Origin of the sequence: Ramlibacter sp. WS9, assembly GCF_003797765.1 — a bacterium.
Classification (GTDB): Bacteria; Pseudomonadota; Gammaproteobacteria; order Burkholderiales; family Burkholderiaceae_C; genus Ramlibacter.
On record NZ_RKMB01000007.1, the window covers coordinates 55,793 to 112,055 of the forward strand.

Genomic DNA, 56,263 nt, shown 5'->3' on the forward strand with positions numbered 1-56,263 from the left:
GCGAAATCCGCTGGTGTCTATCGTCTTTTCGACGGTGTGATCCACAACGCCATAAACACCCTCATCAGGCAGCGAGATTTCCATCTTGCCGCGGAAAAAAAAGTTGAGCAGCCCGGCGGAGTAGCCCACCGCGCGGGGAATCAGAAATCCTTGTGCCAACTCGAAATTGAATCGATTGAGCGTGTACGACTCACTCCAACCGGCTTTCGTGAGGTCCGCGCTAAATATTGAAAGACTGCTGGCATATGGATTTCGCGTTGTCTGTCCGGTGTTGTTGTCTCTCACGTCATTGCCGTAAAACGTGATGATGCCAGACAGATTCGGATTGGGGCATGCCGGAATACGATTCGCGCAAAGAGCTGCAATGTTCATTTGCGTTACTTTTGCGGGATCGCGCTGAGGCGAGTAGAACAAATTGGTGTCGAAATTTGTCCCTGCAGACACGAAATTCAGATTCGTGAATTCCGCAAGGCCTCGAAATCTATTTTCCACCCAGAAATCGCGAGGCTTGTTGAACGCAGATGCGTCGGTATTTGGATAGACCGGCGCATAACCTGAATACGGCAGCGTGAGATTTGCCTCGTTCGTCTTCACTTCATACAGGCTTTCATTGAATTTCCTAATGGTGTGACACCATGGGTTGTCACAGTGTGCGTCATTGCGCACATGCTGTGGTTGAGCCATGTCCTGGACGTGGTGAATCACTTGCCCCAGGCTCTGAAACACCAGACCGAATTTCTGCTCTCTTAGCTGTCGAGCTATCTTCACGCTGTCCGGATCAATTCCGGTACTGGATTTAGTAAGTGCATCAAACAGATACTGCCGCGCGTCCTTATAGGAATAGTCCTGAGTAGGACCGATCCCTAGCGTTGAAGAAATGTCGCCCTTGTCCTCAAGAGCCCAGTCCGGCGAGGTGTAATTGATGAAGGGGCTCGCCGGAATGCGTTCTCCGGTAATAGGGTTAAAGAAGTGATTGAGGGATCGGCTTCCACTGTCTTCGAAATTCGCCCCATACATGATGAGTTCAATCAATTTCCTGGGCGCTCTGTCCGAACCAGGAAACCTTTGTCCAGCCGCCAGGGGCTTCAACCCGAGATTGTCCAAAATTGAAGTGTCAATGCTGACGGTTGAGGCATTGAATGCGTTTTCGGAAATCTTTTCATGAGTTGGCTCTTTGTATGCGTGGACACTTTCAACATGAACTAGAAACCCCAGAAGAGTAATGGAAAGGATTTTTGCTTTTTTCACTTCAAGTACTCCCTAAGGTAATCCTGTGGCCGCGCACATTGGCTGGTCTCCGGAATGCTGCCCACATCAACAGTAAGCAACGGGTTGTATTTTCCAGGCTGCCTTAGCTTTTCCATTTCTTTGATGACCGCGGCCAACATGCGTGGGATGTGCTGCCAATCACACCCACTTGCATCGAATGCAAAACGGAGGGCTGATCTTGCGGCCGACAAGCTTTCTTCATATTCCTTTTTCTGATCCGCAAGATTCTTCATCTTGATCGTCTTACCATTCCACTCCGATCGGCGAGTTCGAGCTGTATTGCGTTCGCTGACAGCGTAGTTGCTCGCTGAAACCAGTTTGTAGCCGCTCTTGAAGAACACCATCCGGGGATCTTCATAGCCGATGTACTGGTCCACCCACCAACCATTTTTCTTTGGAGGCAGTGGTTTCGGCCCCCAGGCCGGAAAGAAGAAGCGACCATTCTTGTCAGTGACAGTTTCCAGTATCTGGATTTGCCCACCCGTGTTCGTTCCCGCCAGATTTCCCTCCTCAACAGTCCAATTTGCCGTGACGTTGGCACCCTCGATCGGCTTGCCCGTGTCTTCATCGACGAGCCAGCCTTCGATCGCTTCTGCCGAATAGTCGGCAAAACAGGATTGAAGCGACAGCAGCAAGGCTGCAATGACGATGGCTTTCCCTATGTATCTCGATTGCTTGTTCATTTGTTGCTCACATTGAATCGATGCGCCAGACGCCGTCGCCACCCTTGATCAGGTAGATCAAGAAAACGTTGTCGACGCCATCTATCGTTCGATTGACCACATACTCGCCGACATCATTTTGAACGGCCATTTTTTGGACTGCGGAATAGGAACCCACGATCTCCGACATCCTTGGCATGAGAATGTCGAAGATTGGTTCATACTTTTCCTTGGCTTGGTCGTTCATGTAGCTCAAAGCAGCGGCCTTGTCACCCGCAATCAAGGCGTTGTTCATCCCGTTCCACACCGCCTTGAGCTTGCTGTCGAGTTGGGCTGCATCGTGCACCACGATCACGAAGGTCTTGACACTTGTATTGCCGCTGCCGTCGCTGACAGTGATGTTGGTCGTATAGGTCCCTGGCGCCGGGTAGTTGATGAGGACGCTGAGGTTCTGGTTGAACGTAACGTTTGTGGGCCCGCCGCTGGTGCCGACGAGCGTCAGGTGCCCGCCCTCTCCGCTGACCGTGAAGGTCGCCGTGAGTGATTGAACACCTTCCACCTGATCGACGCTGACGCCGATAGCCGAGGCAACGCCGTCGCTGGTGACGTTGATGGTCTGGGTGGTTGTCTGGCCGCTCTGGGTCGTCAGGGTCGCCGTGATCGCGTTGGCACCCGCCACCAGCGGCACGGTGGCGTAGAAGTTGTTGTCGGCGTCGATCACCGCTGCCTGGCCGTTGACGGTGACGCCGCTGTTCGGCGTGCCCTGGACGGCGCCTTTGACCAGAACACTGTCGCCGGCAAGCGCCGCGCCGTCGGCCGGCGTGGTGAAGGCCAGTTGCAGCCCCTGCACGGTGATGTTGACCGGCGCCGACGTCGTGGCAGCACCCAGGTTGTCGATGGCCTTTGCCGTGAGGGTGTAGGTGCCGGCGGGCACGCTGGTCCAGGCGAGGGTATATGGCGCCGTGGTGGTGGCGCCGATCAGCGTCGTGCCGGCGTAGAACGCCACGCTGGCGATGCTGCCGTCGCTGTCGGCGGCGTTGGCGCTCAGGGTGAAGGCGGCCGGTGCCCAGGCGCTGGCACCGGGCGCGGGACTGGTCAGGCCCACGGTGGGCGGGCTGTTGGGAGGCGGGGCCGTGACCGTCACGGCTACCGGTGCCGATGTGCCGGTCGCGCCCAGATTGTCTGTGGCCTTGGCGGTGAAGCTGTAATTGTTGGCCGGCACGTTCGGCCAGGCCAGGCTGTAAGGGGCGCTGGTGACACTGCCGATGAAGCTGAGGCCTTGGAAGAATTCGACCTGCGCGATGCTGCCGTCGCTGTCGGCGGGGCTGGCATTCAACACGATCGACGCGGGCGCGAAGGTCGTCGTACCGGCCTGCGGGCTGGTGAGTGTGACCGTGGGTATGCTGTTTGGCGGCGTGACTGCCACCGCGACAGGCGCCGACATGGCGACGGCGCCTTCGTTGTCCGTTGCGCGGGCAGTAAAGGTGTAGGTACCCGTCGACACATTGGTCAGCTGGTGGGCATAGGGAACCACGTTGGTGGTGCTCAGTAGCTGGCCGTTTCGGAAGAACTCGACCTGCCCGATCGTGCCGTCTGAATCGCTTGCAGCCGCGGCCAGGTTGATGGTGGCCGGGGCGCTGAAGACCGCGTTGTTCGCGGGCAGCGTCAGGCTGATTGTCGGCGGTACGTTGGGTGCGTTGACCGTGATGGGCAGCGCGGCGCTGCCGGCCTGTCCGCTGCTATCGGTCGCCGTGGCGCTCACGGTGTAGTTGCCCCGAGGGACGTTGGCCCAGTTGTACTGGTAGGGTGGCGACGTCGCACTGCCCAGCAACGCCCCGTTCTTGTAGAAGTTGACGCTTGCGATGGTTGCCGTGGGGCTGATCGCGTCGACTTCAAGCGCGATGTTGGCCGGAGCGCTGAAAACCGTCGCAAGCGGCGTCTTGAAGACAACCTGCACAGGCAGGCTGCCCATGACGGTGATGCTCTTTTTGTCTGAAGTCTTGTCCGTGCGCGCGACGGTGACTGTCAGTGTGTTGGTACCCACATAGAGGGGCACGGTGGCGGTGTACGCGTTGCCGTTGAGCGCGGCCAGGCGGGAGCTGGCGCCGTTGTCCACCCATACCGCGCTTGTGCTTGTGGCGCCGACAAACGTTCCGCTGACTGTGACGCTGGTGGCATAGACGGTAGCGCCGTTCGCGGGCGTCGAGATCACGACGTTGTTGTTCGGCGCGGCGACGGTGATGGCCACCGCGGTGGAAGTCGTGACTGCCCCGCCGTTGTCCGTGGCCTTGGCCGTCAGGCTGTAGCTGCCGGCCGCGACGTTGGCCCACACAACGCCGTAGGGCCGGGCGGTGCTGGTGCCGATCAGCGTCGTGCCACGGTAGAAGTCGACCTTGGTGATCGTGCCGTTCGTGTCGTTCGCGTCCGCTGTGAGGTTGACAGTGGCCGGAGCGGCAAACGTCGCGCCGTTGGCAGGTGACGTCAAGGTGACGGTGGGCGGTGCATTAGCGACCGGCTTGGCAGCCCAGGCAAACGAGGCCGCAACGGCCAGCACAATGCCGGCGGCGAACTGAGAATATTTCGACATCGTTACTGCCCCTTGACGATCTGGAACAACGGGGGCGAAGTCTTGCCGTCGCCGCTGTAGACCGCCGTGATTTTGTAAATGCCCGGGCTCAAGTTCGCTGACAGCGAAGCCGCACCAGCCACCACGGGGGCGTTACCCAACACCGCGCCGCTGGAATAGAACGTCACGGTGCCGCCCAGTTGCGTGCTCTGCACATCCGCGGTGAGGACGACGGGTTGCGCGGCGCTGGCGGGATTGGACGAGGAGCGCACGTTAGTGGGGTATTGGCCCGCGACGAGTTTGATGATGAATTCACCGATATCGCTCGTGATCAACTGGGCTCCGGCGGTTGGCGGAATGGAAGATCCGTATCCGGTTGCAATCACCCCGCCGGCCGGATCGACACCCATGGAAGTGACCAGCAAGTCCGAGTTTCGCTGGCCCAGAACGACGGAGTAGATCAGGCCATCGCCATTCGGCCGGACCTTCGTGAAAAAAACGTCGGCCGTGTAGTCGGAGTAGTACTCGGGCACATCTTGAATGGGATCCACCTGCGGGAACTGGCCAGAAATGCTGAACCCGCCGATATAGGCGTAGCCCGCGGCATCGACCGCAACAGCCGTGGCACTGTCTCCGGCCTTGAACAGCCCGCCCGAACAGGTGGAGACCCCTGCAGTAACACACCACTTGCCGCCGATAAATGAGGAATAGACCAGGCCAGACCCGGCCGCATTCAATTTGGCAATGAACCCGTTGGAGAAATTGGGGCTCGTGTAGCCCTTGCGCGGCTGAAACACGCCCGCTGTCACCGGAAAATCGTCCGAATAGCTCAACCCAACCACGTACGCCTGGCCCGACGTGTCGACCGCAACGCCGTGGCCCTGGTCTTCGTAGGTGCCTCCGAGGTATGTCGAATAGATCAGTGCCGAACCCGTGGGATTCAGCTTTGCAACAAACGCGTCCCGGGTTCCGCGCCGGATCGATTGAAATGGCGCGCTCATCGGAAAGTTAGCCGAATAGGCGGCGCCCGTTGCGTAGGCATTGCCGCTCGCATCCACTGCCACGGCCGTGCCCTTGTCGTCGGAACTGCCGCCGAGGTAGGTGGCATAGGCCATCGCGCTTCCAGCCGCATTCAGCTTGGCCACAAACGGAGAAAAGGTGGGGCTGGCCGGCCGGACCGCTTGAAAGGCCCCGGCGGTCGTCACGAGGGCATTCGCCGTCCCCGTCGTATAGGCGTTTCCCGCCGCATCGACGGCGATCGATGCGATGGTCGCGCCGTTGACGAACGTGGAGTAGGCCAGCGCGTTGCCCGTCGCGTTCAGCTTGGTGATGAATGAGCCACTGCCAAATGCGGTCTCGTAGGCACCTGCGGTAACCGGGAACGAGGCGGAATTGGTGGTGCCGCCCACATAGGCATTGCCGCTGGCGTCGACGGCGATCGCATTGCCGTAGGTGACCGCCCTGCGCGCGCCGAGGTAGGTTGCCCAAATGAGCCTGGTTCCCGTCGGATCGATCTTGGCCACGTAGGCATCTTGCGTACCCGCCAGCTTGGTCAGATATCCCGTGGAGGCGGGCAGGCCCGACGCACCGATTGAACCCACCAGGTAAGCGTTGCCTGCGGAATCAACGGCGACACCTTTGGCAGATCCCCAAGAGGCCGACGAGTAGCTCAAAATCGGATCGATCACCAGCGGCTTGTGTTGATCGTAGGCGCCAAGCCGGAAGCCGACATGTCCTTCGCCGGCTATGACGTATTCCGCGTCGACGAGTCTCCTGCTTCCATCAACCTGTTGATATGCGACGGGCTTGTGATAGCGAATATCCCCGTTGGGCATCCCCAGTACCAGGTCGCCCTCCTTGGAAACAGAGATCCTGCTGATGTCCGGAAAGCTGATCTTGATCGCGTCTGTGCTGGCAGCAGGCGCCACCAGCAAGTCGTATTCGAGCCGCCCTGCGTTGCTGTAATAGACGACGTCGACACCTGGATAGACCGCCTCGTATTTGACCTTGGCGTGGCTTGGGACACCGGCAATATTTTGCGTCGGATCGGCGCTCGCAAGGTAGTTGGTCTTGTGGCCGAGTGGTTGCTCGCCCTTGAGCACGGGCGACGGGTTGGCGCCGGCAAAACGCATGCGAATGACCGCAGCCTGTCGTTCCGGAGGCGATTCTTTCAGTGAGGGAGAGTCCGGACTCAAGCGTGTCGTGTGCGTTGCTTCATCGAGAGGCAATACCATGACCGCCTCCTGCGCGGTCAGGAAGACCTGGTAACCGAGCCCTCGTGCCAGAAACTTGACGATAGGATCGGCCTGTCCGAGGTTCTGCTCAAACGCCAGCGGAAAGGCGTCGATCCCATTTGCAACGTCGTCGACGACCGGAAGCTTTGCCTGGGGCGCCGGTTGTGCGAAGGCGAGACCGGACGCGGCCAGGCACAGGCAGCCCGTCGCAACGGTGGCGCGAAAGTTGGAAAACATGATCCCCCCTAAGTGCGGCAACACAGTAACTGCTTCAACTCGATGCCGAGCGCCCGAGAATAAGGCAATTAACTTATAAATATGCGGAAATACTATCACTTCCTAACGACTTTTAAGTGCACGTTATTTCCCTTGACCGCAAGGTGGCACGTGCGCATGGATAGCGCCCATGGCCGCTGCCGCGCAGAGGTAGTCCCACGCGGCGGTCGAGTTCGGCGCCCCACCGCGTATAGTTGAAGCCTCAAGAATGAAGCAACTGTTGAATCTTCTGGCGGCCATCGCGCTGCTGGTCTGGGGAACGCATCTCGTCCGCACCGGCATCCTCCGGGTGTTCGGCGCCAACCTGCGCAACGTGCTGGCGCACAGTGTGTCCAATCGCTGGACGGCTGCGATCTCCGGCCTGGGCGTCACCGCCCTCGTTCAATCCAGCACCGCCACCGCGCTGATCGTCTCCTCCTTCGTCGGCCAAGGCCTGGTCACGCTGCCGATGGCGCTGGCCGTGATGCTGGGCGCCGACATGGGCACGAGCCTGATGGCGGTGGTGTTCTCGTTCGACCTCTCCTGGCTGTCCCCACTGTTCATCTTCGTGGGCGTGGTGCTGTTCGTTTCGCGCCAGTCCAACCCTTTGGGGCGCTTCGGCCGCATCCTGATCGGACTGGGTCTGATGCTGCTCGCGCTGCGCCTGATTGCGGAGTCCACCGAGCTGATGACGCATTCGCCCGTCGTCAAGGCACTGCTCGGATCGATCACCAGCGAGTTGCTGCTGGAGATCACGGTCGGGGCATTCCTCTCGCTGGTGGCGTACTCAAGCCTGGCAATCGTGCTACTCACGGCAACGATGGCCGTCTCGGGCCTGATGCCCCTCGAGCCGGCCCTGGGCCTGGTGTTGGGCGCCAATCTCGGCAGCGGCCTTCTGGCCGTACTCACCACCGCCAAGTCCGCCGTCGAAGTCCGCCAGGTGCCCCTCGGCAACTTCGTGTTCAAAGCCATCGGCGTGCTGCTGGCCGCACCTCTCATCGGCTTGTGGCTGCGCCACGTGCGCCCTTATGTGCACGACACCGCCACCGTCGTCGTGCTCTTTCACCTCAGCTTCAACATCCTGGTGGCGATCGTGTTCATCGGGCTCACGCAGCCCGTCGCGCGTTGGGTGAGCCGATGGCTACCCAAGCCCGACAAATCCCGCGTGGCGGGCCGGCCGCACCACCTGGACCCTTCCGCGCTCGCGACGCCCTCGCTTGCCATTTCGTGTGCTGCGCGCGAAGCCCTGCATCAGGCCGACATCGTCGAGACCATGATGGTGGGCATGCTGGCCGTGATCAAGACGAACGACCTGAAGCTGGCCGAAGATTTGCGCAAGCTCGACGACTCGGTGGACGAGCTGTATTCGGCGATCAAGTACTACCTCACCAAGATCTCGCGCGAGGCGCTGGGCGAGGAAGAAAGCCGCCGCTGGACGGACATCATCAGCTTCACCATCAACATGGAGCAGATCGGCGACATCGTCGAGCGGGTGCTCATCGACATCGAAGACAAGAAGATCAAGAAGAGCCGCAGTTTCTCGGAAGCCGGCATGGCCGAGATCTGCGAACTGCACGCGCGGCTGATCGACAACCTGCGCCTGGGCATGAGCGTGTTCCTCAACGGCTCCGTGCGCGACGCGCAGAAGCTGCTCGAGGAAAAGGCGCGCTTTCGGGATCTGGAGCGCGCCTATGCGTCCACCCACCTGACGCGGCTGTCCGGCAATACGGTGCAGAGCATCGAGACCAGCTCGCTGCACATCGACCTGATCAGCGACCTGAAACGCATCAACTCGCACATCTGCTCGATCGCCTACCCCATCCTCGACTCGGCGGGCGCTCTCGCACCCAACCGGCTGCGCCAGGCCCAGCTGGCGGAAGCGCCCCCCACCATCCTCTAGTGCTTGCGGGGCTCGACCTCGACGCGCTGCCTCACGCAGTAGTCGATCAGGTCGTCGATCTCCGTTGACTTGTCGAACACCGCGTCGGCGCCCAGCTGCGCACAGCGCCAGCGCACGTCGTTGGTGGCATGGTTGCTGAGCACGACCACTTTCTGCCCAGGCTTGCGCTGCCGGCAGGCCTCCAGGATGTTGAGGCCGCTGCCTTCCTTCAAGAACAGGTCGACGATCGCAAGGTCCCAGTAACCTTCGTTCTGGGCCAGCCACTTCTTGCCTTCGTGCTCGGTTTCGGCCGCTCCCACGGGATCGACCAGCGCCAGCTCCTGCAGTGTTTCGATGAGGTTTTCTCGGATGGTCGGGCTGTCTTCGACGATGTAGGCGCGGAACTTCATGACGATCTCCATTGGGTCCAATCTACCCTGCCCATCGGGTGAGGCCTGCAAGCCTGTGGGCCCTGTGCCTGTAGGAGAGGTCGGTCAGCCCGACCTTGGCGCCGCGCCGCTGTCGGAGCGCGACTACACGCCGCAGCGTGTGAGGATCAGGGCGGCTTCGTTCGTGAATTCGTCACGCAAAAGACGGCTCCGCACCTCGCCGCCCGTCATGAGCCCGAACTGCGCGACTTCTCCGTCCTGATTGACCGGGATCACACCATCCGGCACCACGCAGCGATACCAGTCGATGTATTCGACGACATACCCCGCCGGGCCATCGCTGGGCCTGCGGGTCGAAACCCGGCCGCCATAGGCCAGTTGTTCGAGCTGCTCCATGCGCAGTCCCGCCTCTTCCCAGGTCTCACGCTCCAGGGCCTGCGCCAACGAGTCGCTGGCCGGGACCATGCCGCCCATCAAGGTGTCCCACAAGCCCGGGTCGTTGGGTTTGGTCAGCGAGCGCTGCTGGACCCAATGACGGCCGTCCGCCGAAAACCCGGCCAGGTGCACGGCGAAAGTGGTGATGCCCAACGGCCGCACGACGGCGCGCTCCACCGTACCGACGACGCGGCCCGCTTCATCGGTCACGGCCAGTTGCTCGTCGCGCCAGGCATGCGCAATGCCCGCTTCGCGCAGGGCGTCCGCGACGACGCGCAGGCTCGCCGTCGGCTCACCGAGAACCAGCCATCCCGGGGCGCCGTCACGAGTGCATGCTTCGACGATGCCGATGGGCAGCGGCACACGGCGCAGCAACTCCGGCTCGACAGAACCGATAAGCGCCGCGCCCGCCCACAAAGGCACGCGAGGCCTGCGCGGCGGCTCGTCGGCCTTGGCCTCCAATGCTGCGCGCCAGGCCGCGTCGAGTGCCGGCATGCTCACAAAGTCAGGATGGTCGAACCGGTGGTCTTGCGCGCTTCCAGGTCGCGATGCGCCTGCTGTACCTGGTCCAGCGGATAGCGCTGGTCGATGCGGATCTTCACCTTGCCGCTGATCACGGCGTCGAACAGGTCATCGGCCATCGCCTGCGTGCTTTCGCGCGTGGCGATGTGCGTGAACAGCGTCTGGCGCGTAGCGTAGATCGAACCCTTGGCCGCGAGCACGCCCACGTTGAACGGCGCCGGGGGGCCGGAGGCGGCGCCAAAGCTCGCCATCAAGCCGAACGGCTGCAGGCAGTCGAGCGACTTGTCCCACGTGTCCTTGCCCACCGAGTCGTACACCACCTTCACGCCCTTGCCACCGGTGATCTCTTTCACCCGCACCGCGAAGTCTTCGGTAGCGTAATTGATGACGTGCGCAGCACCATGCTCCTTGGCCAGCGCGCACTTGGCTTCGGAGCCGGCCGTGCCGATCAACTGCAGCCCCATCGCGCGCGCCCATTGGCACGCGATCAGGCCCACACCACCGGCGGCCGCGTGGAAGAGCACGAAGTCGCCCTCTTTCAACCCGCCTTGCGGCTGTGTCTTCTTGAGCAGGTACTGCGCCGTGAGGCCCTTGAGCATCATCGCGGCGCCGGTGTCGAAGTCGATCGCATCCGGCAGCTTGCACACAGTCTTGGCGGGCATCACACGAAGTTCGCAATAGCTGCCCGGCGGCTGGCTGGCATACGCCGCGCGGTCTCCGGCCTTCAGGTGCGTGACGCCGGCGCCGACGGCCTCGACCACGCCCGACGCCTCCATGCCCAGGGTGTGCGGCAGTTGCAGCGGGTACATGCCGGTGCGGTGGTACACGTCGATGAAATTCAGGCCGACGGCCTTGTGACGAATGCGGATCTCGCCAGGCCCCGGCTCGCCCACATCCACGTCGGCGATCTGCAGTTGTTCGGGCCCGCCGGGCTGGGAAATCTGGACGGCTTTGCTCATGACGGTTTCCTTCGGTTGTGCAATGGGGTGCGTGATCAGGCGGGCATCCTGCCATGAAACTGCAAGCCTTGTGCGGGCCAAGTCTTCGCCGCGCGAATACCATCGAGCGCTGCCCATGGACCAGCGCCTCAACTTTCGCACCGCCGCCCTCCTGACTGTCCCCCCGCTGCTGTGGGCCGGCAACGCCGTCGTCGGCCGGCTGGTACATGGCCTGGTGCCGCCCATCACGTTGAACTTCCTGCGCTGGGCGCTGGCGCTCGTGTTGCTGCTGCCGCTGGCGGGCTGGGTGCTGCGGCCCGGCAGCGGCCTGTGGAGGCATTGGCGCCGCTTCGCGGTGCTGGGCCTGCTGGGCGTGGGTTGCTACAACGCGCTGCAGTACCTCGCGCTCACCACCTCCACACCGTTGAACGTGACGCTGGTCGCAGCCAGTTCGCCGGTGTGGATGCTCGGCATCGGCGCATTGTTCTTCGGGCAACGCATCTCGCCCCGGCAACTGGCGGGCGCCGTGTCGTCGATCCTGGGCGTGCTCGTCGTGCTCAGCCGTGGCGACTGGGAACTGCTGATGCAGGTCCGGCTGGTGCCCGGCGACCTGTACGTGCTGGTGGCCACGGCCGCGTGGGCGTTTTATAGCTGGCTGCTCGTCCGACCCGGCGACCCGCCGGAGATCCGCGGAAACTGGGCCGCGTTCCTGATGGCGCAGATGGCCTTCGGCGTGGGTTGGTCAGCGCTCTTCGCCGCCGGAGAGTGGACGGCGGGCCATGCCCCCATCCAATGGGGCTGGCCGCTGGCCGCCGCGCTGGCCTATGTGGCGATCGGCCCGGCGATCCTCGCGTACCGATGCTGGGGCATGGGCGTGGGCCGCGTCGGCCCGAACATCGCAGGGTTCTTCGCGAATCTCACGCCGTTGTTCGCGGCGGTTCTGTCGGCCGCTTTCCTGGGCGAGCTGCCCCACCTCTACCATGCGATCGCATTTCTGCTGATCGTCGGTGGGATCATCGTGTCCTCGCGGCATTAGCCGCAAGACGCCTTTGGATGGAACCTCCCCTTGCGCCCGCGGCCGTGTACGTGAACAGCGAAGGCGGGCACTCTCCCGGTGCGCAGCCCGTATTTTGCAGCGCGCTCGTCGGCTTGCCGTTCTGGTAGGTGACGGTCAATCCCCAATTCTGCGGCGGCGTGCGATAGCCCGCCCATTGCAGGTTCGGCGTGTAGCCCATGACCTGGGGCGTGCTCTGGCCCGATGCGTTCAGCGTCATCTGCTTGAGCAGCGTGCCGCCGTAGCTGTAGCCGATGTTGTTGCCGGCGCCCAGGTCGACCCGCTGCAGCAGCCCGCCGCCGACCTGGTAGCCGTATTGCCAGGACTGCTTGTTGCCCTGGCCATCCACGAAGTCGACTTGCGAGGGCAGGTTGGGCACCGCAGTGCTGCCATAGGCGAACGTATAGGTCCCGGCGGCATCGGGGCACGCCGCGTCCTGGCTCACGCCCAGTTGGCTGAGCTGCCCGGTGGCACTGGAATAGCTGAACGTGAGCCTGTAGACCGGCGAACCCGCCACGCCCAGGAAGCAAAGCTGTTCGGCGTAGGCCACGCGATACGGGTTGCCGGGAACGTATCGGAACTTGAGCGTCACCGGCGGCTCGCCCGCCTGCTTGACCACCTGTTGGGCCAGCATGCCCGACGCGTTGTACGAGTTCAGCAGGGTATACGCGCCGCCACCGAGCCGGCTGGTCGCCGGCTGGCATCCCATCAGGGGGCCGCTGCCGAAATCGTCCAGCAGGAACCAGGGGCCCTGCTCAAGGAAGTTGACGGGCACCGGATAGCCGGGCGTGGCGAACATGGCCGTGGCAGTCATGCCGAGGTCGGCGCTGGCACTGTTGGTGACGTTCGCGCCGAACTTGCCGCAAGCGAAAGGACCGGCGTCGGCCCATGCATGCCCGCACAGCGCGAACGCCAGCGCGAAGCAAGCTCCGAATTTCTTTCTCATTTTTCCTTCTCCCTGGATGCCGATGGGCACCTCCACCACTCAAGCAAATTCCAGACCCGCTGCTTCAGTACGTCCCCGGATACGCCCCGCCATCGATCAGCACGTTCTGCCCCGTGATGTAGCTCGCGTGCTGGCTGCACAGGAAAGCGCAGGTGGCGCCGAATTCATCCGGTGTCCCGAACCGGCGCGCGGGGACGGTGGCCTTGCGTGCATCCATCACCGCTTCGACGGGCTTTCCTGTCTTCTGGGCTGCGCCGGACATCGTGGCCTTGAGCCGGTCCGTGTCGAAAGAACCCGGCAGCAGGTTGTTGATGGTGACGTTGGCCGAAGCCAGCTTGCTGGTGCGCGCCACACCGGCGACGAAGCCGGTCAAACCACTTCGCGCGCCATTGGACAGGCCCAGGATGTCGATCGGCGCCTTCACGGAACTCGAAGTGATGTTCACGATGCGGCCGAAACCTCGCGCGGCCATGCCGTCCACCGTCGCCTTGATGAGTTCGATGGGCGTGAGCATGTTGGCGTCCACCGCCTTGATCCAGGCGGCACGGTCCCACTCGCGAAAGTCGCCGGGCGGGGGGCCGCCGGCGTTGGTGACGACGATGTCGTAGTCGGCGCGCTTTTCGAACACTTTGGCGCGGCCCTCGTCCGTGGTGATGTCGGCAGCGACGTGCTGGACGGCGGTATCGGCCGGTCGAGCAGGGTCGGCCAGCAGCTTTTCGACCGCGGCTTCCAGGTCTTGCGCTCCACGCGCGACCATGACAACGTGAACTCCTTCACGGATTAGTGCTTGGGCACACCCAAAACCCAGGCCTTTGCTTGCGCCGCACACCAAAGCCCATTTGCCCGCGATACCCAAATCCATAATAATCAGCCTTTCTTATTGAGAGACCAGCGCTATGCGCAGATCATCGGCCATTTTGCTCGCCTGTTGGGCCCTCGCGCTCACCGCGCACGCGCAAGGCTTCAAGTTTTCCGACCCGTCTCCGGATGCCCAGGCTGAAGCCGCGGCAAAGGCACAGCGGCAGGAAAAGGTGTGGGACCAGCTCGACACGCCATGCCGCAGCCGCGTGAAGAACCGCAAGATCATGGTGCTGATCGGCGAAGAGAAGAACGGCTACGTCACCGCAAGCCAAAGCAGCTTCGGCCGCCACGTCGATGCCATCAACAACCGGCTGAAGGCCCTGGGCCTCAAGACCTACTCCGCCGCGCAGATCAAGTCGCAGGTCGCACAGGAAGAGATCGACGCCTATTTCAAGAATGACCCGGACCGCGCCTTGAGCGCGTCCAAGCGGATGGCCGCGCAATATGTCTTGCGCGGCGTCATCGCCAGCCAGGCGACGCGCAACGCGATCGTCAATGTCAACCAGGTGAACGTGAACATGAACTTCACGCTCACCGATGGAGGCGGGCGACCCGTGGCTTATGCCTCGGCCACCAACGCCAGCTATGCGGGCAGCGACGTGTCCGGCATGGCGCTCACGTTGATCGAAGAGCGTGCCGACGAAGTCGTCGCCAAGCTCTATAGCGACTACTGCCGCAACGCAAGCCGATAGCCGGCGCACCCCCATTACCGTTCAGAGGAAAAGCATCATGACCAACAAGAATTTCCATCGCCGCGCGCTTGCCGCCGCCTTGTGCCTGGCAGGCACCTGCGCCATGGCGCAGCCGGAGTTCGGCAACCCGTCGCCCAACGCCGGCAGGTCCACCTCGCAGCAGGCCAATGCGGCTGCCGACGCCGCCGCCTACAAGGAAGTCGACTACGTCAACAAGGGCAGGCGCGGCCCGGCGCTGGTGGTGATTCCCGGTGAGATCAAGAGCAACAACGCCGGCTTCCTGCAGAAGTTCGGCCCCAACAACATCGCCGACTTCGGCGAGCTCGAGCTGTCGCAGGCCAACTTCGCTGTCCTGGAGCGTGCCAACCTGGGCCACCTGCTCAACGAAATCTCGCTGGCCTACAACCTGGGCGATCCGCAGGCGGCGCGCAAGACCATGCAGATCGGCAAGCTCAAGACCACGCAGTGGGTCGTCAAGTTCGACATCCTGAAAGCCGAGCAGATCGCCGAGAACAAGAAGGGCTTCGACGGCCGCGCCATCGGCGGCCTGGTGGGCATGCTGGGTGGTTCCACGGGGAGCTACGCCGCCGGCCACGTGGTCGGATCGGTGCAGAACCAGGAGACCACGGGCGTGTGGCTGATCGGCATGCGCTACAAGATCATGAACGCCAACACCACCGAGCAGGTGGCGCAGGGCTACAAGGAACTGAAGATGGAAGTCGGCGCCAACGCCAGCAGCGTGATGGGCGTGTCCCAGGGCGCGAAGGGCGGCGTCGGGCTCGACACGATGGTGCAGCGCCTCGTCCAGACCACGGTCTGGGAAATCGACTCCAAGTACAAGTAACAGCGCTGCCCCATGAACAAGCTGGGCAAATATCAGATCAGGCGCATCCTGGGCAAGGGTGCGATGGGCATCGTCTATGAGGGGTTCGACCCCGTCATCGAGCGCACCGTTGCGATCAAGACGATCCTGCCGTCGCAGCTGAACGGCGACGAGGTCGTCAGCGTGATGGCGCGCTTCAAGCGCGAGGCGCAGGCCGCCGGGCGCCTGAACCACCCCGGCATCGTCGCGATCTACGAATACGGCGAGGAAGTCGCCGAGGACATCAGCGACGAGGAAGCGACGATGATGGCCGTCCCCTTGAAGTCCACGCAGCGCGTGGCCTTCATCGCGATGGAATTCGTCAAGGGGCATGAGCTGCGGGATCTCTTCGAGAAGAACGAGCGCTTCGCCATGCCGGAAGTCGCGCGCATCATGACCGAGATGCTCGAAGCGCTGGACCATGCGCACAGCCAGGGCGTGGTGCACCGTGACATGAAGCCGGCCAACCTCATCCTGCTGGAGAACGGCCGCGTCAAGGTGGCGGATTTCGGCATCGCGCGCGTCGAGAAATCGGAACTCACGCAAACCGGCACCGTGATGGGCACGCCCTCGTACATGTCGCCCGAGCAGTTCATGGGCCATCCGGTGGACGGCCGCAGCGACTTGTTCTCGTGCGGCGTCATCCTTTATCAGATGCTCACGGGCGAGAAGCCTTTCACCGGCGAGTCGACCACCACCGTCATGTACAAGGTGCTGCGCGAAGACCCGGTGCCGCCGTCGCAGCTCAATCTCACGCTGCCGCCCGGCCTGGATGCCGTGGTGCAGAAGGCGCTGGCGAAGAACCCGTCCGGGCGCTTCCAGACCGGGCGCGAATTCGCGCAGGCCCTGCAGGCCGCAGTTTCCGGCGAAAGCGAGACGGTGCGCGCCGCCGCGGCCTCGCCATCCGTCGTGCCTCGCGCGGCCAGCGCCCCCATCGCGGCCGCCGCCCCGCAGCGAACGCGCGAAGCCGCGGAGATCCCGGAAATCGTGATCAACGCGCCGACGCCTGCGCGCTCCCGCGCCGCGGGTTTCTGGGCGGCCGGCGCAGCCGCGGTCGTGGCGATCGGTGCCGTGGGTTACCTCGCCTTGGGCCCCGGCAAGCAAGGCGGCACGTCCGTCGCGCAATCGGGCACCGCACCGGCAGCCGCGCCTGCGGCCACGCCCGTGGCCGCGGCGCCCGCCGTCGCAACACCCGTTTCCGCCGCGCCTGCCGAAGCCGGCACGATGGTCATCAGCGCGCTGGGCCTGGCCGATCCGCAGGATGCACGCTTCAAGGGTGACATCGGCGCCGCGCAGCAGGAAGCGCGCAACGACGCCAAGCGCCAGCTCGTCGAAAAGGCCGTGGCCCTGTACGTCGAGAAGTCGTCGCTGGACGGCAATTACAACCTGCTGCAGGCCAAGCTGCTGTCCAACTCCGGCGCATTCATCCGTTCCGTGGTGCAGGAAGGCACGCCCGCCGCCGGCAAGGACGGCCTGGTGGAAATGCAGACGCGCGCCGTGGTGAGCCTGCGCGACGTGCAGAAGTCGCTCAACCAGCTCTCGCGCGAGGAGCGCGTCGACTTCATCCGCAACAAGGGCGATCCGCGCATATCGATCCGCATCGACATCGGCAGCGCCGAGGGTGCCGCGATAGGCCGGGAGCGTTCGCAATTGGCGGAGAACGTGGTCAAGGACCGCATCAAGTCGTTCGGCTTTCGTGTGTGGTCGGGTGAGGGCGACAACCCGAAGGCGGCCAATGCGCAACAGGCGGATTTCGCGATCAAGGGCGAAGTCAAGGTCAAGCAGCTGTCGACACGGCTGCAGGCGTCGGGCCTGACCATCAGCAAGACGGCGCTCACCTCGTGGACGATCAAGGCGATCGACGTGGCCACCGGCGAAGAGGTCTACCTGAGCACGCGCCTGCCCGCCGGTCAGAGCTGGGGCTCCGAAGACCAGGCCCTGGCCGACATCGGCAAGCTGGTGGGCGACGAGTTCTCGCGCAATTTCTTCCTGCAGCACTTCAACTTCCGCACGCAGAAAACCAGCCTCATCGTCACGGGGTTGCCGGAGGGCGGAAGCCCGCTGCTGCTGCGCGAATTGCGCGGCATGCGAGCGGTGCTCGATGCCCAGCAGCTCGCCGAACCGGGCCGCTTCCAGATCCAGCTGTCCGAAGGCAGCGTGACCGACCAGATCCAGGACGCCGTGGTGCGTCCGCTCAACGCGAAGCTGGGGGCGGAATGCTTCTCGCTGGCCGGCACCACCGGCCCGGAAGTGACGGTCGCCTACTCGGCATCCTGCGCCACGCCGCAGATGCGCTCGAAGCTCGAAGGCGGCCCGCCCGCGGGATGGAAGTTCCAGCCGAAGGGCAAGACGGCCTGATCCCTGCGCCTGACGCGCTCAGCGCTCGACGGTCTTGTTCCAGCGGGCGTTCCACGCCGGCCGGTTCTCGTTGATCGAGTCCCAGTCGACGGTGGTCGCCGTCTTCATGTACTCGTTCATCTTGGCGACCAGTGCCGCCGCCTTGCCGCTGGCCTTGGCCTTCGAATTGGACGGAATCTGGTCACCGTGCTCCAGCGCAAACGCCTGCGCTTCGGGCGACAGCAGGTACTGCGCGAGCTTGTGAGCCAGGGCCGGCTCGCTGTTCTTCGCGATCACGCACTCGCCCACCGTGAGCACAGCCGAGCCTTCCTTGGGCTGCACGTACTCCACCGGCAGGCCCTTGTCCTTGAGCACGCCGACGGCGGTGGGCGTGAGCGGGAACATCGCCGCCTCGCCGGTCTGCACCATCTCGGCGATCTTGGCCGAACTGGGGATGTACTCGACCACGTTCGGGCCGATGGTGGTGGGCCAGGCCTTGAAGCCGGGCTCGACGTTCTTGTCGTTGCCGCCCTGGATGCGGTTGAAGATCAGGAAGCCGTGCAGGCCGAACGTCGACGACGAGAGCGACTGGAACACGACCTTGCCCTTGTACTTGGGGTTGGCCAGGTCCATCCAGGAGGTCGGCGCGGGCCAGCCCTTCTCGGCGAACAGCTTGGTGTTGTAGGCCAGGCCGGTCATGCCGACGTTGACGCCGGCGGCCATGTCGCCCTTGAAGCGCGCCGTGGGATACAGGTCGTTCAGCACCGGCGTGGCCTGCATCTTCTCGCACAGGCCCATGCCGATGGCGCGGTACATGATGCCGTCGTCCAGGAACATCACGTGCATCTGCGGGTTGTCTTTGTTGGCCTGTGCCTTGGCCAGAATGTCGGACGAGGTGCCGGGCACCACCACCACCTTGACGTTGTTGGCCTTCTCGAAGGCGCCGAACACGTGCGTCGTGTAGGTCTTCTCCATGGTGCCGCCGTTCATGCCGATGTACAGCGTCTTGGTCTGGGCCAGGACGGGGCCGGCGGCAACGGCGAGCGCGGCTGCAATGAAGGGGAAAAGCGAGGACGGTTTCATGGTGATCTCCTGGGACTTCAAGCAACGGTGGAGGGGACGGGCCCGGCGGTTGCGGCGCGCGGGCTCGTGTCGAAACGGGAAAGGGCGAAGGCGGCGATAGGCGTCTCGGTGCGGCCACCCTGCACGAGGTCGGCCAGCACGGCGCCCACCGCCGGGCCGACCTGGAAGCCGGCGCCGGAGAAGCCGAAGGCGTGGAAGAGGCCGGGCGTCGTCGCGCTGGGGCCGATGACGGGCTGGCGGTCGGGCAGGTAGCCTTCGGTGCCGCTCCACGTCCGGATGATGTGCGCGTGGCGCAGCGCGGGCAGCAGTTCGACGGAGTCACGCATGATGTGGACCAGTCCCTTGCTGTGCACACGCGCGCGCAGGTCGTCCAGCGCGTAGCCGCGGCCGCCGCCGACGACGCAATTGCCGCGTGCCACCTGGCGGGCGTAGATGCCCCCGCCCTCGACGCCCAGGCTCAGGTCCATGAACAGCGGCAGCGGCTCGGTCACGGCCATCTCGGGATGCGCGCAATACATGGGCACCTCTTCGCCGAACTGCGCCGCGATGGTTCCGGCCCAGGCGCCTGCGCAATTGAGCAAGTAGCGCGCGCGCACCTCCAGCGCATTGCCCGAACGCAGCACGAAGGCGGCGCCGTCATGCCCGGCTTCGTCGATGCGGGTGCGCTCGCGCACATCGGCGCCCGCGTGCCGTGCCGCCAAGGCAAAGGCCGGCGACACCAGGCGCGGATTGGCGTGCCCGTCCTGCGGGCACAGCGAGCCGCCGACCGCCGCCTCACCGAGCCAGGGGCTGCGTTCGCGCAAGGCCCGCGCGGGCAGGATCTGCAAGTCCATATCGAAGCCGCGCGTGAGCTCCCGATAGGCTTCCAGCGAGGCCAGGTCGGCTTCGCTGCGCGCGATCTTCAGATGCCCCGAGCGGACGTATTCGCCGTCGGTGCCGATCAATTCGCGCAGGCGCCCCCAGATGCCGTGGGCCCGCTGCGAGAGCGGCAACTGGCCGAGCGGCCGCCCCTGGCGCCGCACGCCGCCGTAGTTGACGCCGCTGGAACGCGAGCCGCACAGATCGCGCTCGAGCAGCACCACCGGCACGCCCATGCGGCGCAAGAACAGCGCGGCCGACGAGCCCACGATGCCGCCGCCGATGATGGCGACTTCGGTAGTGACGCGCTCTTTCATGCGGGGTCTTCCGATAGCGTCGATAGCGCGGCCGCGAACGGCAACGGCTTGATCGGCGCCTGTCCGCGCAAGCGCCCCACCGCTTCCGGCGTTGCCGCACAGGCGTGGGCCAGGATTTCCGCTGCGGCAATGCCGCAGGTGCGGCCCTGGCAGCGGCCCATGCCCACGCGCGTCAGTGCTTTCAGGCGGTTGATCTCGCGCGCGCCGGTGTCCTGCACGCATTGGCGCAGCTCGCCGGCGGTGACTTCCTCGCAGCGGCAGACCACCAGCTCGTCGGGCGCGCTCGCGGCCCAGTCCTGGGGAAAGGGGAACGCACGCTCCAAACCCGCGCGGAACAAGGCCGTGCCGGCCAGCCGCTCTTCCAGCGCCTTGGCGCGCGCCGCATCCACCGGGTGCCCGGTGTCGGCCAGCAGCGCCAGCGCCGCACGCTCGCCGGCCCACTCGGCCGCGTCGGCGCCCATGATGCCGGCGCCGTCGCCTGCCAGGTAGACGCCCGGCACGCTGCTGCGCCCTGCCCCGTCGCGCTCGGGCAGCGCGGCGCGCTGCAGTTCGCTGTAGCTGAAGCGGCAGCCCAGCAAGTCGGCCAATTGCGTTTCCGAGCGCAGCGCATAGCCGAAGCCCACGGCGTCGCACGCGACCTTGTGTTCGCCGCCCGCGTCCTTCCAGACCATGCTCTCGACTTGCCCATCGCCTTCGGCGCGCACCAGTCGCACGCCTTGATGCACCGCGACGCCATGGGCGCGCAGCCAGCCCAGGTAGTACAAGCCCTTGGCGAAGAGTGCGGGCCGGCGCAGCATCGCGGGCGCAGCCGCCGCTTTGTCGCCGAAGCTGGCTGTGTCCAGCACGGCGACCACTTCGGCGCCCGCCTTGGCATATTGATAGGCGACGAGGTACAGCAGCGGGCCTGTGCCCGCGAGCACCACATGCGGGCCGATCACACAGCCCTGGTATTTGAGCGCCACCTGCGCGGCGCCCAACGTGTAGACGCCCGGCAAAGTCCAGCCCCGGAACGGCAGCACGCGGTCGGCCGCACCGGTGGCCACGATCAACTGGCCATAGGACACGCTGCCCAGGCCGCCGCAACTGAGCAAATCAAGGCGCCCTGCCTCGGCGTTCCACACCAGCGTGTCGGGCCGGTAATCGATGCGGTCCAGCACCACGTCCATCGCGGTGTGCAGCGCGTCGGCCCGATCCGCTTCGAAGCCATACAACGCGCGCTTGCTGCGCTCAAAGCCGGCTGGCGGCTGGCGGTAGATCTGGCCGCCCCAGCGCGGCGCCTCGTCGATCACCACCGGGTTCGCGCCGTGGGCCACCAGGGTTTGCGCGGCGCGCACGCCGGCCGGCCCGGCGCCCACGATCACCGGTTGCAGCGGCGTCGTCACGGCAGGCTCCCCGTGCCGCTCACCAGCCGCATACCCGGTTCGATGAAGGTGCCGCAGGCGCGCAGCCGCTCGCCAGATTCGGTGGCGATCCAGCAGTCCTGGCACGCGCCCATCATGCAGAAGCCGGCGCGCGGCGCACCGCTGAATTCGCTGCGGCGCAGCTGCGCCGCATGGGTCAGCACCGCCGTGAGCACGGTGTCGCCCGCCAGCGCGGAGAGCGGCCGGCCGTCGAGCACGAAGGCGATCGGCTGGCGGCCGGCTTCGGCCACGCGCTTCAAAAGGGCCATGGGGTTGCCTGCGTGGATGGCGGGTTCATCGGTGTCCCACCAGGATCTTGTCGAGGCCGTAGATGCGGTCCAGCACCAGCATCGCGGCGGCCGTGAGCGCGACCATCAGCGCCGACACCGCCGCCATCAGCGGGTCGATCGACTCGGTCGCGTACATGTACATGCGCACCGGCAGCGTGACGGTGGACGGTGCGGTGACGAAGATCGACATGGTCACTTCGTCGAAGCTGTTGATGAAAGCCAGCAGCCAGCCGCCGGTGACGCCCGGAAGGATCATCGGCAGCGTGATGCGTCGGAACACCGTGGCCTGGCTCGCGCCCAGCGACAGCGCCGCCTGCTCGGCGCTGCGGTCCGTGCCCTCGACCGCCGCCAACACCAGGCGCAGCACGTACGGCGTGATGATGACGACGTGCGCGAGCACCAGCCAAGAGAAGCTGCCGGTCGCGCCGATCAACGAGAAGGTGCGCAGCAGCGCGACGCCCAGCACCAGGTGCGGAATGATCAGCGGAGACAGGAACAGGCCGTTCAGCACATCGCGGCCCGGGAAGTTGTGGCGCGCGATGGCGAGCCCGGCCGGCACCGCGATGGCCGTGGCCAGCGTGGCGGCGAGAAATGCCAGGGCCAGGCTGTTCTTGAAGGACTGCACGAAGTCCGAGTGCGCGAACACCGCCTTGAACCAGCGCAACGAAAACTCCGTGGTCGGAATGGTCAGCGTGTTGTGGGGCGTGAAGGCCACCACGCAGACGATCACGAGCGGCGCCAGCATGAAAGCGATGACCAGTGCGTTGAAGGTGAGCGCGATGGGGCCGTTCTTCGACATGGCGCTACCCCATGGCCTTCTTGTAAGAGCGCTCGAGCACCCGGTTGTAGCTGAGCATCAGCACCAGGTTGGCCAGCAGCAGCGTGAGCGCGATGGCGGCGCCCAGCGGCCAATTGAGTTCATGCAGATACTCGTCGTACACCACCGTCGCCACCATCTTCAGGCGCCGCCCGCCCAGGAGGCCGGGAATGGCGAACGCGCTCGCGCTCAGGCCGAACACGATCAGGCTGCCGGACAACACACCGGGCAGCACCTGCGGAAAGATCACCCGGCGCAAGGTGGTGAAGTGCGAGGCTTGCAGCGAGAGCGCCGCGTCCTCGACGCCGGGGTCGAGCTTTTGCAGCGAGGTCCAGACCGGGATCACCATGAAGGGCAGCATCACGTGCACCAGCGCGATGACGACCGCGGCTTCGGTGTAGAGGATCTTCATCGCCGGCAGGCCCAGCGCGCGCATCGCCTGGTTGACCACGCCCTCGGGCCCGAGCAGCATGCTCCAGCCGAAGGCGCGCACCACCACCGACACCAGCAGCGGCGCCAGCACCACCAGCAGCAATATCGAGCGCCAGGGATTGCGCATGCGGCTGAGCACGTAGGCCTCGGGCGCGCCGACCATCACGCAGATCAAGGTCGTCAGCGCCGAGATCCAGAAGGTGCGCCAGAAGATGCCGTGGTAATAGTCGTCCGTCAGCACCGCCGCGTAGTGCGCGAGCGTGAAGCTGTTCTTCACGCCGGTGGCGTGGTCGAACACCTGGAACGAGAGCACGGCCGTCAGCGCCAGCGGCACCAGCAGCAGGCAGGCGAACAGCACCAGCGCCGGGCCCGACAGCAGCCACGGCACATGCGCTGTGGTGCGCGGCGTGGCGACGGGCAGTTCCACGGCGGCGACGGCCGCAGTGTTCATGCGAGGGCCTCTACGGGCGAGGCGCCCGGCAACAGGCGCACCTGCTGTGCGGCCCAATCGAGCCCGGTCGCCGCGCCTTCCTCGGCCGGTGCGCTGCCGTCGTTCGGGCACACCACGATCAGCTCACCGCAGGCCGTGTCGACCTGGTAGAGCCATTGGCTGCCCAGGAAGAATCGTTCGCGCACCGTACCGGCGAGACAGCCCTGGCCCACCGGCGCGAGGCGGATTTTTTCCGGCCGCAAGCTGAGCACCACGGTATCGCCCGCCGACATGCCCGGCGCCTCGACGTCGACCGATACCGCGCCGCCCAGGTCGACGCTGGCCCTGTCGCCGCCGGACGTGACGCGCCCTTCCAGCAAGTTGGCCTTGCCGACGAAGCTGGAGATGAAGCGCGTCTGCGGGTGTTCGTACAGGCGATGCGGCGCGTCGATCTGCGTCACCCGGCCGGCCTCCATCACCACCACGCGGTCGCTGATCGACATCGCCTCGGTCTGGTCGTGCGTGACCATCACGGTGGTGGTGCCGACCTTGCGCTGGATCTGGCGCAGCTCGAACTGCATCTCTTCGCGTAGCTTGGCGTCCAGGTTGGACAGCGGCTCGTCCAGCAGCAGCACCGGCGGTTCGATCACCAGGGCGCGGGCCAGCGCCACGCGCTGGCGCTGGCCGCCCGAGAGTTCGCGCGGGTAACGCGCGGCATGCGCTTCGAGGTGCACGAGCGCCAGCGCCGCCTTCACTCGCTCGGCCCGCTCCGCCTTGGAGATGCGCCGCATCTCCAGGCCGAAACTCACGTTGTCGTACACCGTCATGTGCGGAAACAGCGCGTAGCTCTGGAACACGATGCCCAGGCCACGGCTGTTCGGCTTGGCGTGCGTGATGTCGCGGCCATCGAGCGTGATGCGGCCGGCGCTGACGTCGGCGAAGCCCGCGATCATCTGCAGCGTGGTGGTCTTGCCGCAGCCCGAGGGCCCGAGCAGCGAGACGAACTCGCCCTTGTCCACCGACAGGTTCATGTCGATCACGGCGCGCGTGGCGCCGTACGACTTGCTCACGTTCGCGAGGGTCAGGAAAGACATGGGGACATCCTCTGTTGATCAGGGGCCGATGCATTCCATGCTAGGACAGGCGCCGGAATCCCGTCAACTGGTTATTCCGATTGGAGAGATGTTTGTTTGATTTATTCCAATATACGGAATACTCTTCTTTTATTTTCTCCATCAATTCCGACAGGCGACGATATGACTGAAGAAGCCGGCAGCTCATCCAGCAGCATCCAGCGCGCTTTCGCGGTGGTACGGGCCTTGGCCGCGGCGCCCGCGGGCGGCGGGCGCGTGACGCATATCGCCAAGGCCACCGGACTCACGCAGGCCACCACCCATCGCCTGCTGCAAAGCCTGGTAGCCGAGCGCATCGCGGAACAGGACGCGTCGTCCAAGCTGTATCGCCTGAGCCTCGACTTCTTCGCGCTGGCCGCGCAGGCGGGCAACACCATGGACCTGCGCTCGCTGTGCCGGCCTTCGCTGCTGCGCCTGTGCGCAAGCCTGGGCGACACGATCTTCCTCTTGGTGCGCAGCGGCTTCGACGCGATGTGCCTGGACCGAAGCGAAGGGCCGTTCCCCATCCGCTCCTTCACCGGCGACATCGGCGGCCGCGTGCCGCTGGGCATCGGGCAGGGCAGCATGGCCATCCTGGCCTTCCTGCCGGAAGCCGAGCGCGAGGAAGTGATCCGCTACAACCTGCCGCGCGTGCGCGACATGGGTGTGCTGGACGAGGTCTATTTGCGCACCGAGATCGCCAAGGTGCGCGAAGCCGGCTACGCGGCGCACAACACGGGTTTGCTGGAAGGCATGGCCGGCGCGGCCGTGCCGCTGCTGGACCGCGAAGGCCGCGCCGTCGCGGCCCTGAGCGTGGGCACGATCTCGGCGCGCCTGAGCCCCGACCGCCTGCCCACGGTGATTGAACTGCTCAAGCGCGAAGCCGTCGCCATTGGCGCGCAGATCAATCCTTTCGACGTGACGTTGCGCCGGCCCGCGCAGGGGCTCGCGCGAGCGGCTTGACGGTGGATTGCGGACCGAGTCCGCAATGACGACTCAGCTACCGCCCGGCGCGGCTGAACACGAAGATCCCCGCAATCACCAACACAGTGCCGGCCGCGATCCACGCGGTGAAGGGCTCGCCCAGAATCAGCACACCCATCAGGATGGTGGACATCGGTCCCACCATCCCGGTCTGCGCCGACAGCGACGGGCCGATGCGCTCGATCGCCATCATCACCAGCAACACCGGCACCGCGGTGCACAGCGTGGCGTTGAGGACGGACAGCCAGATCACCTGCGGCGCGACTTCGGCCGCGGCGCTCATGGGCCGCAGCAGCACGAACTGCAGCAGGCAGCACAGGCAGGCCACGGTCGTGGCCAGGCCCACCAAGCGGAGCGACCCCAGCCGCTGCACCATCTGCCCGCTGTAGACCAGGTACACCGCGTAGCTCACCGCGCTGCCGAACACCAGCAGCGCGCCCAGCGCCGCATTGGTGCCTGCCAGCTGGACTTCATGGCCGAACACCAGCAGCACGCCGCAATAGCTGATCGCCATGCCCGCGATCTGCAGCGCGCCGAACTTTTTGCGGTACAGCACCCAGGCCAGCAGCATGACCAGTGTCGGATTCAGGTACAGGATCAGGCGCTCGAGCGAGGCGCTGATGTACTGCAGCCCGGCGAAGTCGAGGAAGCTGGAAAGGTAGTAACCGCTGATGCCAAGGCCCGTCACACCCAGCCAGTCGCGGGCCGAGAGCGGCGGCTTGCCGCGGCTGGCCCACCACGCCATCAGGGCGAAGATCGGCAGCGCGAACAGCATGCGGTACATGATCAGCGTCACCGCATCGACGCCGTAACGGTACGCCAGCTTGACGATGATTGCCTTGCCGCTGAACGCAATCGAGCCGGCCAGCGCCAGGGCCAAGCCCGGCAGCAAGCCGCTGTCGCGTGCTCCGCTCAATCGCTGAACACCTTGGAGTGCAGCCGCCGCAGCGACCACCACACTGCCAGCGCGACGACCGGGATCGCAGTGGCGGCCGTGCTCTCCGCGCTCCAGGGCCAGCCGACCCCATGAGCTCCCTTGGCCAGGTAGCTCACCAGGCCCACGATGTAGTAGGTGATCGCCGCGACAGACAGCCCTTCGACCGTGGCCTGGAGTTTGAGCTGCAGGCCCTGCCGCGTGTTCATCGTGGCGAGCAGTGCCTGGCTGCTTTGCTGCTGCTCGATCTCCACCCGCGTGCGCAGCAAATTGCTGATGCGCGAAACGCGCTGCGACAGCGCGTCCTGCCGCCGCGTCGCCCACTCGCAGGTGGCGCGCGCGGGCGACAGGCGCCGCTCCATGAATTCACCGATCGTCTGCAGCCCGGCGAGGCGCGCCTCGGAGATGTCGGCGATGCGCCGGTCGACCAGCTCGAAGTATGCGGAACTCGCCGAGAAGCGCGAGTGCGTGGTTGCGTACTGGCTCTCCACCTGGCCGGCCAGCTTGGTCAGGCGATCGAGCAGCTGCGGCTCTTCGTCGCGCCCGGCAACACGGATCGCGCCCGCCAGCTCGGCGAGTTCGCGCTCGGCGTAAGCCAGTTCGGCGGATGCCTCGCGCGCGGCCGGCAAGCCCAGCAGCGCCGCCATGCGGTACGTGTCGATTTCGAGCAGGCGCTGCACCAGTCGGCCCAGCCGCCGGGGCGCGATGCTGCCGGCCAGCAGCACCATCCGCGAAAAGCCATCGGCATGGATGGCGAAGTCGGTGTAGACCTCGCCATGGCCATCGGCCACCGTGGAGGCGACCAGCGTGTCTTCGTTGAGCACATGCTTCACCAGCGAGGTACTGCCGAAACCCTGTGTCGGCAGCACCCACAGGTGCAGGCTGGCCAGGCACTGGCCCGGCAGGCCGTCCAGCCAGGCTTGCGGCACGGCTTCGATGGCGGCGCCCGGCTCGCGCTCGCCGAAGCCCTCAGCGTCGAACGCGCGCGAGAACGTCCAGGTCACGAATTCGGTGTGCAGCTCCCAGCGGATGCGAAATGGCCCCACATCCATGCGAATGTGGGTGGATTGCGCGTCGGGCTGGGGCAGGTGATGGTCGCGCAGCAGCGTGGCGATGTGCGCGCGGCTGGCCTCGCGCGCCTGCGCATCGCCCACCATCACGATGTGCGAGATCGCGAGCGGCGCCGTCATGGCCTCCGGCGGGCGGGCGTGGATTTCGTTGTGCAGCGCGATGCGCTGCGGGTGGCTATTTTTCAGCTGCATTCTTCCCTCGAACGGGGATTGTCGCCCACAGAAGTTACGACCTCGCCTCGAAAAGCGAAACGGCGCCAGTAGGCGCCGTTTCTGTTCGTGGGCCACCGCGGAACCGGCTTCGCCGGGCCGCTGGTGGCGCCCCCTTGAGGGGGAGAGGGCGAAGCCCGAGGGGGCATCGGCCGCAGGCCGCTTCGGGGGGAGCTATTAATCTGCTTCGACGAACGCTTCTTCGCGTTTTGCTTTGATGGAGGGCAAAGCCACGATGATCACCAGCAGCAGGGCCGCGGCCAGCAGGCCGGCGGACAGCGGACGCGTCACGAACACGCTCCAGTCGCCGCGCGACAGCAGCAGCGCGCGCCGCAGGTTTTCTTCCATCATCGGGCCCAAAATGAAGCCCAGCAGCAGCGGCGCGGGCTCGGCACCCAGCTTGATGAACATGTAGCCGATGATGCCGAACAGCGCCACCATCCAGATGTCCCAGGTGTTGTTGTTGGTGGAATAGACACCGATGGCGCAGAACAGCACGATGGCCGGGAAGAGCCAGCGGTAGGGCACCGTGAGCAGCTTGATCCACATGCCGATCAGCGGCAGGTTCAGGATGATCAGCATCGCGTTGCCGAGCCACATCGAGGCGATCAGGCCCCAGAACAGCTGCGGGTTGCTGGTCATCACCTGCGGGCCTGGCTGGATGTTGTGGATGGTCATCGCGCCGACCATCAGCGCCATCACGGCGTTGGGCGGGATGCCCAGCGTCAGCAGCGGGATGAACGAAGTCTGCGAGCCGGCGTTGTTGGCCGATTCGGGCGCGGCAACACCGCGGATGTTGCCCTTGCCGAACGGCACTTCACCGGGGCGCAGCTTGGTCTTCTTCTCGATCGTGTAGGCCGCGAACGCCGAGAGCAACGCGCCGCCACCCGGCAGGATACCCAGGGCCGAGCCGAGGGCAGTGCCGCGCAGGATCGCCGGGATCATGTTGCGGAAGTCTTCCTTGGTCGGGAACAGACCGGTCACCTTGGCCGTGAAGACTTCGCGCTCGTCGGCGTGCTTGCCCAGGTTGCTGATGATTTCGCCGTAGCCGAACACGCCCATCGCGATCACGATGAAGCCGATGCCGTCGGTGAGTTCCGGGATGTCGAACGAGTAGCGGGCAACACCGGAATTCACGTCGGTACCCACCAGCCCGAGCAGCAGGCCCAGCACGATCATGCCGATCGCCTTGATGAGCGAGCCGGAGGCCAGCACCACCGCGCCGATCAGGCCCAGCACCATCAGCGAGAAGTACTCGGCGGGGCCGAACTTGAACGCCACTTCGGTCAGCGGGGCCGCGAAGGCGGCCAGGATCAACGTGCCGACGCAGCCGGCGAAGAACGAACCCATGCCGGCCGCCGCGAGCGCAGGCCCGGCTCGCCCTCGCCGCGCCATCTGGTAGCCGTCGATCACGGTCACCACCGAGGACGATTCTCCCGGCAGGTTGACCAGGATGGCCGTGGTCGAGCCGCCGTACTGGGCGCCGTAGTAGATGCCCGCCAGCATGATCAGCGCGGACACGGGCGGCAGCGCGTAGGTGGCCGGCAGCAGCATGGCGATGGTGGCGACCGGGCCGACGCCGGGCAGCACGCCGATCAGCGTGCCGAGCAGGCAGCCGATGAAGCAATAGAGCAGGTTGATCGGCGTGAAGGCCACGCTGAAACCGAGCGAGAGGTTGGTGATCAGGTCCATGGATGTTTCTTCTTGGTGTTCAGCCGACGATGAAGCTCGGCCAGACCGGGAACTGCAGGTTCAACAGCTTGATGAAAGCCAGGTAGCTGCCGATGGCCAGGATGGTGGCAAGCACCACGACCTCTTTCCACTTGAACTCGTCGCCGGCCCGCGCGGCGATGAACACCAGGGCGTAGATCGCGACGATGAGACCGAATGCGGGGATGCCGAAGCGGGGTATGCCGGCCAGCAGGATGCCGAACACGACGTTCGCGCCGATGATGAAACCGAGTGGCCGCCAGGCGAAGCTGCCGATCGGCTCGCCGTCTTCGGTCTCGACCACCATCGATTCGAACAGCGTGAACGCTCCGATGCCTGCCAGCAGGATCCCCAGTACCAAGGGGAAATAACCGGGACCCATGCGGGCGCCCTCGCCTATGGTGTAGTTGATCCAGGCGCCCAGTGCGAAGCCGATGCCGACCACCAGGAACATGAGGCCCGAGAAGAAGTCCTTCTGGCTCTTGATTTTCACGTGTTGTCTCCTCACGAAATGATTTCGGATGGCGCCCATTGTGGGCGCAATAACCCGCTTCCCCGATGTGGGTTTCACCTACGGTTACAACCTGTACCCGACGGGGTCGCGATCAGCCCTGGTCAAGGGGCGGCGTCGCAGTGAGGACTTCCTCCACCGTGGTCAGCCCCTCGGCCACGCGCAAGGCGCCGGCCAGCCGCAGCGGCCGCATCCCATCGGCCACGGCCTGCCGGCGCAGGGCGTCGATCGAAGGCGCCTGCACCAGCTTTTCCTTGAATCCATCGCTCACGGTGAGCAGTTCATAGAGGCCCATGCGGCCCATGAAGCCGGTCATGCGGCAGTCCACACAACCCACCGGGCGGTACGGCTTGAAGCCGCCACTGATCTTCCAGGGCTTCACGGTGGCGTCGAGGGCCTCGCGCGAAGCGCCGTCGTCCGGCACCCGGCATTGCTTGCAGAGCGTGCGCACCAGGCGCTGCGCCAGCACGCCGAGCATGGTCGCGTTGATGAGGTAGGCCGGCACGCCCAGCTCCATCAGCCGGGTGATGGCCGAAGGTGCGTCGTTGGTGTGCAGCGTGGAGAAGACGAGGTGGCCGGTCAGCGCCGCCTGCACCGCCATTTCGGCGGTGGCGAGGTCGCGGATTTCGCCGACCATGATGATGTCCGGGTCCTGCCGCATCAGCGCGCGCAGCCCCTCGGTAAAGCCGAAGTCGAGCTGGGTCTGCACCTGGGTCTGGTTGAAGGACGGCTCGATCATCTCGATCGGGTCCTCCACCGTGCTCACGTTCACTTCTTCGGTGGCGATGCGCTTGAGGGTCGAATACAGCGTGGTGGTTTTTCCCGAGCCGGTCGGACCGGTGACCAGGATGATGCCGTGCGGGCGCTTGACCAGCGCTTCCCAGCGATCGGCGTCGTGCTGCGAGAAGCCCAGCGCGTCCAGGTCTTTCACCGCGGTGTCGGGGTCGAAGATGCGCATCACCATCTTCTCGCCGAAGGCCGTCGGCAGTGTCGACAGCCGCATCTCGATCTCGTCGCCGCGCTGGTTGCGCGTCTTGATGCGCCCGTCTTGCGGCCGCCGCTTTTCGACCACGTCCATGCGCCCGAGCAGCTTGATGCGCGCCGTCATCGCGTTCAGCACGCCCATCGGCATCTGGTAGACCGGGTGCAGGATGCCGTCGATGCGAAAGCGGATCACGCCCTGCTCGCGGCGCGGTTCCAGGTGGATGTCGCTGGCGCGCTGGTCGAAGGCATAGTTCCAGAGCCAGTCCACCACCTGCACCACGCCCTGGTCGTTGGCGTCCAGCTGCTTGTTGGATTTGTTGAGCTCTACCAGCTGTTCGAAGCTGGCCGCGCCGGAGTTGCCACCGGCCTTCAGCGCCGCCCGCACCGACTTGGCCAGCGCGAAGAATTCGGCTGTGTAGCGGTGGATGTCACCCGGGTTCGCGACGACGCGCCGCACGCTGCGGCGCGCCTGGCGCTCGACTTCCGCCACCCAGTCGGTGACGAAGGGCTCGGCCGTGGCGACCACCACTTCGGTGGGCGTCACCTGCACCGGCAGCACGCGATGGCGCTCGGCATACACGGCGCTCATGGTGTCGGCCACCTTGCCCACATCGACCTTGAGCGGGTCGATCCGCAGGTAGTCCAGGCCGGCGCGCCCCGCGAGCCACTGGGTCAGCGTCTCGACATCCAGCGGCTTGCCGTCGCTGGCGCGGGCCATCGCCACCGCCGCCAGACGCACCAGCGGATGCTGCGCGCTCTCGGCCTGGGAGCAGCGCGCGATGGTGCGGCGCGCTTCCTCGTCGGAAATCACTCCGTCTTCGCTCAGCCACTCCACCAGCCGGCGCCAGTCGACGGGGCCCTGGTGGGGTGTCTTGGCGAGGGACTTGGGCTTGGCGACAGCGGTCATGTAGAAGATTCAGTCAGCGGGTTTGAACACCCGCAGCCACTTGCGTGCCGGCAGGCCCCAGCGAGTTTCGATGGTTTCGGCGCGCTCGGCAAGCACGGCCCGGGTCGGGTGTTGCGGCTCGCGTAGCGCCAGCACGATGGTGTTGCCTTCGCGCGTGGGCTTGAACGCCCAGACCGCATCGGCGCCGAACGCGCCCCGGATCTTTTCCAGGCTCTGGCTGAAGCTGGACGAGCGCCCGAACAGGTTCACCGTCATGCAGCCGTCTTCCGTCAGCAAGCGGCGGCAGTCGGCGTAGAACTCCTGGCTGTCCAACACCGGCGCCGCGGCCTCGTGGTCGTACAGGTCCACCTGCAGCGCATCGACCTGGCCGCGCCAGTGCTCGTGCGCCGCGACTTCGGCCGCATCACCCAGCACCACCGACAGCCGCGCGTCGTCGGCCGGCAGCTTGAACCACAGGCGGCAGGCCGCGACCACCTGCGGGTTGAGCTCGATCGCGGTCGTCTTCATCCGCAGCCGCTTGTGGCAGAACTTGGTCAGCGCCGCGGAACCCAGGCCCAACTGCATCGCGTGCCGCTTGGCCACCAGGGACGGCTCGACGAACAGCAGCCACGCCATCATGCGCTGCACGTATTCCAGCTGGATGTCGAACGGCTTGTCCAGCCACATCGACCCCTGCACCCATTCGGTGCCGAGGTGCAGGTAGCGGATGTCGCCGTAGTCGGAGAAATTGACCTCGGGGAGTTCGGGTTGGCTTTGTTTCACTGGCCGGGATTATCCCCATTACGAAAATGACAAATGACGCCGGCTGCGCCGAGCATGACAAATGACAAAATGCCGCAGCCATTTGTCATTGAGCGCAGCGAAGGTCATTTGTCATGGACACACAAGCAATCTGGAATTTCCTCGGCACGCAGGGCGTCGACTTCGGCCTCAAGGTGCTGGGCGCCATCGCGGTCTGGATCGTCGGGCGCTGGCTGATCGGCTGGATGCGCCGCGGCGCACACGCCGCGCTCCAGCGCGGCCGCCGCATCGACGAGACGCTGGCGCGCTACCTCAGCTCGGCGCTGGCGGTGGCGCTGAACGTGCTGCTGATCCTGGCCGTGCTCGACGTGTTCGGCGTCAAGACGACGTCATTCGCGGCGCTGCTGGCGGGTGCGGGCCTCGCCATCGGCACGGCCTGGGGCGGGCTGCTGACCCACTTCGCCGCCGGCATCTTTCTGCAGGTGCTGCGACCGTACAAGGTGGGGGACCACGTGGTCATCGGCGGGGTCAACGGCAGGGTGACCGAGCTCGGCCTGTTCGGCACGACGCTGGTGACCGGCGACAGTGTCACGGCCCTGGTCGGCAACAACAAGGTGCTCTCCGACACCATCCAGAACTTCAGCAGCCTGCCCGCGCGGCGCGTCGACACCACCGCCAAGATCGCCAACGGCGTGGACGTGCATGACGCGATCAGCAAGCTGCGCGACGCCGTGGCGAAGATCCCGAACGTCGCCAAGGACCCGAAGCCCGACATCGAGATCCTGCAGTTCACGCCCGAGGGCCCGCTGCTGGCCGTGCGGCCCTACACGCACACCGACCACTACTGGCAGGTCTATTTCGACACCCACCGGGCGGTCGTCGACACTTTCGGCCAGTGCGGCTATCCGGTGCCGGAAACGCCGACGGTTCAGCGAGCGGCGCCGGTCACGCCGTAGTCCGGCGCGAGCAGGGCCGCCAGCTTTGGCAGTGCCGCAACGGCATTGCGGTTCGTCGCTTCGGCCAGCGCGTCCGTGCTGATGCCGCGCAATCCGGCCAGCACCTGGGCGATGCGCGGCAATTCGCCTGGCTCGTTGCGGCCCTGCGGCTCACCCGCCGCGCGCTGCTCGGCCGTGCGGTACAGCCAGTGGGGCGGAATGTCCGGCGAGTCGGTCTCGAGCACGATCGCATCCAGCGGCAGTTCCGCGGCCAGCCGCCGGATCTGCAATGACCGTTCATACGTCACCGTGCCGCCGAACCCCAGCTTGAACCCCAGCTTCACGAATTCCTTCGCCTGCTGCGTGCTGCCGTTGAACGCATGGGCGATTCCTGTCACCCCGGTGCGGCGCAACTGCTTGAGCAACTGGTCGGCCGACCGCCGCACGTGCAACAGCACCGGGAGCCCATGGCGGCGCGCCAGAGCCAGTTGCCGCGCGTAAAAAAGTTCCTGCTTCTGCCCATCCAGGCCCGGCACGAAATAGTCCAAACCGATCTCACCCAGGGCGACCAGGCGTGGGTCGCTTGCGGCGTCAGCCAGGGCTCGGTCGAGTCGGTCCAGGTCGTCCTCGGCGGCGGGGCCGGTGCACAGCGGGTGAATGCCCAAGGCAAAGCTGTCGCCGTGACGATGGGCCAGCTCGCGCACCGCCGCGAAATTGGAGGGCGCTACTGCCGGCAGCACGCAATGGCGGACGCCAGCGGCAGCCGCTCGCGCGCGGACAGCATCGACGTCGACTGAAAGTTCCGCGGCGTCGAGGTGGCAATGTGTATCAATCCACGCGGGCATCGCCCGATGATGCCCGAACGGGCCACGCAGGGCGCGTTCCCGTGCATCGCGGGACAAACCGTGATACCGTGTGTTTTCGCTCTCCAGTTCTCTTCGCTTTCCGCAGTTTCGACAGGTGAAAGAATGCGCAGGCCAGCCCTTTACAGCTCCAGCCGCTCGGGCCGTTCGGGACCCGACACTTCCCCAACAGCAGTGCCTGCGCCTGAGCCTGTCCCGAACGCGCCCAGTCCCACTTCCTCTTCCCGCTTTTCGAGCACCCGGCTCTTGTGGGTGGCGATCCTGCTCCTGGCCGTTGCGCTCGCCTTGAGCGTCGGCCACGGCATGCGCAACGGCCAGCGCAAGCTGACGCAGGAAGACATCAACGCGGCCGTTCTCAAGACGCTTGAAACACAGGTGCTGCCCAGCGAATACGCCAAGGCTTATGAGAATGTGCTGCCTTCCGTGGTGCGCGTGGTGAGCTACGTGAAGAAGAGCCGGCTGAAGGATGAAGCGGCCGCCGGCAAGCCCCGCGCCGGCAGCGTCAAGCCCAAGCCCCTGGGCCCCGCGACCAGTGGGGCGCCTCCAGCTGACGATGAAGAAGTCGAGCAGGGCGTCGGCACCGGCGTGGTCATCATCGACAAGGGCATCATCCTGACCAACCTGCACGTGGTGTCGGGCGCGGACCGCATCAAGGTCATCTTCGCGGACGGGCTGGAGTCCGAGGCCACGATCACCGGCGCGCAACCCGAGAACGACCTGGCCGTCCTGCAGGCCAAACGAATCCCCGACGACATGATCGCCGCCACCATGCGCTCGACCGCCGACCTGCGGCCCGGCGACAAGGTACTGGCGGTGGGCTTCCCGTTCGGCATCGGTCCTTCGGCTTCCGGCGGCGTGGTGTCGGGCCTGAAACGCGCGTTCCGCTCGCCGGAAGGCAAGCAGGAGATGAACAACCTCATCCAGTTCGACGCCGCGGCCAACCCAGGCAACTCCGGCGGGCCGCTGGTGACGATGGACGGCGAGGTGGTCGGCATCGTCACCGCCATCCTGAACCCGACGCCGGCGCGCACCTTCCTGGGCATCGGTTTCGCGGTGCCGATCGAAAACGCCGCCCAGGCCGCCGGCCTGCCGCCGTTCTGACTCCACCCTTTCCACACCAAGGCCCACGCACCCATGGAACCCACCACCCGCCAGGACTCCGCCACCGCCCAGCTGATGGAACAGATCCTCTACGAGGTGAAGCGGGTCGTCGTCGGCCAGGACCGCTTCCTCGAGCGGGTGATGGTGGCCATGCTCGCGCAAGGCCACCTGCTGGTCGAAGGCGTGCCGGGCCTGGCCAAGACGCTGACGGTAAAGACGCTCGCCAACACCGTGCACGGGCAGTTCAAGCGCATCCAGTTCACCCCCGACCTGGTGCCGGCCGACCTGGTGGGCACCCGCATCTACAACCAGAAGACCGGCGAGTTCAGCACCGCGCTGGGCCCGGTGTTCACCAACTTGCTGCTGGCCGACGAAATCAACCGCGCGCCGGCCAAGGTGCAGAGCGCGCTGCTGGAGGTGATGCAGGAACGGCAGGTGACCATCGCCGGCGAAACGCACAAGGTGCCCAGCCCTTTCCTGGTGATGGCCACGCAGAACCCCATTGAAACCGAAGGCACCTATCCGCTGCCCGAGGCGCAGGTGGACCGCTTCATGATGAAGGTGCTGGTCGACTATCCCACCGACGAGGAAGAGTTCGTCATCGTCGAACGTGTCACCGGCCCGGCGGTTCAAGTCTCCGCGGTTGCGACCACCGAACAGCTGGCCGACCTGCAAGCCGAGTGCCGCCGCGTCTACGTCGACCCGTCGCTGGTGCAGTACGCGGTGCGGCTGGTGTCGGCCACGCGCACGCCGGAAAAGCACGGCCTGAAGGACCTCGGCAAGTACATCACCTTCGGCGCCAGCCCGCGCGCCACGATCAACCTTGTCGAAGGCGCGCGCGCGCTCGCCATGCTGCGCGGCCGCACCTACGCGCTGCCGGAGGACATGACCGACCTGGTGCCCGACGTGCTGCGCCACCGGTTGGTGCTGTCGTACGAGGCGCTGTCTGAAGGGCTCACGGCCGACGCACTGGTCGCAAAGATCATGGCCAAGATTCCGTCCCCACCGAAGCCGCTCGAACATGAAAAACTGGTGGCCTAGCAAGACGCCCCCCGAAGCGCCTTCGGCGCCTCCCCCCACTGGGGGGCGCCACCAGCGGCCCGGCGAAGCCGGTTCCGCGGTGGCCCGGAAGGAGACCGCCGAGCATGTGTTGCGGCGCCTGGAGTGGACCGTCATCCGCCGCCTTGACGGCTTGCTGCAGGGAGACTACCGCACGCTGATGCGTGGCTCCGGACTCGACCTCGCCGACCTGCGCGAATACCAGCATCACGACGACGTGCGCCACATCGACTGGAACGTCACGGCCCGGCTGCAGATCCCGCATGTGCGCGTCTTCACCGAAGACCGGGAGATGGCGGCCTGGTTCCTGCTGGACCTGAGCCCATCGGTCGATTTCGGCTCGGGTGAACAGCGCAAGCGCAACGTGTCGGCGGAATTCGTCGCCGTGCTCGCGCGCATGCTCACGCGCCACGGCAACCGCGTCGGCGCGCTGCTCTACGGCTCGGGCGTGGACACCATGATCCCCACGCGCGGCGGGCGCCGGCATGTATTGCACTTGTTGCACAGCATGCAGGAGCGGCCGGCATCCGTCGAGTCCGGCACGACCAAGCTGCGCGACCTGCTCGAGTCGGCGGCCGGGCTCATCAAGCGCCGCTCGACGATCTTCGTGGTGTCCGACTTCATCAGCGAGCCGGGTTGGGAAAAACCCCTGGGCCTGCTGGCCCAGCGCCACGAAGTGGTCGCGGTTCGGTTGCTCGACCCGCTGGAGCTGGAGCTGCCCGACCTGGGCCTGCTGACCATCCGCGATGCCGAAACCGGCGAGCAATTGCTCGTCGACACGCACGACGCCGGGTTTCGCAAACGCTTCGCCAGCATCGCCGCGCAGCGCGAGGCCGAGCTGCGGCAGGGCTTCATGCGCGCGAACGTCGACGCGTTGGAACTCTCCACGGACGGCGACCTCGTCGATGCGGTGGTGCGCTTCGCCGAAATGCGCAAGCGCCGCATTCGCATGGCGTCGGGCAGCATGCCGGCGCACCTCCGGCGGGCGGCCTGAACAAACAAGAGGAGACACGAATGAACTTCCTCTGGCCCGAATTCCTCTGGTTGCTGCTGGCACTGCCGGTGCTGGTGCTGATCTACGCCTGGCTGTTGCGGCGCAAGAGAAAGATGGCGCTGCGCTACGCCTCGCTGTCCATCGTGAAGGAAGCGATGGGGGCGGGCCAGACGGTGCGCCGCCACATCCCGCCGGCCCTGTTCCTGCTGGCCATGGCGGCGATGCTGCTGGCAGCGGCGAGGCCGGTGGCCGTCGTCACGCTGCCTTCGAACCAGCAGACCATCATCCTCGCCATGGACGTGTCGGGCAGCATGCGCGCCACCGACGTGCTGCCCAACCGGCTGGTCGCGGCGCAGAACGCCGCCAAGGCCTTCATCCACGAGTTGCCGCGCAACGTCAAGGTGGGCATCGTTGCATTCGCCGGTTCGGCCCAGGTTGCGCAGCTCCCGACCATCAATCGCGAAGACCTGGTCACGGCCATCGACCGCTTCCAATTGCAGCGCGCCACCGCCACGGGCAATGCCATCGTGATCTCGCTGGCCACGCTGTTCCCCGACGCCGGCATCGAGCTGGCGTCCATGCAGACGGGACGGGACCGCCAGCGCGGCGCGGCGATCGATGGCGAGAAGAAGGACAAGAAGGAGTTCACGCCGGTGGCGCCGGGCTCCTACACCTCGGCGGCGATCATCATGCTCACCGACGGCCAGCGGACCACGGGCGTCGACCCGCTCGAAGCGGCCAAGATGGCGGCCGACCGCGGCGTGCGTGTCTATACCGTGGGCATCGGCACCGTCGACGGCGAGACGATCGGTTTCGAAGGCTGGTCCATGCGGGTGCGCCTGGACGAGGAAACGCTGAAGGCCATCGCCAACAAGACCAGCGCCGAGTACTACTACGCCGGCACGGCGAACGACCTCAAGAAGGTCTATGAGACCCTGAGCTCGCGGCTGACGGTGGAGAAGAAGGAGACCGAAGTCTCCGCGCTGCTCGCCATGGCCGCAGCCGTGCTGGCCCTGTTGTCGGCGGGGCTGTCGCTGCTCTGGTTCAACCGGATTCTTTAGGCCCCGGTAAGGTCAAGCAGCCTCACAGCCGGTCGTTATTGGTTGATAACCGTCTCCGCGTCTGCCAGCGCTCGCATCAACTCGGCAAACGGCGGAGGCTCCGACATGAACATGGGCCGCATGGTCGCGTAGTCCTCTGCCAAGGCACTTTGCCGCGCCTGCGCGGGCACGAGCCGGAAGCTGCCGTGATGCGCCAAGTCATACCGCGCCCAGGCTCGCGCGAAAACGCGGCTTTTCCAATCCACCACTCGCTCGCATTGGGCCTTGTCTTTCAGAAAGTCACCGGCCTGCGGATGGCCCAGCAGCTTCACCATGTCGAAGTAGTGCCGCGCATAGCGGTCGGGCGTGGCCTGCGCCTCGGGCCGATGAAACTCCGAATGGAGAATGGTCGCCTTTTCCCAGAAAGTGCGCTGCAGTTCCAGGGCTATCACCGTACATGACCAATCGTCAAACAACGCAGGGTACGCATCCGCCACTAGGGGCCGCACTGGATAGCGTCCTGTGGGCTGCTGGTCTGTCAGCGTGCCCAGTTCCAGCTTGACCTCTCGCACCACATAGCCGAAGCCGACTGGCTGTGTCACCGGGTAGCGAAAGTACAGGATGGGCGACTTTGCATCCGCGTCCAGCTCGTACCGGAGCCAGCCGCCGGCAGGTGGTTGTCCCAAGGCTTCGGCAATGGTTTTCTCCAGCAGCGGCAGCACCACCTGTTGCGCTTTTTCGCCGCACAGGCGTTGCATCTCCAGCACGGCCGCATCGCGCTTGCCGCGACTGGTCAGCGCGTCAAACCGTGCCGCATCCGCGCCCACAAATTCCGGGACCAGACACAGATCAATGTCTTCCGAAAACCGGTCGATGATGCCGAATACCTTTGACAGCGATGTGCCGCCCTTGAACACCAAATGCGGCGCCAACTCGGGCTGCGCGAACAGCAGGCCTAGCAGCCACGACGCCCAGAAGTCCTTTTCCAGGATGACGGCCTGCCCGGCTTGCCCGGCGGCGGCTTGTTCGAATGCCAACGCCCGTCGCTCGGTCGGCATCGCCAGAAAGCGCGACGCCAACGTCATGCGCGGCGCCCTTTGGGCATGGCTGGCGAGGTTTCGTCAGGGCGGGCTACTTCGCGCAGCATGGGGCGCATCCATGCCGGTGCCAGTGCGATGTCTTTCAGCACCTTCATGCGCTCTGCTTGCGGAAGATTTCTGCGCAACCGCGCAATGCGCGCCGGCGTGACATGTGGTTCGCCAAGACTCTTGAAAGCCTGGATCAGCAGACCGCTGAGGCGCCCGGCCGCCGCCATCTGACGCGGCGTCGTGCGCTTCAGGCTGATCTTCATGGGTCCGGCCTGCACGGTCCGGCTGATACCGTCAGTCAGCAGCACTACCTTGGCAGGCACCTGATCGGACAGGCCGAGCATATTGGCTGCATAGACGCCCGCCGGCTGGGTTCGCAGCTTGTCCTTGCCCGCCACCGCCTTGACCACGGCATCCACCGACGGCCAGAGCGTTCCCAGCACTTCATCCTCTCGCGGCTTGTCGTAGAGCCCACGTGAAAGGCGCCTCAGTTCGCCCCGTGCCACCATGCGCTGTAGCGCCTTGTCGATGGCAGCCCGACTGCCCGCCGCGGCAAAGGAGTCCGGCGTGAAAACCGTGCCGCGCGCGCTACGCTGCACGCGACGTGCAAGCTGCGTGTCAATACTGTTGAGCGAGGGTGCGCGCGGCATCGGAGTGACAAAAGGCAGTTCTATTTGTCCGAAAAATAGCACACTTTTCGGACAACTAGAACTGTCGTTTTGCTCCCGCATGAGCGGAAACGCCACGAAAAACGCTTCTTATTCGTGGCAAAACTACGCGGGCTCGGGCCAATCCAGCTTGGCCAACGCATCCGCAGGCAGCGTACCGTACGCCTCGAAGCAAGCCTCAATTCGCGCATCGAGCCACCGGAATGCCTGTTGCGTGAGTTGCACGTGCGCCTTCTGCATCAACGCGCGCGTAGGGCTTGTGTTGCCGGTTCCCAGGGCCGCATTGCGTTGGGTGCTGACAAAGCTATCGCTGCCAAGCGCTTCGATCAACGCCGACAGAGAAACACCATTGCCGATCGACCCCGCCACGAACTCCGCATGATGCACCCGGATGTAGCGCGGCCAATCCTTCTTCCATGGTCGACGAGCGATTTCGGACGCAGACGCAATATCTCTTGCATCATCGTGCCTCAGAGCGCGAGCTCGCCCAAAGATCAGTGAGTCATTGGGGTTCCTGATCAGCCGCGAGATGTACATCACGTCACCTTCACCGACCGCTCGAGGGATCTGTCCCATCGGATAGGTGCATGCCCAATGACACCCCGACCGCTCCACCTCAGCCAGAGACAACATGTTCCTGTCAGCACGGTTGGTGCCTGTGCCAAAAAACTTCAGAAAAGCCCGGTCCGAATCAAACGGCAATGGTGTTTGGGGCAACCCGTTTCCCGTCGCGGGCGCGACGACGGTTCCGAAATCCGGTAGCGACTGCCCGCTACGCTCGGGTCTGGCCGCTGCCTGTGCCTCGACAACCCTCAACTTCCACTCCTCCAACTGCAGTGCCGTCAAATCACGACCAGCACTCTTCCAGAGTCGATCGAAGTAGGCGTGCGCAGCATGCGCGATATCTGCGTCGTCCGAATGAAAACCAAACTCCTTGTTGCGCAACAGCGCGGCCTCGGTCAGGTTGGCCGAAGTCAGAACGACCTGTGAGGGGCCGAAAAGATAGAGCTTAGAGTGCAAGCCCTTGACGCCGCGAACTTGGGCGCCACGATTCAACAGCAACTCCAATGCAGCAATATCGGACACTCCTTCGTAGAAATCCGCCAGACAGAACCGGGTGATGACCTCGATTGGACCCGATGCGCACCGTTCAAGGAGTCGGGCGACCGTACGCGACTTGATGAACGGACAAACCAATCGAAGCTTGCCCGATGCATTCAGCGCCGCATCTTCGATTACCTTGTCCCAATCAGAATCGACGAGCTCGAACATGCATCATCTCCTCTCGAACTTCCACCACGACCTGCCGCGAAGACCCTGCCTTTCAACCCTGCGGGATCATTTCCCGAGCGTCTTCGTCATTCGTTCTGACAATGAGCGGTTCAGTTGGCGTCGGTCAAGTGCCCCGATACCAGCCTCAATTGCCGCCCGCACCGTGCGGCCAGCGTCTCGTCGTGCGTGACCATCACGAAGGCCGTGCCGCGCTCGCGTGCGAGCTTAAGCATGAGGTCGAACACCACGTCTGCCGTGCTGCGGTCGAGATTGCCGGTCGGTTCATCTGCCATGACACAGGCTGGGTGCGTGACAAGTGCGCGCGCGATGGCAACACGTTGGCGCTCGCCGCCCGACAACTCGGCGGGACGGTGCTTGACGCGCCCACCCAAGCCCACGGCCACCAGCGTCTCGTTGGCTTGCCGCGCGCACTCCTCCGGCGTCTCGCGCCGAATACGCAGCGGCATTCCAACGTTGTCCAGCGCGCTGAACTCCGGCAGCAGGTGATGGAACTGGTAGACGAAGCCCAGATGCTTGTTGCGCACCCGCCCTTGCGCGGCAGCGTCCAGCTGCGTGAACTGCTGCCCCATCAACTCCACGGTGCCGCTGGTCGGCGAGTCGAGCCCGCCCAACAAGTGCAGCAGCGTGCTTTTGCCCGAGCCCGATGCGCCCACGATGGCCACCGTTTCACCGGCACGCACGTCGATGTCGACACCGCGCAGCACCTCGACGTCGAGGCCGCCTTCGCTGAATCGCTTGGTGATGCCGCGCGCCTTGAGAACCAATTTTCCGTCCTCACTCATAGCGCAGGGCCTCCGCCGGGTTGACGCGGCTGGCGCGCCAGCTCGGATAGATGGTGGCTAGGAAGGCCAGCACGAGCGAGATGATCGCGATCGGCATGATGTCCGACTGCTGCGGGTCGCTGGGCATGCGGCTGATGAGGTAGATGTCCTTGGGCAGGAAGCTGGCGTTGAAGAGCGTTTCCAGCGCCGGCACGATCACGTCGATGTTGAACGCGACGGCCAGGCCCAGCAGCAGGCCCGCCAGCGTGCCGATCACGCCCACGGTGGCGCCTTGCACGACGAAGATGCCCATGATGCTGCCCGGGCTCGCGCCCAGCGTGCGCAGAATGGCGATGTCGGCGCGCTTGTCGGTCACCGTCATCACCAGTGTGCTGACCAGGTTGAACGCAGCCACGGCGACGATCAGCGTGAGGATGATGAACATCATCCGCTTCTCGACCTGCACCGCCGCGAACCACGTGCGGTTCTGGCGCGTCCAGTCGCGCATCAGCACCTGGTCAGTCAGCGTCCGGCCCAATTCAGCGGCGACTTCGGGCGCCTGGTGCAGGTCCTTGAGTTTGAGCCGCACGCCGGTCGGGCCTTCCAGCCGGAAGATGCGCGCGGCGTCGTCCTGGTGCAAGAGCGCCAAGCCGCTGTCGTATTCGAAGTGGCCCGAATCGAAGGTGCCGACGACGGTCATCTGCTTCAAGCGCGGCACCACGCCGGCGGGGGTGACCTGGCCGCTGGGGGAGATGAGGGTGATGGGATCGCCTTCGCGCACGCCCAGGTTGCGCGCCAGTTCCGCACCGAGCACGATGCCGAACTGCCCGGGCACCAGCTTGTTCAGCACCGGCGTCAACGTGGCGGCAAGGTCCGTCACTTCGCCTTCATGCGCCGGATCGATGCCGCGCACGATGGCACCGCGCATGTCCTCGCCGCGGGCCAGCAGCGCCTGCGCCGAAATGAACGGCGCCGCGCCGATCACCTGCGGGTTGCGCCGCGCCTCCGCCATCGTGCGGTTGACGTCGGGCAGCATGCCACCGCCCGGGCCGAAGATCTCGATGTGCGACACCACGCCCAGCATGCGGTCGCGCACTTCCTTCTGGAAGCCGTTCATCACCGACAGCACGATGATCAGCGCCGCGACGCCCAGCGAGATGCCGAGCATCGACACGCCGGAGATGAAGGAGATGAAGCCGTTGCGCCGGGTGGCGCGGCCGGCGCGAGTGTAGCGCCAGCCCAGGACCAGTTCGTAGGGGATTCGCATGGGCGCCCGTTATTGTTGGGCCAGATTGTGGCATCCCGGACGGGGAAGCTTCTTCGTGCATTATTGGGGTCGCGCAAGCGGATTGTCGGGATGAGATGCAAGGCGCGAAACCCAAGGCAAGGCTGGACGCCTTGCCTGGTTTCGCAACGCGGCAGATCACCCGACAATCCACTTGCCCTTCGGGTTGGGCCGAAATCGGGCGATTTGGCCACCAAATCGCTGGCACGGGCGTGAGCCCGTGCTGCACGATGTTGGTGGCCAACTCATCCCGATTGCGGCCCAACGCGGCCCCAATAATGCACGAAGAAGCTTCCAGCCCATGTCAGACGGCACCCACTTGTTGATCCCTTACGCCTCATCCACGGCCGATGGCTGTGTGCAGGCACTCAAGCCACTTGCGTTGCCGCACCTGGAGAAGCTTCTGGCCCGCATGACTGCGGCTGGGCGGGACGACGGCGACGAATCCACACTGTCCATGCCGCACGAGCGGGCTTTGGCGCGGGCAATAGGTTTGACGGACCAGGACGGGCTCATCCCCTGGGCCGCATGGGAAGCGCACCAAGCCGGCCGCGACATCGGCGCGGGCGCGTGGGCGCGCATCACCCCTTGCCATTGGCGTGTGGGAACGGGCCAGGTGGCGATGGACCCACCATCGACGTTGCATCTCGACGAAGGCCAGTCGCGGGCACTGCTCGACGCGATGCAGCCCTACTTCCGCGAAGACCGCATCGCGCTCGAATTCCACCAGCCGATGTTCTGGCTCGCGCAGGGCGAGATCTTCCGCGACCTGCCCACGGCTTCGCTCGAACGCGTGGCGGGCCGCAGCGTGGACGACTGGATGCCGCGCATGCGCGAGGCGGCGCCACTGCGGCGGCTGCAGCAGGAGATGCAGATGCTGCTCTACACCCACCCGGTGAACGAAGAACGCGAACGCACAGGCTTGCTGCCGGTCAACTCGTTTTGGGTCAACGGCGCGGGTGTCCTCGTGGGCGAACCGGCGGCCCCGGCAGGACTGTCGATCGCCCTATCGCTGCGCGACGCGGCGGTGCAAGGCGACTGGCAGGCCTGGGCCGCAGTATGGCAACAGGTGGATGCGACGGAGTGTGCACGCCTGCTCGCCGACCTCGATGCCGGAAAGCCCGCGACCCTCACGCTGTGCGGCGAGCGCAGCGCACAGACCTTCACGGGCGCGGGCGGCGGCGGCCTGTTGCGCCGCCTTCGCGCGATGGCTGCAGGCCGCAAGGCGACAATGCAGCTCGAAGCACTCTGAATACCCGATGAAGATCATCACCCGAGAAATTCCGCCGCGCGCCGCCTGGGCACTGGAACAGGCCGGCATCCATCCGCTGCTGGCACGCCTGTATGCCGCACGCGGCGTGCTCGGCAAGGACGAACTGGACGACGGCCTGGCGCGCCTGCTGCCGCCGGCGGGCATGAAAGGCTTGAGCGAAGCAGCGGTGTTGCTGGCCGACGCCGTCGCCGCCGGCAGCAAGCTGTGCATCGTCGCCGACTACGATTGCGACGGTGCGACAGCCTGCGCCGTTGCCATGCGCGGCCTGCGCCTGCTGGGCGCGAAACACGTGGACTACCTCGTACCCGATCGCGTGGCGGACGGGTACGGCCTCACACCGCCGATCGCCCATCGCGTCAAGGAGCGCGGCGCCGAAATCCTGATTACCGTCGACAACGGCATCGCCAGCGTGGACGGTGTCGCCGCGGCCAACGCGCTGGGCCTGAAGGTGCTGGTGACGGACCATCACCTGCCCGGCGCGGCTTTGCCCGAAGCCGCCGTGATCGTCAACCCGAACCAGCCTGGCTGCGATTTCGAAAGCAAATCCATCGCCGGCGTCGGCGTGATGTTCTACGTGCTGCTGGCGCTGCGCTCCGAACTGCGGGCGCGCGGTGTGTTCGACTCGCAGAACCAGCCGAAGCTCGACGCGCTGCTGCCGCTGGTGGCGCTCGGCACGGTGGCCGACGTGGTCAAGCTCGATGCCAACAACCGGCGTCTCGTCGCGCAGGGCCTGCGCCGCATCCGCGCGGGCGCCCTGCCCTGCGGTTTGGCCAGCCTGTTCAAGGCGGCGGCGCGAGACCACAAGGTTGCGACGACGTTCGACTTCGGCTTCGCTCTGGGGCCTCGCATCAATGCGGCCGGGCGCCTGGCCGACATGACCTTGGGCATCGAATGCCTGCTGACCGACGACGCGGCGCGGGGCGACGAACTCGCGCGTTCACTCGACGCCATCAACCGCGAGCGGCGCGACATCGAAGGCGGCATGCGCGACCAGGCGATGGAGATCGTCGATGGCCTGTTCGACGAAGGCGAAGACCCGCCGGCCGCCATCTGCGTGTTCGACCCCGACTTTCACGAGGGTGTCGTCGGCATCGTGGCTTCGCGCATCAAGGACAAATTGCATCGCCCGACGTTCGTGTTCGCCGCGAGTCAGGCGCCGGGCAAGGAGCACGAGCTCAAAGGCTCGGGCCGATCGATTCCGGGGTTCCACCTGCGCGACGCGCTGGACCTCGTCGCCAAGCGGCACCCGGATGTCCTGCTGCGCTTCGGCGGCCATGCGATGGCGGCCGGCTGCACGGTCGGCGAAGAGCACCTCGACGTGTTCGAGCAGGCGCTGATCCAGGTGGCGGAAGAATGGCTCGATGCGCCCACGCTATTGCGGCGCCTTCACACCGACGGCCCGCTGGCCCCCGAATACCGGCGCCCGGACCTGGTGGACACGCTGCATCACGAAGTCTGGGGCCAGGGCTTCGCGCCTCCGGTGTTCAGCGAGGAAGTGGAGATCATTTCGCAGCGCCTCGTCGGCGAGAAGCACCTGCAGATCAAGCTGAAGCACCAGGGCCAACCGGTGGACGGAATCTGGTTCGGCCACACCGAGCCGCTGCCGGCCCGCGTGAAGCTCGCCTTCAGACTGGACGCGGATGAATGGCAGGGCGTGCGGCGCGTGCGCTTTCTGGTCGAAGGCGCGGAGTTCTAATCAGAGAACGTGTCAAGCCCGCAGGCCGGCCGGCACCGGGGCGCGCTCGTCGTCGAAGTAGGCGAACAGCTTCGCGGCCACTTCACGCAGTTCCGCGTCTTGCAGCGTGTGCGCCCGGGCCAGCTGCCACATCGCGTATTCGCGATCGCCGAGCATCATGGCCGTGCTGATGCAGCGACCGTGCCCGGCCATGAGCAGGGTAAACGCGGCAAGCAGCCCGGTCGGGCAGTAGCGCATCGAACCGGTCAGCTCGTCGTATTCGTCCGAAGCGTCCAGCGACCGCGCGGTCAGGTCGATCCACGGCAGTTGGGCATTGGCGACGGCGTTGTTCATGGTGCGCTCCCAGTCATTTGGCGTGATTGAACTTTAGGCGATCGTCTTCATCGTGCCAGTCGGTGCGCAACGCCGTGTGATGTCGGACGCCCGCCCGGCGCGGCCGCAACCTTTTGGACAACAGCCGTCGGTGACCACACAAGAGAAAGCGGCAGCCCATGGGCCGCCATCTCGTGGTGCAGGATGTTCAGCGGTAGGAGTAGTTGACCGGCGTCGCCGCGTTCATGACCGAGCGGGGCTGCTTGTCCGTTGCAGCGACCAGGTTGCCGCTGTCAGGGCGGCTGCCGGGATCGACCCGTGACGCGCAGCTGTTCAAGGTGGCGCGGGGAATGTAGCGCAGGCAGTCCGCGACCGCCACACGCTGCACCTGCAATGTCGCGTTGCGCACGTCGGCCTTGCGCACCTGGTGGACGCAAAGCATCCAGAAGGCCAGCAACTGGATCGCCACGAGCGCGGCGAGCATCGGCCACAAGAGCTTTTCCCGGGGAATCCCGGCGGTCTTGGCGAGCAGTTGCGGCAGCATGTTGGCTCCTGGAGGTGGTGAAGCCATCCTAGAAACGGAGCCAATGGCTGGGGCACGGTTTTTGGCGCGTGATGCTGTAGGACAAAATCGCCCGGCCCAGTTCCTCGCCCCCACAATCGCACCCATGGATACCCTGCTCGACGCTACCCAAACGGCCGCCCGCCTGTCGTGCGGCCCGCTCGCCGCCGAGATTCGCGCACTGCTGGCGGATGCCACGGTCCAGGTGCCGGAGCGCCTGGTCCAGCCCTTGCCCGGCGGCGGCAGCCTGTTCCTGATGCCCGGGCTGGACGGCCGCATCGCGATCACCAAGCTGATCACCTTCACGCCCGCCAACTCCGGCACGACCAGGCCGGCGATCCAGGGCGATGTGGTCGTGTTCGACATCGCCACGGGGGCACGCATGCTGGTACTCGACGGCCCGACCGTCACGGCGCGCCGGACGGCCGCGGTCTCGCTGCTGGCGGCGCAAAGCCTGGCGCCGAACAAGGCAGGGCCGCTGCTCATCGTCGGTGCCGGCGTGCAAGGGCGCGCCCACCTGGAAGCGTTTGCCGAGGGGCTGGGTGTGCGCAAGGTGTTCATCGCTTCGCGCAGCGCTGCCAGCGCGCAAGCCCTGGTCGAGCATGCGCGTGCCCTCGGGCTGGAAGCCCGCGCCGTGCACGACGCCGACGCGGCGTTGGCCGTCTGCCCGCTGGTGGTGACCTGCACGCCCGCGAGCGGCGTGGTGCTGCGCGCGCTGCCGAGGGACGACGCCTTCATCGCGGCGGTGGGCGCGTTCACGCCGGCGATGGTGGAGCTGGATCCCGAGCTATGCCGGCATTGCAATGACAACGGCACCGTCATCCTCGACACCGCTGATGCAGTGCACGAGGCAGGCGACCTGATTCAAGCCGAGCTGGACGTGGCCTCGTTCGCGACCTTGCGCGATGTCGTCGAGGAATCCGCCGAGTGGACGCGCGGGCCGCTGCTGTTCAAGAGCTGCGGCTGGGCGGGGTGGGACCTGGCGGCGGCACGGCTGGCGCTCTTGGCTTGAGAATCATTCGGCATAGCCGGATTCGCGTTGATGACGCACCGCCAGGACGGAGACCATGTCCGCCACGTCGTCGTACGCGTACAAGGCCAGGTATCCGCTGCGCCCCCTTGAGATGACGAGTTCTCGCATGTTGCCTCCAACAGGGCGGCCGATGCCGGGATGGGCAGCGAGTACCTCCAGACCGTCGAACACGATGTCTGATGTCTTTATGGCTTCGTGCGGCATGCTTTCGAGAAGAAACTCTCCGAGCCGCTCGATGTCCGCAGCCGCCTGGTTCGTGATGATCAGCCGAGTCACTTCGGGTTCTTGAGGAAGTTCCGCAGAGGCTTCATGCGGGGCTTCGTCACCTTCTCGCCGCGCATCTTTGCACGCATGTAGGCAATGAACTCCTCGCCGTCGTAGACCATTCCGGATGCCAGCATTTCGTCGCGTGCCCGCAATCCGGCCTCGATGAACGATTCGTGCCTTTCTTCGTTTTCGAGCTTGGTTTCGATGGCTTCGACCATCAGCGCATGCGGGGACGTGCCCTTGCTCGCCGCGAGGCGATCAATGCGAGCCTTGGTCGCATCGGGAAGTTTGACGGAAACGGTCGGCATGGAGGCTCCTCAGACGGGTATTACCATAGTAACACCCGTCGCCGCTCGCCTCAAGCCTTCGGCAGCGTCACGCCCTTTTGCCCCTGGTACTTCCCGCCGCGGTCCTTGTAGCTGGTCTCGCAGACCTCGTCGCTCTCAAAGAACAGCACCTGCGCGCAGCCTTCGCCAGCGTAGATCTTGGCGGGCAGCGGCGTGGTGTTGGAAAACTCCAGCGTCACGTAGCCTTCCCATTCCGGCTCGAACGGCGTCACGTTGACGATGATGCCGCAGCGCGCGTAGGTGCTCTTGCCCAGGCAGATGGTCAGCACATTGCGCGGGATGCGGAAGTACTCCAGCGTGCGCGCCAGGGCAAAGCTGTTGGGCGGGATGATGCAGACGTCGTCGTGGAAGTCCACGAAGCTCTTCTCGTCGAAGTTCTTCGGGTCCACCACCGTGCTGTGGATGTTGGTGAAGACCTTGAACTCCGGTGCGCAGCGGATGTCGTAGCCGTAGCTCGAGGTGCCGTAACTGATGACACGCCGCCCCTCCACCTCCCTCACCTGCTGGGGCTCGAACGGCTCGATGAGGCCGTGCTGCTCGCACATGCGGCGGATCCACTTGTCGCTCTTGATCGTCATGATGCTCTCCTGCCCCCATTTTAGGCAGGCGCGCGCGAGGCCCCGCCGAAGGGATAGCCGATGCGCCCGCGCCACGCGTCCTACAAATGGTGGAGGCGCTCCCATGCGCCTGCCCTTACGATGGCAGCCCGCCCATCCGGGTTACAAAAGAAAGCCAGGGGAAACATGACACAAGCCGCCGCATTGACTGCAGCATCCAAACTCTTCACCACCGATGACGCCGCCCTGCTCAAGAAGCACTTGCAGGCGCTGGTGCAGGTCGAATTCCTGACCATCCCGCTGTACCTGACGGCGGTGTATTCGTTCACCGAAGCCGCGTTGGCCTACTCGCCGGACGGCGGCCAGACCAATCCGCTGTACTCCGCGCAGCAGGAAGTGCTGTCGGTGGCGGTGCAGGAAATGCTGCACCTGCAGCTCGCAGCCAACATGTGCAACTCGTTCGGCGTGACGCCGCAGATTCCCCAGCTCACCGTGTCGCCCGGCCAGGTCATCACCGTGCCGCACCTGCAGCCCACGCCCGGCACGCCGTTCACCACCACCATCGGCAACCTGCCGGACGTGATGGGCGCGCTGATCGCCATCGAGAAGCCCGCCGGCACCGCCTTCCCGCCGCCCAACAAGGAAGTGGTCTACCAGTCCATCGCCGACCTGTACCACGCCGCGCTGACCCTGCTCAATCGCTACCTGCGCGCCTACGCCAACATCGCCCCGGCGGACGATCCGCATTTCCAGCCGAACCACCTGCAGGTCAATTACGCGACCTTCCAGAGCACCTACCCGATGATCCCCACCATCGCCACCCGCGCCGACGTGGGCACGGTGGCCAACGCGATCACCGACCAGGGCGAAGGCGGCCTGGTCGCGGCTTCCGCGGGTGGCCTGTTCCAGTCGACGGACAGCGGCGACGTGCTGCCGCAGTTCCAGCCGATTGCGGGCAGCCGCTTCGCGCGCTGGGGTGCCAAGTCGCACTACAACCGCTTCCTGGAAGTGCAGCAGACCATCTCCACCATCGCGGGCGCGCCGGTCGGCCCTTCCGCCAGCAGCCCGGCCGTGCCGGGAACGAGCATGCCGATGTTCTACCTGCCGGATGGCCTGCCGTCGCCGGACCTGCCCAGCTGGGCGCCCGCGGTCAACGTGCTGCAGACGTGCGCCGGCACCATCTGGAGCTACCTGATCGACACCATGCAGCAGGGCTTCACCCAGGGCAACCTGCAGCCCACCAGCGGCCAGGGCACGGGCACGTCCGGCTTCAACGACACCATGCTGGCCTTCAAGTACATCACTCCCATGATCTGGCAGTGGGGCCAGGTGATCGGCTACACCTACACCGCCGGCACCACCGGCGCGCAGGCCCAGGCCGCCATGGACACGGCCGACCCGCTGTCGCTGTTCCACTGGGACCAGACCACCGCGCAGTTGCGCGCGCAATGGGCGGCCGCAGGCACCGACCTCAACGCCTGCCAGGGCTTGAACGAATGCAGCGGGCGCGGCTGGGGCGGCATCGCCACCGCCAAGGGCAACGGCGCCTGCGCCACCGCCGACCTGCACACCTGCGGCGGCAACAACGACTGCAACGCGCAAGGCGGCTGCGGCTTCCTGTCCAGCGTGACGGGCGGCGGGCTGCTCAACCCAGCGGACCAATGGATCCCCAGCGAGAACACCGGCGTCGGCACCGGCGGCTGCCAGACGCCGATCGGCACGCTGCAGGTGTTCGACCGCACGGCCGCCGCCAGCATCAACGCGCAGACCGGCGAAGCCTGGACCGCCGCGGCCAAGGCGCAGCTCGTGGCCTTGATCGGCACCAGCGTGTGGGCGCAGGCGCGCACATTGTTCGCCGCCGACAAACAGGTCAACCCGCTGCCCCCGCCGGTATCCACCGACAAGTACAACGGCGATGCGCGGCGCGCCGCCGTGGCTCCGACGTCGAAGTGACGGCCGGGGCAACTGCGGCCAGGCTGGGCCTGCCCGACCTCGGGCTGGGCGTCGGCCTGCGCAGCAGCCACCTGGCCCAGGTCGTGCGCGACAAGCCGGCCCTCGACTGGTTCGAGATCATCAGCGAGAACTACCTCGACTGCCACGGCTGGCGGCGCCACGCGCTGCTGCAGGTGGCCGAGCGTTACCCGCTGGTGATGCATGGCGTGTCGCTGTCGATCGGCAGCAGCGATCCGCTCGACTTCGCGTACCTGGCCGCGTTGAAGCTGCTGGCCAGGGACACCGGCGCGCGCTGGGTCTCGGACCACCTGTGCTGGACCGGTGTGGCCGGACAGACCACGCACGACCTGCTGCCCATGCCGCTCAATGAAGCCTCGCTGGCCCACGTGGTGGCGCGCATTCGCGTCGTGCAGGACGTGCTGGAGCGCCCGCTGGTGGTGGAGAACCCGAGCAGCTACGCGCGCTTCCAGGCCGACACGATGCCCGAGTGGGAGTTCATCGCCCGCATGGCCGAAGAGGCCGATTGCGGCCTGCTGCTGGACGTGAACAACGTGTACGTCTCCAGCGTCAATCACGGCTTCGACCCCGTGCACTACATCGACGCGATCCCGGCGTCGCGCGTGGTGCAGGTCCACCTCGCCGGGCATCGCCATTGCGGCGACCACATCCTCGACACCCACGATGGCCCGGTGAGCGAGCCGGTCTGGCGGCTGTATCGCCACGCGGTCCGGCGCATCGGTCCTGTGTCCACTCTGCTGGAGTGGGACGACCGGGTGCCCGAGCTCGACGTGCTGCATGCCGAAGTGTTGAAGGCCCGGGCGTGGATGGCATGCGCCGACGGGAGCGATCCGGCATCGCAACCGGTGCGAGAGCGCGAGTCCACCGGATGGGCCGCGCAGGAATCGGCAGGCGCCTATCCCCTGCTCGCCGGCGCCCACTTCGAAGCATGAGCCTGCACCAGCTTCAGGCCTGGTTGCAGTCCGCGATCAGCATCCCCGCACGCGGCGACCTGGCAGCGCAGGCCGGCGACCACCTTCAAGCGACGGCGCAGCTCGGCGCGCATGCGCGGCTGGGCATCTACCAGCGCTCCTACCGCGCGCGCCTGCTGCAAAGTTTTCACGCGATGTTTCCCGGTCTGCTGCACGCGCTGGGCGCGGACATGCTGGACAAGTTCGCGCTGGATTTTCTCGAACACTCGCCGCCGCGCCACCACTCCGTCAACCGCATCGCGGACGGTTTCGCGGAGCACTTGCAGCGCACGCGCCCGGCGTCCGAACCGGGCATCAATGCCGACTGGGCCGACTTCATCATCGACCTCGCGCGGCTGGAAACGGCGCTGCTTGGAGTGAGCGAAGCGCACGGCCTGGAACACGCCACCACGACCGATGCGGCCAACGTGCGTGAACTGCCGGACGAGTCCCTGCTGCAGCGCCGGCCGCGCCACGCGCCCTGCCTGCGCCTGCTGGCATGCAGCCATCCCGTGCATGACTACTTGCAGGCCTTGCGCGCCGACAACGCGCCCGGCATGCCGAAACCTCGTCCCACCTGGCTGGCCCTGACCCGCGTTGCCTGGCGGCTGTCGACCCGCGAGCTGGCGCCCGTGCAGTGGGAACTGCTGGCGCGCCTGGATGGCCAAACCACCGTGGCGCAGGCGTTGCGGGCCGTTGCAGCGTTGAATCCGCAGCCGCTGCCGACGACTGAGCTGGCGCGGATCTGGCTGGGCAATTTCCTGGCGCAGGGCTTGCTGGAAAGCGTCTAGGCGGCATACCGATTCGCGCATACCTTCCATCAGGCCCGCGATAGGTCGCTGCCGCAACGCGGGATCATCCTTGAGGCCCCCGAGGAGACACCCCATGAAGTACGCAAGTGCCATCAGCGCTGCCGCATTGGCCGCGCTGCCCTGTGCCGCTTTCTCCCAAGCCGTCACCATCGCGGACATGAACGCGCAGGACCCGTGCCGCGCGGAAGTGTCCAAGTTCGAGCAGGCCATCGGCTTCGTGCGGCAAAACCAGGGCAACCAGGCGGCACAGGATCTGAAAGAAAAACTGCTGCCGGCGAAACTGGAAAACGAGCTGCTGTTCAAGGAAGGCTATTGCGGCCTGGCGCGCTACCTGCGAGACAAGAAACTCAATCGCTGAACGGTAACGTTTGTTGTCAGTCGCGCGGCTGAGCTTGCTCTATGCTGCGTTCGTGGAGATTCGAGACATTCGCCGAGCCCGCTGGGCTGCTGCCGCCGCGGGCGGCGTGGTCCTCTATGCGCTGGCCGGTTTCTGGGGCGTCCCGGCGCTGGTGCGCCACCAGGTCCCAAAGCTGATTCAACAAGAACTGGGCCGCAAGGCCACCCTTGGCGAAGTTCGCTTCAACCCCTTCACCCTGCGGCTGGAAGCCCGCGACGTCCGCCTCGATGAAGCCGGCGGAGCGCCGCTGCTGGGCATCGGCGAGCTGGCGGTGGAGATGCAATGGCGCTCCCTCGTTCGGCGCGCGTGGAGTTTCGCCGAGATTCGCATCCTGCGGCCCAATGCCAGCCTGGTGGTGGCGAAGGATGGCCGCTTCAACCTGGCCGAGTTGATCGCAACGTACAACGCCCGCCCGCGCGACCCGGGCGCCGACGCCGCCCTGCCGCGCCTGGTCATCGAGCAGTTCACGCTGGAAGAAGGCAAGGTCGACATGCAGGATCTGCGCGCCGGCTACGCCAACGTATTCACCCCCATTACCTTCACGCTGGCCAACTTCAGCACGCTGCCCGGGCAGAACGACGACTACACCCTGAGCGCCCAGTCCGCACGCGGCGGCAAGCTGCGCTGGAAGGGCCGCGCGTCGCTGGACCCGGTGCAGGCCAGCGGCGAGTTCGCGCTGGAGGACGGTTCGCTGCCGGACCTCGGTGCCTACCTCAAGCCTTACACGCACGCACGCGTCGCGGCGGGAAGCTTGTCTGCCACGTTGCCCTACACCTTCGCGTACGACCAAGGCAAATTCGACGCCCGGCTCGTGGGCGCGCGCCTGGCGTTGGCCGGCCTGGCGCTGTCGCGGGACGGCGACACCGACGCGTTCGCCGCGCTGTCGCAGCTGCAGGTCAGCGGCATCAACGTGGACCTCGTGCGTGCCGATGCCAGCCTGGGTGAGGTGCGCGCCGAAGGCGGCAAGCTGCGCGTAGTGCGCGACGCGAAGGGAGAACTCGACCTCGCGCGCCTGATGATCGAAGCGGCCGGTCCGGCCGCCGCGCCAAAGCCCGCGCCCGAAGCCCCGCCCCGCGACTGGAAGCTGACCGCGCTGAAGGTCGTGCTGGAGAAAGTTGCGATCGACGCTGTGGACCAAACCGTGCAGCCCGCGGTCTCGCTGGGAATCACCGCCGCCAGCCTGCAACTTCGTGCTGCCGCTTCCCAACAGCGGGGCGCGCTGCAGGTGGAAGTGGCCGATGCGGCGATGGTGCTGGACGGCATCTCGCTGGGCAGCGGGGGACAGTCCCCCATCAAGCTCGCGCGGCTGGGCTTTGCCGACGGCAAACTCGATCTCGCGGCCAGGCGTGCCTCCTTGGGTTCGCTGCGCGCGGAAGGCGGGCAACTGCTGGTCGAGCGCAACGACAAAGGCGCCGTCAATCTGCTGGCTTTGGTGCCTGGCGCGGGCGCCTCCAAGCCGACGCCAGCGCCCACCCCGCGCGGCGACGGCAGCCCGTGGACGGCCACGGCGGGCCGCATCGAACTCATCGGCTTCACCGCCGACGTGGCGGACCAAGGCAGCGGCGTCAAAGTCCGTGCCCACGAAATCGCGCTGCTGCTCGAAGGCGCGGGCACCGACCTGAAGCAGCCCGTCAAGTTCGACGGCAGCTTCGCCCTGCGCGAAGGCGGCAAGCTGGCTGCGAAGGGTCGCATCGTGCCCGCCAGTGGCGAGACGCAGGCCGACGTGCAGGTGAAGCAACTGGCGCTGGCACCGCTGCAGCCGCTGCTCGCGCAATTCGTGCGGCTGAATATCGCCGGCGGGCAGGTCAACGCGCAGGGCCGGCTGGCAACCGGCTCCGGGGTGGCCAAGAGCCCCACGCTGCGCTACGTGGGCGCCCTCGACGTGAACGGGCTCGTCCTGAACGAAGACGATGGCGACCTGTTCGCCTCGTGGAAAAGCGTGGCCGCACCCAAGCTCACCGCGACCCTGGGGCCGCAGGGGGTGGACATCCCCGAGCTGCGGGTGACTGGCGCCAACGCCAAGCTGATCATCGAGGACGACCGCAGTTTCAACGCGGCGCGGCTGCTGGTGAAGCCGCCCGCTGCGCCGGCACCCGCAGCGGCCGCATCGGCCCCCGCCACGCCGGCCACGGGCGACGACCTGAACATCCACGTTCGCCGTATCCGCCTGCAGGACGCCAAGCTCGACTTCGCCGATCTGAGCCTGCGCCCGCAATTTGCGGCCAAGATTTTCGAGTTGAACGGCGCCATCAATGGACTCTCGTCCGCGCGCGACACGCGCAGCCAGATCGAGCTGGATGGCCGCGTC

Annotated in this window: 52 protein-coding genes (2 of these 52 cut by a window edge); 19 read left to right on the forward strand and 33 right to left on the reverse strand. The window is 65.7% G+C overall.

All coding sequences use genetic code 11. The features are described from left to right. The 4 genes in view from EEB15_RS12940 to EEB15_RS12955 are tightly spaced (at most 7 nt apart) and all read right to left on the reverse strand, a layout consistent with a single transcriptional unit that may run on beyond the window. A protein-coding gene (locus EEB15_RS12940) for a hypothetical protein (protein ID WP_141510279.1) crosses the window boundary here: on the reverse strand, window positions 1-1,248 show its 5' portion. 1,032 nt of this gene lie to the left of the window's left edge; 1,248 of the gene's 2,280 nt are visible here — the first part of the coding sequence; it begins with the start codon at window positions 1,246-1,248; its stop codon lies beyond the left edge, outside the window. Then, window positions 1,245-1,952 (reverse strand): carboxypeptidase-like regulatory domain-containing protein, encoded by a 708-nt coding sequence (locus EEB15_RS12945; protein ID WP_141510280.1) that lies wholly within the window; start codon window positions 1,950-1,952, stop codon window positions 1,245-1,247. Before EEB15_RS12945 ends, EEB15_RS12940 begins: the two co-directional genes overlap by 4 nt. 7 nt (window positions 1,953-1,959) lie before the next feature. Continuing rightward, window positions 1,960-4,518: an S-layer family protein gene (locus EEB15_RS12950; protein ID WP_141510281.1), complete on the reverse strand. Its 2,559-nt coding sequence runs from the start codon at window positions 4,516-4,518 to the stop codon at window positions 1,960-1,962. 2 nt (window positions 4,519-4,520) lie between these two features. Beyond that, window positions 4,521-6,968: an SBBP repeat-containing protein gene (locus EEB15_RS12955; RefSeq protein WP_141510282.1), complete on the reverse strand. Its 2,448-nt coding sequence runs from the start codon at window positions 6,966-6,968 to the stop codon at window positions 4,521-4,523. 247 nt (window positions 6,969-7,215) lie between these two features. Here EEB15_RS12955 and EEB15_RS12960 point away from each other — a divergent pair, with 247 nt between their 5' ends. Beyond that, a complete protein-coding gene (locus tag EEB15_RS12960; RefSeq protein ID WP_141510283.1) occupies window positions 7,216-8,886 on the forward strand; it encodes a Na/Pi cotransporter family protein in 1,671 nt (556 codons plus the stop codon). On the opposite strand, the gene EEB15_RS12965 is transcribed toward EEB15_RS12960, so the two are convergent. The 3 genes from EEB15_RS12965 to EEB15_RS12975 all read right to left on the reverse strand — a co-directional run bounded on the left by EEB15_RS12965 (window position 8,883) and on the right by EEB15_RS12975 (window position 11,170). Then, a complete protein-coding gene (locus EEB15_RS12965) occupies window positions 8,883-9,275 on the reverse strand; it encodes a response regulator (RefSeq protein WP_141510284.1) in 393 nt (130 codons plus the stop codon). The two genes, EEB15_RS12960 and EEB15_RS12965, sit on opposite strands and share 4 nt — an antisense overlap. Before the next feature lie 123 nt (window positions 9,276-9,398). Beyond that, a complete protein-coding gene (locus tag EEB15_RS12970; protein ID WP_141510285.1) occupies window positions 9,399-10,184 on the reverse strand; it encodes an NUDIX domain-containing protein in 786 nt (261 codons plus the stop codon). Window positions 10,185-10,186: 2 nt separating this feature from the next. Continuing rightward, a complete protein-coding gene (locus tag EEB15_RS12975) occupies window positions 10,187-11,170 on the reverse strand; it encodes a quinone oxidoreductase (protein ID WP_141510286.1) in 984 nt (327 codons plus the stop codon). A gap of 115 nt (window positions 11,171-11,285) precedes the next feature. Here EEB15_RS12975 and EEB15_RS12980 point away from each other — a divergent pair, with 115 nt between their 5' ends. Beyond that, on the forward strand, window positions 11,286-12,185 hold the full coding sequence (locus EEB15_RS12980) for a DMT family transporter (protein WP_141510287.1): 900 nt from the start codon (window positions 11,286-11,288) through the stop codon (window positions 12,183-12,185). Here EEB15_RS12980 and EEB15_RS12985 read toward each other — a convergent pair. Further along, window positions 12,163-13,149 carry a hypothetical protein gene (locus tag EEB15_RS12985; RefSeq protein WP_141510288.1) on the reverse strand — a complete coding sequence of 329 codons (987 nt, stop codon included), beginning with the start codon at window positions 13,147-13,149 and terminating at the stop codon, window positions 12,163-12,165. The genes EEB15_RS12980 and EEB15_RS12985 overlap by 23 nt on opposite strands. 64 nt (window positions 13,150-13,213) lie before the next feature. Further along, window positions 13,214-14,011 (reverse strand): SDR family oxidoreductase, encoded by a 798-nt coding sequence (locus tag EEB15_RS12990; RefSeq protein WP_141510289.1) that lies wholly within the window; start codon window positions 14,009-14,011, stop codon window positions 13,214-13,216. A 34-nt stretch (window positions 14,012-14,045) separates the two neighbouring features. Between EEB15_RS12990 and EEB15_RS12995 the strand changes: the two genes are divergently transcribed. Genes EEB15_RS12995 through EEB15_RS13005 form a run of 3 tightly spaced genes read left to right on the forward strand, consistent with a single transcriptional unit; the run spans window position 14,046 to window position 17,922 of the window. Beyond that, entirely contained in the window at window positions 14,046-14,702 is a 657-nt protein-coding gene (locus tag EEB15_RS12995) for a hypothetical protein (protein ID WP_141510290.1), read from the forward strand. 37 nt (window positions 14,703-14,739) lie between these two features. After that, window positions 14,740-15,546, forward strand: coding sequence for a hypothetical protein (locus tag EEB15_RS13000; RefSeq protein ID WP_141510291.1), 807 nt, complete (start codon window positions 14,740-14,742; stop codon window positions 15,544-15,546). Window positions 15,547-15,558: 12 nt separating this feature from the next. Continuing rightward, window positions 15,559-17,922: a serine/threonine-protein kinase gene (locus tag EEB15_RS13005; RefSeq protein WP_141510292.1), complete on the forward strand. Its 2,364-nt coding sequence runs from the start codon at window positions 15,559-15,561 to the stop codon at window positions 17,920-17,922. A gap of 18 nt (window positions 17,923-17,940) precedes the next feature. Here the strand turns inward: EEB15_RS13005 and EEB15_RS13010 are convergent, their stop codons facing one another. From EEB15_RS13010 to EEB15_RS13040, 7 genes are read right to left on the reverse strand one after another with little or no spacing between them, the layout of a single operon-like run. Next, entirely contained in the window at window positions 17,941-18,984 is a 1,044-nt protein-coding gene (locus tag EEB15_RS13010; protein ID WP_141510293.1) for an ABC transporter substrate-binding protein, read from the reverse strand. 17 nt (window positions 18,985-19,001) lie between these two features. Further along, entirely contained in the window at window positions 19,002-20,159 is a 1,158-nt protein-coding gene (locus EEB15_RS13015) for an FAD-binding oxidoreductase (protein WP_141510294.1), read from the reverse strand. Beyond that, window positions 20,156-21,541, reverse strand: coding sequence for an FAD/NAD(P)-binding oxidoreductase (locus EEB15_RS13020; RefSeq protein WP_141510295.1), 1,386 nt, complete (start codon window positions 21,539-21,541; stop codon window positions 20,156-20,158). Before EEB15_RS13020 ends, EEB15_RS13015 begins: the two co-directional genes overlap by 4 nt. Continuing rightward, window positions 21,538-21,828 (reverse strand): (2Fe-2S)-binding protein, encoded by a 291-nt coding sequence (locus tag EEB15_RS13025; protein WP_141510296.1) that lies wholly within the window; start codon window positions 21,826-21,828, stop codon window positions 21,538-21,540. The genes EEB15_RS13020 and EEB15_RS13025 overlap by 4 nt, the downstream gene beginning before the upstream one ends. Window positions 21,829-21,853: 25 nt before the next feature. Then, window positions 21,854-22,648: an ABC transporter permease gene (locus EEB15_RS13030; protein WP_141510297.1), complete on the reverse strand. Its 795-nt coding sequence runs from the start codon at window positions 22,646-22,648 to the stop codon at window positions 21,854-21,856. Between the two features lie 4 nt (window positions 22,649-22,652). Beyond that, complete coding sequence (locus EEB15_RS13035; protein WP_233259476.1) at window positions 22,653-23,549, reverse strand: ABC transporter permease; 897 nt, start codon at window positions 23,547-23,549, stop codon at window positions 22,653-22,655. Then, window positions 23,546-24,622 (reverse strand): ABC transporter ATP-binding protein, encoded by a 1,077-nt coding sequence (locus EEB15_RS13040; protein WP_141510298.1) that lies wholly within the window; start codon window positions 24,620-24,622, stop codon window positions 23,546-23,548. The genes EEB15_RS13035 and EEB15_RS13040 overlap by 4 nt, the downstream gene beginning before the upstream one ends. Window positions 24,623-24,784: 162 nt before the next feature. On the opposite strand from EEB15_RS13040, the gene EEB15_RS13045 reads away from it, so the two are divergent. Beyond that, a complete protein-coding gene (locus tag EEB15_RS13045; RefSeq protein ID WP_141510299.1) occupies window positions 24,785-25,603 on the forward strand; it encodes an IclR family transcriptional regulator in 819 nt (272 codons plus the stop codon). Between the two features lie 37 nt (window positions 25,604-25,640). On the opposite strand, the gene EEB15_RS13050 is transcribed toward EEB15_RS13045, so the two are convergent. The 6 genes from EEB15_RS13050 to EEB15_RS13075 form a co-directional block, all read right to left on the reverse strand. After that, window positions 25,641-26,540, reverse strand: coding sequence for a DMT family transporter (locus tag EEB15_RS13050; RefSeq protein WP_199236521.1), 900 nt, complete (start codon window positions 26,538-26,540; stop codon window positions 25,641-25,643). Beyond that, window positions 26,537-27,820, reverse strand: a complete 1,284-nt coding sequence (locus EEB15_RS13055; protein WP_141510301.1) for a DUF3422 family protein — start codon at window positions 27,818-27,820, stop codon at window positions 26,537-26,539. Before EEB15_RS13055 ends, EEB15_RS13050 begins: the two co-directional genes overlap by 4 nt. Before the next feature lie 195 nt (window positions 27,821-28,015). Further along, on the reverse strand, window positions 28,016-29,530 hold the full coding sequence (locus EEB15_RS13060) for a tripartite tricarboxylate transporter permease (protein WP_141510302.1): 1,515 nt from the start codon (window positions 29,528-29,530) through the stop codon (window positions 28,016-28,018). A 19-nt stretch (window positions 29,531-29,549) separates the two neighbouring features. Next, entirely contained in the window at window positions 29,550-30,041 is a 492-nt protein-coding gene (locus EEB15_RS13065) for a tripartite tricarboxylate transporter TctB family protein (RefSeq protein WP_141510303.1), read from the reverse strand. A gap of 112 nt (window positions 30,042-30,153) precedes the next feature. Beyond that, entirely contained in the window at window positions 30,154-31,950 is a 1,797-nt protein-coding gene (locus EEB15_RS13070; RefSeq protein ID WP_141510304.1) for a GspE/PulE family protein, read from the reverse strand. 9 nt (window positions 31,951-31,959) lie between these two features. Continuing rightward, window positions 31,960-32,712, reverse strand: coding sequence for a spermidine synthase (locus EEB15_RS13075; RefSeq protein ID WP_141510305.1), 753 nt, complete (start codon window positions 32,710-32,712; stop codon window positions 31,960-31,962). 113 nt (window positions 32,713-32,825) lie between these two features. On the opposite strand from EEB15_RS13075, the gene EEB15_RS13080 reads away from it, so the two are divergent. After that, on the forward strand, window positions 32,826-33,647 hold the full coding sequence (locus EEB15_RS13080) for a mechanosensitive ion channel family protein (protein WP_141510306.1): 822 nt from the start codon (window positions 32,826-32,828) through the stop codon (window positions 33,645-33,647). Here the strand turns inward: EEB15_RS13080 and EEB15_RS13085 are convergent. Next, entirely contained in the window at window positions 33,620-34,471 is an 852-nt protein-coding gene (locus EEB15_RS13085; protein WP_141510307.1) for a TatD family hydrolase, read from the reverse strand. The genes EEB15_RS13080 and EEB15_RS13085 overlap by 28 nt on opposite strands. Window positions 34,472-34,594: 123 nt before the next feature. On the opposite strand from EEB15_RS13085, the gene EEB15_RS13090 reads away from it, so the two are divergent. Genes EEB15_RS13090 through EEB15_RS13105 form a run of 4 tightly spaced genes read left to right on the forward strand, consistent with a single transcriptional unit; the run spans window position 34,595 to window position 38,704 of the window. Next, complete coding sequence (locus EEB15_RS13090) at window positions 34,595-35,590, forward strand: S1C family serine protease (RefSeq protein ID WP_141510308.1); 996 nt, start codon at window positions 34,595-34,597, stop codon at window positions 35,588-35,590. A 33-nt stretch (window positions 35,591-35,623) separates the two neighbouring features. Then, on the forward strand, window positions 35,624-36,631 hold the full coding sequence (locus tag EEB15_RS13095; RefSeq protein WP_141510309.1) for a MoxR family ATPase: 1,008 nt from the start codon (window positions 35,624-35,626) through the stop codon (window positions 36,629-36,631). Next, a complete protein-coding gene (locus tag EEB15_RS13100; protein ID WP_141510310.1) occupies window positions 36,612-37,643 on the forward strand; it encodes a DUF58 domain-containing protein in 1,032 nt (343 codons plus the stop codon). The genes EEB15_RS13095 and EEB15_RS13100 overlap by 20 nt, the downstream gene beginning before the upstream one ends. Before the next feature lie 20 nt (window positions 37,644-37,663). Beyond that, window positions 37,664-38,704 carry a VWA domain-containing protein gene (locus tag EEB15_RS13105; RefSeq protein ID WP_141510311.1) on the forward strand — a complete coding sequence of 347 codons (1,041 nt, stop codon included), beginning with the start codon at window positions 37,664-37,666 and terminating at the stop codon, window positions 38,702-38,704. Between the two features lie 35 nt (window positions 38,705-38,739). On the opposite strand, the gene EEB15_RS13110 is transcribed toward EEB15_RS13105, so the two are convergent. The 5 genes from EEB15_RS13110 to EEB15_RS13130 all read right to left on the reverse strand — a co-directional run bounded on the left by EEB15_RS13110 (window position 38,740) and on the right by EEB15_RS13130 (window position 43,760). Continuing rightward, window positions 38,740-39,768 (reverse strand): nucleotidyl transferase AbiEii/AbiGii toxin family protein, encoded by a 1,029-nt coding sequence (locus tag EEB15_RS13110; protein WP_141510312.1) that lies wholly within the window; start codon window positions 39,766-39,768, stop codon window positions 38,740-38,742. Continuing rightward, entirely contained in the window at window positions 39,765-40,517 is a 753-nt protein-coding gene (locus tag EEB15_RS13115; protein ID WP_199236522.1) for a DUF6088 family protein, read from the reverse strand. The genes EEB15_RS13110 and EEB15_RS13115 overlap by 4 nt, the downstream gene beginning before the upstream one ends. A gap of 27 nt (window positions 40,518-40,544) precedes the next feature. Next, entirely contained in the window at window positions 40,545-41,711 is a 1,167-nt protein-coding gene (locus EEB15_RS13120) for a phospholipase D family protein (protein ID WP_141510313.1), read from the reverse strand. A 110-nt stretch (window positions 41,712-41,821) separates the two neighbouring features. Then, entirely contained in the window at window positions 41,822-42,514 is a 693-nt protein-coding gene (lolD, locus tag EEB15_RS13125) for a lipoprotein-releasing ABC transporter ATP-binding protein LolD (protein ID WP_141510314.1), read from the reverse strand. After that, window positions 42,507-43,760 (reverse strand): lipoprotein-releasing ABC transporter permease subunit, encoded by a 1,254-nt coding sequence (locus EEB15_RS13130; protein ID WP_141510315.1) that lies wholly within the window; start codon window positions 43,758-43,760, stop codon window positions 42,507-42,509. Before EEB15_RS13130 ends, lolD begins: the two co-directional genes overlap by 8 nt. A 319-nt stretch (window positions 43,761-44,079) precedes the next feature. Between EEB15_RS13130 and EEB15_RS13135 the strand changes: the two genes are divergently transcribed. After that, a complete protein-coding gene (locus EEB15_RS13135; RefSeq protein WP_141510316.1) occupies window positions 44,080-45,030 on the forward strand; it encodes a phosphoglycerate mutase in 951 nt (316 codons plus the stop codon). A 7-nt stretch (window positions 45,031-45,037) separates the two neighbouring features. Further along, window positions 45,038-46,747, forward strand: a complete 1,710-nt coding sequence (recJ, locus tag EEB15_RS13140; RefSeq protein ID WP_141510317.1) for a single-stranded-DNA-specific exonuclease RecJ — start codon at window positions 45,038-45,040, stop codon at window positions 46,745-46,747. 12 nt (window positions 46,748-46,759) lie between these two features. Here recJ and EEB15_RS13145 read toward each other — a convergent pair whose 3' ends face one another. Continuing rightward, window positions 46,760-47,080: a hypothetical protein gene (locus EEB15_RS13145; RefSeq protein WP_141510318.1), complete on the reverse strand. Its 321-nt coding sequence runs from the start codon at window positions 47,078-47,080 to the stop codon at window positions 46,760-46,762. A 187-nt stretch (window positions 47,081-47,267) separates the two neighbouring features. Beyond that, the gene (locus tag EEB15_RS13150) at window positions 47,268-47,603 is read right to left on the reverse strand and encodes a hypothetical protein (RefSeq protein WP_141510319.1); all 336 of its coding nucleotides are present in this window, start codon (window positions 47,601-47,603) and stop codon (window positions 47,268-47,270) included. A 124-nt stretch (window positions 47,604-47,727) separates the two neighbouring features. Between EEB15_RS13150 and EEB15_RS13155 the strand changes: the two genes are divergently transcribed. Continuing rightward, window positions 47,728-48,633 carry a delta(1)-pyrroline-2-carboxylate reductase family protein gene (locus tag EEB15_RS13155; RefSeq protein ID WP_141510320.1) on the forward strand — a complete coding sequence of 302 codons (906 nt, stop codon included), beginning with the start codon at window positions 47,728-47,730 and terminating at the stop codon, window positions 48,631-48,633. Between the two features lie 3 nt (window positions 48,634-48,636). Here EEB15_RS13155 and EEB15_RS13160 read toward each other — a convergent pair whose 3' ends face one another. The 3 genes from EEB15_RS13160 to dcd are packed head-to-tail and all read right to left on the reverse strand — an operon-like array spanning window position 48,637 to window position 49,846. Beyond that, a complete protein-coding gene (locus EEB15_RS13160; protein ID WP_199236523.1) occupies window positions 48,637-48,930 on the reverse strand; it encodes a type II toxin-antitoxin system RelE/ParE family toxin in 294 nt (97 codons plus the stop codon). After that, window positions 48,927-49,229: a CopG family ribbon-helix-helix protein gene (locus tag EEB15_RS13165; protein WP_141510321.1), complete on the reverse strand. Its 303-nt coding sequence runs from the start codon at window positions 49,227-49,229 to the stop codon at window positions 48,927-48,929. Before EEB15_RS13165 ends, EEB15_RS13160 begins: the two co-directional genes overlap by 4 nt. 50 nt (window positions 49,230-49,279) lie before the next feature. Beyond that, entirely contained in the window at window positions 49,280-49,846 is a 567-nt protein-coding gene (gene dcd, locus EEB15_RS13170) for a dCTP deaminase (protein ID WP_141510322.1), read from the reverse strand. Window positions 49,847-50,011: 165 nt separating this feature from the next. On the opposite strand from dcd, the gene EEB15_RS34230 reads away from it, so the two are divergent. The 5 genes from EEB15_RS34230 to EEB15_RS13195 form a co-directional block, all read left to right on the forward strand. Next, entirely contained in the window at window positions 50,012-51,778 is a 1,767-nt protein-coding gene (locus EEB15_RS34230) for a ferritin-like domain-containing protein (RefSeq protein ID WP_158290094.1), read from the forward strand. Next, window positions 51,775-52,728, forward strand: a complete 954-nt coding sequence (locus EEB15_RS13180; protein ID WP_233259477.1) for a DUF692 domain-containing protein — start codon at window positions 51,775-51,777, stop codon at window positions 52,726-52,728. Before EEB15_RS34230 ends, EEB15_RS13180 begins: the two co-directional genes overlap by 4 nt. Further along, window positions 52,725-53,537, forward strand: a complete 813-nt coding sequence (locus tag EEB15_RS13185) for a DNA-binding domain-containing protein (protein WP_158290095.1) — start codon at window positions 52,725-52,727, stop codon at window positions 53,535-53,537. Before EEB15_RS13180 ends, EEB15_RS13185 begins: the two co-directional genes overlap by 4 nt. A gap of 94 nt (window positions 53,538-53,631) precedes the next feature. Continuing rightward, the gene (locus tag EEB15_RS13190) at window positions 53,632-53,916 is read left to right on the forward strand and encodes a hypothetical protein (protein WP_141510326.1); all 285 of its coding nucleotides are present in this window, start codon (window positions 53,632-53,634) and stop codon (window positions 53,914-53,916) included. A gap of 52 nt (window positions 53,917-53,968) precedes the next feature. Further along, on the forward strand, window positions 53,969-56,263 hold the 5' portion of the coding sequence (locus EEB15_RS13195; RefSeq protein WP_141510446.1) for a DUF748 domain-containing protein. It continues 1,122 nt past the right edge of the window; only the first 2,295 of its 3,417 coding nucleotides appear in the window; it begins with the start codon at window positions 53,969-53,971; the stop codon falls past the right edge of the window.

What these genes read in the sequence shown, in the direction of transcription:
- EEB15_RS13135 (WP_141510316.1), top strand. Translation starts at nt 44,080, where the DNA reads ATGTCAGACGGCACCCACTTGTTGATCCCTTACGCCTCATCCACGGCC.
- EEB15_RS12960 (WP_141510283.1), top strand. Translation starts at nt 7,216, where the DNA reads ATGAAGCAACTGTTGAATCTTCTGGCGGCCATCGCGCTGCTGGTCTGG.
- EEB15_RS13040 (WP_141510298.1), bottom strand. Translation starts at nt 24,622, where the DNA reads ATGTCTTTCCTGACCCTCGCGAACGTGAGCAAGTCGTACGGCGCCACG.
- EEB15_RS13070 (WP_141510304.1), bottom strand. Translation starts at nt 31,950, where the DNA reads ATGACCGCTGTCGCCAAGCCCAAGTCCCTCGCCAAGACACCCCACCAG.
- EEB15_RS13005 (WP_141510292.1), top strand. Translation starts at nt 15,559, where the DNA reads ATGAACAAGCTGGGCAAATATCAGATCAGGCGCATCCTGGGCAAGGGT.
- EEB15_RS13060 (WP_141510302.1), bottom strand. Translation starts at nt 29,530, where the DNA reads ATGGACCTGATCACCAACCTCTCGCTCGGTTTCAGCGTGGCCTTCACG.
- EEB15_RS12955 (WP_141510282.1), bottom strand. Translation starts at nt 6,968, where the DNA reads ATGTTTTCCAACTTTCGCGCCACCGTTGCGACGGGCTGCCTGTGCCTG.
- EEB15_RS13085 (WP_141510307.1), bottom strand. Translation starts at nt 34,471, where the DNA reads ATGCCCGCGTGGATTGATACACATTGCCACCTCGACGCCGCGGAACTT.
- EEB15_RS13045 (WP_141510299.1), top strand. Translation starts at nt 24,785, where the DNA reads ATGACTGAAGAAGCCGGCAGCTCATCCAGCAGCATCCAGCGCGCTTTC.
- EEB15_RS13055 (WP_141510301.1), bottom strand. Translation starts at nt 27,820, where the DNA reads ATGCAGCTGAAAAATAGCCACCCGCAGCGCATCGCGCTGCACAACGAA.
- EEB15_RS12995 (WP_141510290.1), top strand. Translation starts at nt 14,046, where the DNA reads ATGCGCAGATCATCGGCCATTTTGCTCGCCTGTTGGGCCCTCGCGCTC.
- EEB15_RS13120 (WP_141510313.1), bottom strand. Translation starts at nt 41,711, where the DNA reads ATGTTCGAGCTCGTCGATTCTGATTGGGACAAGGTAATCGAAGATGCG.
- EEB15_RS13145 (WP_141510318.1), bottom strand. Translation starts at nt 47,080, where the DNA reads ATGAACAACGCCGTCGCCAATGCCCAACTGCCGTGGATCGACCTGACC.
- EEB15_RS13015 (WP_141510294.1), bottom strand. Translation starts at nt 20,159, where the DNA reads ATGAAAGAGCGCGTCACTACCGAAGTCGCCATCATCGGCGGCGGCATC.
- lolD (WP_141510314.1), bottom strand. Translation starts at nt 42,514, where the DNA reads ATGAGTGAGGACGGAAAATTGGTTCTCAAGGCGCGCGGCATCACCAAG.
- EEB15_RS12985 (WP_141510288.1), bottom strand. Translation starts at nt 13,149, where the DNA reads ATGAGAAAGAAATTCGGAGCTTGCTTCGCGCTGGCGTTCGCGCTGTGC.
- EEB15_RS12980 (WP_141510287.1), top strand. Translation starts at nt 11,286, where the DNA reads ATGGACCAGCGCCTCAACTTTCGCACCGCCGCCCTCCTGACTGTCCCC.
- EEB15_RS13105 (WP_141510311.1), top strand. Translation starts at nt 37,664, where the DNA reads ATGAACTTCCTCTGGCCCGAATTCCTCTGGTTGCTGCTGGCACTGCCG.
- EEB15_RS12950 (WP_141510281.1), bottom strand. Translation starts at nt 4,518, where the DNA reads ATGTCGAAATATTCTCAGTTCGCCGCCGGCATTGTGCTGGCCGTTGCG.
- EEB15_RS13130 (WP_141510315.1), bottom strand. Translation starts at nt 43,760, where the DNA reads ATGCGAATCCCCTACGAACTGGTCCTGGGCTGGCGCTACACTCGCGCC.
- EEB15_RS12965 (WP_141510284.1), bottom strand. Translation starts at nt 9,275, where the DNA reads ATGAAGTTCCGCGCCTACATCGTCGAAGACAGCCCGACCATCCGAGAA.
- EEB15_RS13080 (WP_141510306.1), top strand. Translation starts at nt 32,826, where the DNA reads ATGGACACACAAGCAATCTGGAATTTCCTCGGCACGCAGGGCGTCGAC.
- EEB15_RS12945 (WP_141510280.1), bottom strand. Translation starts at nt 1,952, where the DNA reads ATGAACAAGCAATCGAGATACATAGGGAAAGCCATCGTCATTGCAGCC.
- EEB15_RS13150 (WP_141510319.1), bottom strand. Translation starts at nt 47,603, where the DNA reads ATGCTGCCGCAACTGCTCGCCAAGACCGCCGGGATTCCCCGGGAAAAG.
- EEB15_RS13010 (WP_141510293.1), bottom strand. Translation starts at nt 18,984, where the DNA reads ATGAAACCGTCCTCGCTTTTCCCCTTCATTGCAGCCGCGCTCGCCGTT.
- EEB15_RS13030 (WP_141510297.1), bottom strand. Translation starts at nt 22,648, where the DNA reads ATGTCGAAGAACGGCCCCATCGCGCTCACCTTCAACGCACTGGTCATC.
- EEB15_RS13190 (WP_141510326.1), top strand. Translation starts at nt 53,632, where the DNA reads ATGAAGTACGCAAGTGCCATCAGCGCTGCCGCATTGGCCGCGCTGCCC.
- EEB15_RS13035 (WP_233259476.1), bottom strand. Translation starts at nt 23,549, where the DNA reads ATGAACACTGCGGCCGTCGCCGCCGTGGAACTGCCCGTCGCCACGCCG.
- dcd (WP_141510322.1), bottom strand. Translation starts at nt 49,846, where the DNA reads ATGACGATCAAGAGCGACAAGTGGATCCGCCGCATGTGCGAGCAGCAC.
- EEB15_RS34230 (WP_158290094.1), top strand. Translation starts at nt 50,012, where the DNA reads ATGACACAAGCCGCCGCATTGACTGCAGCATCCAAACTCTTCACCACC.
- EEB15_RS13090 (WP_141510308.1), top strand. Translation starts at nt 34,595, where the DNA reads ATGCGCAGGCCAGCCCTTTACAGCTCCAGCCGCTCGGGCCGTTCGGGA.
- EEB15_RS13185 (WP_158290095.1), top strand. Translation starts at nt 52,725, where the DNA reads ATGAGCCTGCACCAGCTTCAGGCCTGGTTGCAGTCCGCGATCAGCATC.
- EEB15_RS13165 (WP_141510321.1), bottom strand. Translation starts at nt 49,229, where the DNA reads ATGCCGACCGTTTCCGTCAAACTTCCCGATGCGACCAAGGCTCGCATT.
- EEB15_RS12975 (WP_141510286.1), bottom strand. Translation starts at nt 11,170, where the DNA reads ATGAGCAAAGCCGTCCAGATTTCCCAGCCCGGCGGGCCCGAACAACTG.
- recJ (WP_141510317.1), top strand. Translation starts at nt 45,038, where the DNA reads ATGAAGATCATCACCCGAGAAATTCCGCCGCGCGCCGCCTGGGCACTG.
- EEB15_RS13110 (WP_141510312.1), bottom strand. Translation starts at nt 39,768, where the DNA reads ATGACGTTGGCGTCGCGCTTTCTGGCGATGCCGACCGAGCGACGGGCG.
- EEB15_RS13100 (WP_141510310.1), top strand. Translation starts at nt 36,612, where the DNA reads ATGAAAAACTGGTGGCCTAGCAAGACGCCCCCCGAAGCGCCTTCGGCG.
- EEB15_RS12990 (WP_141510289.1), bottom strand. Translation starts at nt 14,011, where the DNA reads ATGGATTTGGGTATCGCGGGCAAATGGGCTTTGGTGTGCGGCGCAAGC.
- EEB15_RS13095 (WP_141510309.1), top strand. Translation starts at nt 35,624, where the DNA reads ATGGAACCCACCACCCGCCAGGACTCCGCCACCGCCCAGCTGATGGAA.
- EEB15_RS13000 (WP_141510291.1), top strand. Translation starts at nt 14,740, where the DNA reads ATGACCAACAAGAATTTCCATCGCCGCGCGCTTGCCGCCGCCTTGTGC.
- EEB15_RS13025 (WP_141510296.1), bottom strand. Translation starts at nt 21,828, where the DNA reads ATGGCCCTTTTGAAGCGCGTGGCCGAAGCCGGCCGCCAGCCGATCGCC.
- EEB15_RS12970 (WP_141510285.1), bottom strand. Translation starts at nt 10,184, where the DNA reads ATGCCGGCACTCGACGCGGCCTGGCGCGCAGCATTGGAGGCCAAGGCC.
- EEB15_RS13155 (WP_141510320.1), top strand. Translation starts at nt 47,728, where the DNA reads ATGGATACCCTGCTCGACGCTACCCAAACGGCCGCCCGCCTGTCGTGC.